54 protein-coding genes and 2 riboswitches (2 of these 56 only partly in view) are annotated in these 57671 nt (G+C 34.4%); of the genes, 47 read left to right on the forward strand and 7 right to left on the reverse strand.

Features of this window, described 5'->3' with window-relative positions:
- The 3 genes in view from STERM_RS10160 to STERM_RS10170 are tightly spaced (at most 37 nt apart) and all read left to right on the forward strand, a layout consistent with a single transcriptional unit that may run on beyond the window.
- Positions 1-824: the 3' portion of an ABC transporter substrate-binding protein gene (locus tag STERM_RS10160; RefSeq protein WP_012861514.1), read on the forward strand. The gene continues 160 nt to the left of window position 1, outside the view; 824 of the gene's 984 nt are visible here — the last part of the coding sequence; its start codon lies off the left edge, out of view; it ends in the stop codon at positions 822-824.
- Positions 825-845: 21 nt separating this feature from the next.
- Positions 846-1580 (forward strand): ABC transporter ATP-binding protein, encoded by a 735-nt coding sequence (locus STERM_RS10165; RefSeq protein WP_012861515.1) that lies wholly within the window; start codon positions 846-848, stop codon positions 1578-1580.
- 37 nt (positions 1581-1617) lie between these two features.
- Complete coding sequence (locus STERM_RS10170; RefSeq protein ID WP_012861516.1) at positions 1618-2376, forward strand: TatD family hydrolase; 759 nt, start codon at positions 1618-1620, stop codon at positions 2374-2376.
- 267 nt (positions 2377-2643) lie between these two features.
- Here STERM_RS10170 and STERM_RS10175 read toward each other — a convergent pair whose 3' ends face one another.
- Positions 2644-4404, reverse strand: coding sequence for an ABC1 kinase family protein (locus STERM_RS10175; protein WP_012861517.1), 1761 nt, complete (start codon positions 4402-4404; stop codon positions 2644-2646).
- A 381-nt stretch (positions 4405-4785) separates the two neighbouring features.
- Here STERM_RS10175 and STERM_RS10180 point away from each other — a divergent pair, with 381 nt between their 5' ends.
- From STERM_RS10180 to STERM_RS22815, 9 genes are all read left to right on the forward strand, one after another.
- On the forward strand, positions 4786-5493 hold the full coding sequence (locus STERM_RS10180) for a DUF4253 domain-containing protein (protein WP_012861518.1): 708 nt from the start codon (positions 4786-4788) through the stop codon (positions 5491-5493).
- 163 nt (positions 5494-5656) lie between these two features.
- Positions 5657-6868: an L-serine ammonia-lyase gene (locus STERM_RS10185; protein WP_012861519.1), complete on the forward strand. Its 1212-nt coding sequence runs from the start codon at positions 5657-5659 to the stop codon at positions 6866-6868.
- Positions 6869-6891: 23 nt separating this feature from the next.
- The gene (locus tag STERM_RS10190) at positions 6892-8136 is read left to right on the forward strand and encodes a TolC family protein (protein WP_012861520.1); all 1245 of its coding nucleotides are present in this window, start codon (positions 6892-6894) and stop codon (positions 8134-8136) included.
- Between the two features lie 13 nt (positions 8137-8149).
- Positions 8150-9289 carry an efflux RND transporter periplasmic adaptor subunit gene (locus STERM_RS10195; RefSeq protein ID WP_012861521.1) on the forward strand — a complete coding sequence of 380 codons (1140 nt, stop codon included), beginning with the start codon at positions 8150-8152 and terminating at the stop codon, positions 9287-9289.
- 24 nt (positions 9290-9313) lie between these two features.
- Positions 9314-10000: an ABC transporter ATP-binding protein gene (locus tag STERM_RS10200; protein WP_012861522.1), complete on the forward strand. Its 687-nt coding sequence runs from the start codon at positions 9314-9316 to the stop codon at positions 9998-10000.
- Positions 9997-11214 carry an ABC transporter permease gene (locus STERM_RS10205; RefSeq protein WP_012861523.1) on the forward strand — a complete coding sequence of 406 codons (1218 nt, stop codon included), beginning with the start codon at positions 9997-9999 and terminating at the stop codon, positions 11212-11214. The genes STERM_RS10200 and STERM_RS10205 overlap by 4 nt, the downstream gene beginning before the upstream one ends.
- A 141-nt stretch (positions 11215-11355) precedes the next feature.
- Positions 11356-12354: a Gfo/Idh/MocA family protein gene (locus STERM_RS10210; protein WP_012861524.1), complete on the forward strand. Its 999-nt coding sequence runs from the start codon at positions 11356-11358 to the stop codon at positions 12352-12354.
- Positions 12355-12415: 61 nt separating this feature from the next.
- Positions 12416-12682, forward strand: coding sequence for a zinc ribbon domain-containing protein (locus tag STERM_RS10215; RefSeq protein WP_012861525.1), 267 nt, complete (start codon positions 12416-12418; stop codon positions 12680-12682).
- Between the two features lie 460 nt (positions 12683-13142).
- Positions 13143-13313 (forward strand): zinc ribbon domain-containing protein, encoded by a 171-nt coding sequence (locus tag STERM_RS22815; RefSeq protein WP_081439619.1) that lies wholly within the window; start codon positions 13143-13145, stop codon positions 13311-13313.
- A 137-nt stretch (positions 13314-13450) separates the two neighbouring features.
- On the opposite strand, the gene STERM_RS10220 is transcribed toward STERM_RS22815, so the two are convergent.
- Positions 13451-14152 (reverse strand): DUF554 domain-containing protein, encoded by a 702-nt coding sequence (locus STERM_RS10220; RefSeq protein ID WP_012861526.1) that lies wholly within the window; start codon positions 14150-14152, stop codon positions 13451-13453.
- Positions 14153-14368: 216 nt separating this feature from the next.
- Here STERM_RS10220 and STERM_RS10225 point away from each other — a divergent pair, with 216 nt between their 5' ends.
- On the forward strand, positions 14369-15247 hold the full coding sequence (locus STERM_RS10225) for a fumarylacetoacetate hydrolase family protein (protein WP_012861527.1): 879 nt from the start codon (positions 14369-14371) through the stop codon (positions 15245-15247).
- An 18-nt stretch (positions 15248-15265) separates the two neighbouring features.
- Positions 15266-16216 (forward strand): tRNA modification radical SAM protein MnmL/YtqA, encoded by a 951-nt coding sequence (gene mnmL, locus STERM_RS10230; RefSeq protein WP_012861528.1) that lies wholly within the window; start codon positions 15266-15268, stop codon positions 16214-16216.
- Between the two features lie 41 nt (positions 16217-16257).
- On the opposite strand, the gene STERM_RS10235 is transcribed toward mnmL, so the two are convergent.
- The 3 genes from STERM_RS10235 to STERM_RS10245 are packed head-to-tail and all read right to left on the reverse strand — an operon-like array spanning position 16258 to position 18388.
- Entirely contained in the window at positions 16258-17325 is a 1068-nt protein-coding gene (locus STERM_RS10235) for a hypothetical protein (protein WP_012861529.1), read from the reverse strand.
- A gap of 14 nt (positions 17326-17339) precedes the next feature.
- Entirely contained in the window at positions 17340-17702 is a 363-nt protein-coding gene (gene mgsA, locus STERM_RS10240) for a methylglyoxal synthase (RefSeq protein ID WP_012861530.1), read from the reverse strand.
- A 20-nt stretch (positions 17703-17722) separates the two neighbouring features.
- Entirely contained in the window at positions 17723-18388 is a 666-nt protein-coding gene (locus tag STERM_RS10245) for an NUDIX hydrolase (RefSeq protein WP_012861531.1), read from the reverse strand.
- A gap of 132 nt (positions 18389-18520) precedes the next feature.
- On the opposite strand from STERM_RS10245, the gene STERM_RS10250 reads away from it, so the two are divergent.
- The 19 genes from STERM_RS10250 (at position 18521) to STERM_RS10340 (ending at position 39215) form a co-directional block, all read left to right on the forward strand.
- Positions 18521-19285 carry a hypothetical protein gene (locus STERM_RS10250; RefSeq protein ID WP_012861532.1) on the forward strand — a complete coding sequence of 255 codons (765 nt, stop codon included), beginning with the start codon at positions 18521-18523 and terminating at the stop codon, positions 19283-19285.
- A 36-nt stretch (positions 19286-19321) separates the two neighbouring features.
- On the forward strand, positions 19322-20164 hold the full coding sequence (locus STERM_RS10255) for a DUF7822 domain-containing protein (protein ID WP_012861533.1): 843 nt from the start codon (positions 19322-19324) through the stop codon (positions 20162-20164).
- Between the two features lie 114 nt (positions 20165-20278).
- Entirely contained in the window at positions 20279-21997 is a 1719-nt protein-coding gene (locus STERM_RS10260; protein WP_012861534.1) for a hypothetical protein, read from the forward strand.
- A gap of 17 nt (positions 21998-22014) precedes the next feature.
- Positions 22015-22740 carry a tRNA(His) guanylyltransferase Thg1 family protein gene (locus tag STERM_RS10265; RefSeq protein WP_012861535.1) on the forward strand — a complete coding sequence of 242 codons (726 nt, stop codon included), beginning with the start codon at positions 22015-22017 and terminating at the stop codon, positions 22738-22740.
- On the forward strand, positions 22740-23192 hold the full coding sequence (locus STERM_RS10270; protein ID WP_012861536.1) for an AAA family ATPase: 453 nt from the start codon (positions 22740-22742) through the stop codon (positions 23190-23192). The genes STERM_RS10265 and STERM_RS10270 overlap by 1 nt, the downstream gene beginning before the upstream one ends.
- A 382-nt stretch (positions 23193-23574) precedes the next feature.
- The gene (locus STERM_RS10275; RefSeq protein ID WP_012861537.1) at positions 23575-23880 is read left to right on the forward strand and encodes a hypothetical protein; all 306 of its coding nucleotides are present in this window, start codon (positions 23575-23577) and stop codon (positions 23878-23880) included.
- Between the two features lie 445 nt (positions 23881-24325).
- Positions 24326-28591 carry a PolC-type DNA polymerase III gene (locus STERM_RS10280; RefSeq protein ID WP_012861538.1) on the forward strand — a complete coding sequence of 1422 codons (4266 nt, stop codon included), beginning with the start codon at positions 24326-24328 and terminating at the stop codon, positions 28589-28591.
- A gap of 105 nt (positions 28592-28696) precedes the next feature.
- On the forward strand, positions 28697-29071 hold the full coding sequence (locus STERM_RS10285) for a hypothetical protein (protein ID WP_012861539.1): 375 nt from the start codon (positions 28697-28699) through the stop codon (positions 29069-29071).
- 187 nt (positions 29072-29258) lie between these two features.
- A complete protein-coding gene (locus STERM_RS10290) occupies positions 29259-29681 on the forward strand; it encodes an RpiB/LacA/LacB family sugar-phosphate isomerase (RefSeq protein ID WP_012861540.1) in 423 nt (140 codons plus the stop codon).
- Between the two features lie 31 nt (positions 29682-29712).
- The gene (lacB, locus tag STERM_RS10295; RefSeq protein WP_012861541.1) at positions 29713-30228 is read left to right on the forward strand and encodes a galactose-6-phosphate isomerase subunit LacB; all 516 of its coding nucleotides are present in this window, start codon (positions 29713-29715) and stop codon (positions 30226-30228) included.
- 279 nt (positions 30229-30507) lie between these two features.
- Complete coding sequence (locus STERM_RS10300; protein WP_012861542.1) at positions 30508-31344, forward strand: MurR/RpiR family transcriptional regulator; 837 nt, start codon at positions 30508-30510, stop codon at positions 31342-31344.
- Positions 31345-33129, forward strand: a complete 1785-nt coding sequence (locus STERM_RS10305; protein WP_012861543.1) for a sulfatase — start codon at positions 31345-31347, stop codon at positions 33127-33129.
- A 40-nt stretch (positions 33130-33169) separates the two neighbouring features.
- Positions 33170-33598, forward strand: coding sequence for a PTS sugar transporter subunit IIA (locus tag STERM_RS10310; RefSeq protein ID WP_012861544.1), 429 nt, complete (start codon positions 33170-33172; stop codon positions 33596-33598).
- 21 nt (positions 33599-33619) lie between these two features.
- On the forward strand, positions 33620-34096 hold the full coding sequence (locus STERM_RS10315) for a PTS sugar transporter subunit IIB (protein WP_012861545.1): 477 nt from the start codon (positions 33620-33622) through the stop codon (positions 34094-34096).
- Positions 34097-34120: 24 nt separating this feature from the next.
- Positions 34121-34915: a PTS mannose/fructose/sorbose/N-acetylgalactosamine transporter subunit IIC gene (locus tag STERM_RS10320; protein WP_012861546.1), complete on the forward strand. Its 795-nt coding sequence runs from the start codon at positions 34121-34123 to the stop codon at positions 34913-34915.
- Entirely contained in the window at positions 34915-35727 is an 813-nt protein-coding gene (locus STERM_RS10325; RefSeq protein ID WP_012861547.1) for a PTS system mannose/fructose/sorbose family transporter subunit IID, read from the forward strand. Before STERM_RS10320 ends, STERM_RS10325 begins: the two co-directional genes overlap by 1 nt.
- Positions 35728-35754: 27 nt before the next feature.
- Entirely contained in the window at positions 35755-37197 is a 1443-nt protein-coding gene (locus tag STERM_RS10330; protein WP_012861548.1) for an arylsulfatase, read from the forward strand.
- 125 nt (positions 37198-37322) lie between these two features.
- The gene (locus STERM_RS10335; protein WP_012861549.1) at positions 37323-38432 is read left to right on the forward strand and encodes an anaerobic sulfatase maturase; all 1110 of its coding nucleotides are present in this window, start codon (positions 37323-37325) and stop codon (positions 38430-38432) included.
- A gap of 42 nt (positions 38433-38474) precedes the next feature.
- Complete coding sequence (locus tag STERM_RS10340; protein WP_012861550.1) at positions 38475-39215, forward strand: sulfite exporter TauE/SafE family protein; 741 nt, start codon at positions 38475-38477, stop codon at positions 39213-39215.
- Between the two features lie 16 nt (positions 39216-39231).
- On the opposite strand, the gene STERM_RS10345 is transcribed toward STERM_RS10340, so the two are convergent.
- Positions 39232-39720 (reverse strand): SMI1/KNR4 family protein, encoded by a 489-nt coding sequence (locus tag STERM_RS10345; protein ID WP_012861551.1) that lies wholly within the window; start codon positions 39718-39720, stop codon positions 39232-39234.
- A 385-nt stretch (positions 39721-40105) separates the two neighbouring features.
- Positions 40106-40203, forward strand: a riboswitch (purine riboswitch).
- Between the two features lie 231 nt (positions 40204-40434).
- Here STERM_RS10345 and STERM_RS10350 point away from each other — a divergent pair.
- The 10 genes from STERM_RS10350 to STERM_RS10395 all read left to right on the forward strand — a co-directional run bounded on the left by STERM_RS10350 (position 40435) and on the right by STERM_RS10395 (position 53959).
- On the forward strand, positions 40435-42096 hold the full coding sequence (locus STERM_RS10350) for a formate--tetrahydrofolate ligase (protein WP_012861553.1): 1662 nt from the start codon (positions 40435-40437) through the stop codon (positions 42094-42096).
- Positions 42078-42175, forward strand: a riboswitch (purine riboswitch). It overlaps the preceding gene by 19 nt.
- 99 nt (positions 42176-42274) lie before the next feature.
- Entirely contained in the window at positions 42275-46009 is a 3735-nt protein-coding gene (locus tag STERM_RS10355) for a phosphoribosylformylglycinamidine synthase (RefSeq protein ID WP_012861554.1), read from the forward strand.
- A gap of 13 nt (positions 46010-46022) precedes the next feature.
- Positions 46023-46502 carry a 5-(carboxyamino)imidazole ribonucleotide mutase gene (gene purE / locus STERM_RS10360; RefSeq protein ID WP_012861555.1) on the forward strand — a complete coding sequence of 160 codons (480 nt, stop codon included), beginning with the start codon at positions 46023-46025 and terminating at the stop codon, positions 46500-46502.
- A 22-nt stretch (positions 46503-46524) separates the two neighbouring features.
- Positions 46525-47232 (forward strand): phosphoribosylaminoimidazolesuccinocarboxamide synthase, encoded by a 708-nt coding sequence (gene purC / locus STERM_RS10365; protein ID WP_012861556.1) that lies wholly within the window; start codon positions 46525-46527, stop codon positions 47230-47232.
- Positions 47233-47234: 2 nt separating this feature from the next.
- A complete protein-coding gene (gene purF / locus STERM_RS10370) occupies positions 47235-48662 on the forward strand; it encodes an amidophosphoribosyltransferase (RefSeq protein WP_012861557.1) in 1428 nt (475 codons plus the stop codon).
- Positions 48649-49644: a phosphoribosylformylglycinamidine cyclo-ligase gene (gene purM, locus STERM_RS10375; RefSeq protein WP_012861558.1), complete on the forward strand. Its 996-nt coding sequence runs from the start codon at positions 48649-48651 to the stop codon at positions 49642-49644. The genes purF and purM overlap by 14 nt, the downstream gene beginning before the upstream one ends.
- The gene (gene purN / locus STERM_RS10380) at positions 49632-50201 is read left to right on the forward strand and encodes a phosphoribosylglycinamide formyltransferase (protein WP_012861559.1); all 570 of its coding nucleotides are present in this window, start codon (positions 49632-49634) and stop codon (positions 50199-50201) included. The genes purM and purN overlap by 13 nt, the downstream gene beginning before the upstream one ends.
- A gap of 73 nt (positions 50202-50274) precedes the next feature.
- Positions 50275-51777, forward strand: a complete 1503-nt coding sequence (purH, locus tag STERM_RS10385; RefSeq protein WP_012861560.1) for a bifunctional phosphoribosylaminoimidazolecarboxamide formyltransferase/IMP cyclohydrolase — start codon at positions 50275-50277, stop codon at positions 51775-51777.
- An 8-nt stretch (positions 51778-51785) separates the two neighbouring features.
- The gene (gene purD / locus STERM_RS10390; RefSeq protein ID WP_012861561.1) at positions 51786-53036 is read left to right on the forward strand and encodes a phosphoribosylamine--glycine ligase; all 1251 of its coding nucleotides are present in this window, start codon (positions 51786-51788) and stop codon (positions 53034-53036) included.
- A 191-nt stretch (positions 53037-53227) separates the two neighbouring features.
- Entirely contained in the window at positions 53228-53959 is a 732-nt protein-coding gene (locus tag STERM_RS10395; RefSeq protein ID WP_012861562.1) for a hypothetical protein, read from the forward strand.
- A gap of 60 nt (positions 53960-54019) precedes the next feature.
- Here STERM_RS10395 and STERM_RS10400 read toward each other — a convergent pair whose 3' ends face one another.
- On the reverse strand, positions 54020-54373 hold the full coding sequence (locus tag STERM_RS10400; RefSeq protein ID WP_012861563.1) for a hypothetical protein: 354 nt from the start codon (positions 54371-54373) through the stop codon (positions 54020-54022).
- Between the two features lie 226 nt (positions 54374-54599).
- Between STERM_RS10400 and STERM_RS10405 the strand changes: the two genes are divergently transcribed.
- The 4 genes from STERM_RS10405 to STERM_RS10420 all read left to right on the forward strand — a co-directional run.
- Positions 54600-54830, forward strand: a complete 231-nt coding sequence (locus tag STERM_RS10405) for a membrane lipoprotein lipid attachment site-containing protein (protein WP_012861564.1) — start codon at positions 54600-54602, stop codon at positions 54828-54830.
- A 270-nt stretch (positions 54831-55100) separates the two neighbouring features.
- A complete protein-coding gene (locus STERM_RS10410) occupies positions 55101-55688 on the forward strand; it encodes a 3'-5' exonuclease (RefSeq protein ID WP_012861565.1) in 588 nt (195 codons plus the stop codon).
- 532 nt (positions 55689-56220) lie between these two features.
- On the forward strand, positions 56221-57018 hold the full coding sequence (locus tag STERM_RS10415; protein ID WP_012861566.1) for an amino acid ABC transporter substrate-binding protein: 798 nt from the start codon (positions 56221-56223) through the stop codon (positions 57016-57018).
- Between the two features lie 8 nt (positions 57019-57026).
- Positions 57027-57671 carry the 5' portion of an amino acid ABC transporter permease gene (locus tag STERM_RS10420; RefSeq protein WP_012861567.1) on the forward strand. Its footprint extends 3 nt past the window's final position, so only the first 645 of its 648 coding nucleotides appear in the window; its start codon is at positions 57027-57029; the stop codon falls past the right edge of the window.

Below are 57671 nucleotides of genomic sequence, written 5' to 3' on the forward strand. Positions count from 1 at the left end.
GTTATTATGAGGAAGAAGGACTTGATGTTACAATAATACAGCCCGGAAACGGAACTTCCGACCAGCTGGTGGCATCTGGCAAGGCACAGTTCGGAATATCGTATCAGGAAAGTGTTACATTGGCAAGGCTTCAGGATATTCCTGTTGTTTCAATTGCCGCAGTTATACAGCATAATACAAGCGGTTTTTATGCAAAGGAAGATAAAGGAATAAAAACACCCAGAGATTTTGAAAATAAGAGATACGGAGGATGGGGTTCTCCTATAGAAAAAGCCACGTTAAAAGCTCTTATGGATAAAGACGGGGGAGATGTGGAAAAAGTAAAAATCATAACATCAGGTGATACGGATTTTTTTGCATCAAGTGAGAACAGTATAGATTTTGCATGGGGATTTGAAGCGTGGACAGGAATGGAAGCCAAGGTAAGAAATATTCCCGTAAATTATATAAAGCTCAGTGATTATAATAAAAATCTTGATTATTATACTCCTGTAATTATAACTAATGAAAAAATGATTTCACAAAATTCTGATATTGTGAAAAAATTTATGCAGGCTACTAAAAAAGGTTATCAGTACTCATGGGAAAATCCGGATCAAGCTGCCAATATCCTTTTGAAAAGTGCTCCTGAACTAAATAAAGATCTGGTAATGGAAAGCCAGAAATTTCTTGCAAAAGAGTATAAATCAGATGCAGCATATTGGGGAGAACAGAAACCGGAAGTATGGGAAAATTATATGAACTGGCTGTATGATAATAAATTAATTGATAAAAAGACTGATATATTAAAGGCATTTACCAATGATTTTGTAAAAGAACAATAAAACAGAGGATAAGGGAGTAAAATGAAAATTTCGCTGAATAATATCGGACAAATATATGACGGAAAAAAGGTTCTTTCTGATATTTCATTTGATGTAAATGAAAGTGAGTTTATCACATTAATAGGACCGAGCGGGTGCGGTAAGAGTACGATTTTCAAGATAATAACGGGATTGGAAAAAAACTATACAGGTAATGTAATAATAGATGGAACTGATATAGAGAAATATCAGGGAAAGCTTGCCTATATGCCGCAGAATGACCTTCTGCTGGATTGGAGAACATTATATAAAAATGCTGTCCTTCCCATGGAAATAGAAAAAACAGATAAAAAAACCATGAATGAAAGAATAAAAAAACTTCTTCCCGAATTTAAGCTTTCCGGAGAAGAGGGGAAATATCCCTATGAGTTAAGCGGCGGTATGAAAAAAAGGACGGCACTTCTCAGAACCTTTTTGGTAGACAGTGATATAATGCTGCTTGATGAGCCATTTGGTGCACTAGATGCAATAACACGAAGCGAGATGCAGCAGTTTCTGCTTGAAGTCTGCGAAAAGCATAGACATACTGTTTTATTTATTACACATGATATAGATGAAGCAGTGTATCTTTCAGACAGAATAATAGTTCTCGGCAAGAATCCGGCAGTGATAAAAGGAGAAATCAAGATACAGATATCAAAGCCGAGAAATACAGATGTCCTTTTGGAAAGAGAATTTTTGGAATATAAGAAAAAAATAATGGATATGCTGGTGTAATATTGTAAGCAAAAAAATCAGAAAGCAGGAATTTATTTTGAATATAGATGTACATTGTCATTTTGAACAGCTGCCTGCCGAGCTGCGTGAAAAAGAGATAAGAAGAAATATTGTGGCAGGCGTGGCTGTAGACTATAAAAGCGGGGAAATTCTTTTAGAATATAAAAAAATATATCCGAATCTCATGGTTTGTCTGGGAATACATCCTGAATATCCGGAGAAGTACGGTGATTATGAGCTGGTAGAAAAACAGATCAGGGAAAATGTCTCAGAAATATCGGCAATAGGCGAGATAGGTCTTCCGTATTTTAATCTTTTGGAAATAGAAGATATGGAAAAGAAAGCTGATATTTTAAAAAAGGCTGAAATCATTTTCGAAAGATTTCTGAAACTGGCAGCAGAGCTTGATCTTCCGGTTAATCTTCACTGTATAGAGGACAGTGGGGAATATGCAATAAGGGAGCTGGAAAAATATAAGATAAAGAAAGCTTTATTTCACTGGTTTGAGGGTGATCTGTCTGCTCTTGAAAAGATAAAAGGAAACGGATGGAATATCTCTGTATCTCCGGATGTAATTTATAATAAAGAGTATGAAAAATTTGTGAGAAATATTCCGTTGGAGATTATCACGCTGGAAAGTGACGGGCCTTGGGAATACGGAGGAGAGATTGGTATTCCTTCAATGACTGAGAAAACAGCAGATTTTTTAACAAAGATTTATTCGAAAAGCAAAGAGGAAATCTTGGAGATTGCCAATAGAAATGCATGTGTTTTATTTAATATAAAAAATGACTGATTGTATTTTAATAATAAAAAATATAAACGAAGTTTTTTATTTTTTGCTTTAATTTCAAAACTATACCTTACTTAACAGGTATAGTTTTTTTGTATATCGTTTCAAAATTCTGTAATAAAGATTTATTGCCGGCTGTAAAAACAGATACTGAATAAAAAAAGAAATCAAGGAAATCAAAACTAAAAAGTCAGAATTTCAATAATTTCTTTCCGGTAATATATCATTGTCATATAATTAAGTACTATCAATATCTATAGTGAAAGTATGTTATTTATATTTATTTCTGAAAAGAGAAATAATAAGAATTACAGTAAAGATAGCTGCTACAATGTAGCCGATAATACCGATAATAGACATTATGCTTTGTGTTTCACTCTGCTTTCCTGAATCAGCAAGTATCGAGGATCCTACAATGAGAGCAAACAAGAGCATTCCTATTACTATTTTATTGGTAATATAATCCAGCTGGTCAAACATCTTTTCGAGCTTGTTATGATTATGCTCTACTTTTACCTCAAGAGTGCCGTCTTTTAGCTTATCCAGAACATCAGCCAGTTTTACGGGGATTTTAGGGGTAACTTTTCCTAAATCATACAGGCTTTTCAGATAATCCTTAAGTTCTTTAACAGGATTGAATTTATTGGCCATATATTTTTCCATGTAAGGACCCAGGGCAGATATCAGAGTGATTTCAGGATCCAGAGTTTCTACCACACCTACTATATTCAGAAGCCCTCTCATAAACATTGTTACTTCCTCAGGCAGACTCAGGTTATTTTCTGCACATATAGCAGTAAGTTTGGCAATAACAATATGAAATTTCATATCTTTCAGGGAAACTCCATCTATATATGTATAATAAAAATCTTTTATTTCAGTGTTAAGCTTGTCCCTGTCTACCTTTCCCCGCTTTATACACAGCTTTAGTACAGCATTTGTCATTTCTTCCGTATCCTCGATATATATGGAATAAAGGAGATCATTAAGTCTTTTCAGCGTACTGTCGCTCATAACACCCATCATACCGAAATCAAGAAATGTAATTTTCCCGTTACGTACAACAATATTTCCCGGATGTGGATCAGCATGAAAAAATCCGTCTTCAAAAGCCTGCTTCATATAGTTGTTAACCAGATTTTGAGCAATTTTTTTAATATCATAATTTTGTGCCTTAAGGTCATCAATGTCAGTTATTTTTATTCCGGTAACAAAGTCCATAACAAGGATATTTTCTTTTGCATATTCCGGGTATTCTCTCAAACAGTCCATATAATCAAGATCACTGTTATTTTTGTAGAATAAATGTATATTTTTGGCTTCCACGGTAAAATCCAGTTCATTTTCGCAGGATTTTTTCAATTCTTTTATAAGAGCAGCAGGATCCATAATTTTACTTGTAGGAGCTATTTTGAAAAAAGGCAGAGCCTTTTCAAAAAGTGAGATATCATTAAGCATCATACTTTTTATTCCTGCATGCTGAATTTTTACAGCTACTTTGGTTCCGTCTTTCAGTGTGGCAGCATGTACCTGTGCCATTGATGCAGAAGCAACAGGGATCTCTTCGATGGTATTGAAAATATTATTTACAGGGACTCCGAAGCTGCTTTCGATAATAGATTTAACCACGAAAAAATCATCTGTTTTTACATTATCCTGAAGCATTTTAAATTCATCGGCGAGAGCATCCGAAACGAGGTCGGGACGTGTAGAAAGCATCTGTCCCATTTTGATAAATGTAGGACCCAGTTCTTCGAAAGCATCTTTTATTCTTTCGGGATGCTTTGAGGTGATAAGGCTTTCTATTGCTTTATGTTTTCCGAGTATGGTTATGATTTGTCTCAAACGTTCCTTGTCGCTTATTTCGGAATTATCCGTAAAATTATTTATATTATTATCGCATAAATTTTCGTCAGAAAAACTGTCTTCTTTATTACCGGCATTTTCAGGCTGCATATCAACATTTTCTGTAATTACCGAATCAGGCAGATCATTTTGATCAATCTCTTTATTATCAGTCTTTTCACTCATAAAATCCTCCTTCTGTTATATTAATATATAATATCTGTTCAATTATAACATATAATACTGTTCTTTAAAACAAAATAATAACCTGCATATAAATGAAAATTATATTTAAAAAAATAAAAAAATTAAATAAAAAAATAAAAAATTCACACATTTGACACATTGGATGGTTATACTAAAAGCGTCAGATGAAAAATCCTGAAAATATTTATATACACTGCCTGTGAACCATTCTGTGAAAAATTTATAAGTTGTTATTTTATTATAAATAAAGTATAATTTGCTTATATAGTTTTTTATTACAGCAGTTTTGTTTATTGATACGCAGTGAAAGCTGATTACATATAAAGGTCAAAAAACAGCTGTTTAAGGAAGGTTGCTTAAATGAAAAAAAGTACAGAAGATATAGTAAATATACTGAATTATAAATATGAAGTCTTTGAAAGCTCAGTAAGAGAGATCATAGAGAACAGATATTCGGAATTATACAAAGAGGGAAAGAAAAAAGGATTTTATCCTTTGATAGTAGTGCCTTCCGATGTTCTGTATGATGCACTGTCAGTGAATCTGGAATTAAGCAGTACAAAAGAATTTATTAAGTTTTCAGAAGATATAGATGTAGAAAAATTTTTTAATTCCAAAAGAAGTTATTATGATTTTATGCAGGAGTATCAGGTTCCGCTGGGTGACTTTTCATTGGAAACGGCAAATGATTATCTTAATGAGTACATAGACTCGGACACTTCACATCCTTTTGAGGAAATACTTATATTAGAAATACCTACAAGAAAGCCTTGGGAAATTCCTGGTTATATACCAATGGGTGGTTATAACGAATGTCCAGCACCTGACACTCAGATAGCCGTATCAGAATATTGGTACAGAAACTACAGGGCTATTCCCACAGTAATAACAGCAAACAGTATAGAATTTATGGCAGAGGCACCTCCGCAAAATTTTCAGGATGCGGAAAAACTGGCTTACGAGCAATATTTGTTCTGCAATGAGGTAGTAAGCGACGGTGCAGGGTCACTGCGCAAACTGGCATCTATATTAAAGGATTCTACCGTATGGAGTTTTTGGTGGGAATAGCAATTATTCCGAAAAATATTACAGGTGGCAGATTTTTCCGTTTTCTTTTTTTATTTATGAGAATTTTATTTTTGTATACAAAAATAATGAAAAAATGGTAAAATAAAACAGATAAGTTAATAAAAAAATATTGATCATAGAAAGGAGACATAAATTCATACATATGGAATCATTAAGAGAATTATATAAAACAGGTTACGGACCTTCAAGCAGTCATACAATGGGTCCGCAAAAGGCTGCGGAAACATTTAGAAAAAGAAATTTTGATGCTGCTTCTTATGAGGTAGAGCTGTATGGAAGTCTTGCTGCAACAGGAAAAGGACATTTGACAGATTATATCATATTAAAAACACTTGGTGAAAACTGTAACATAGTATTTAAACCGGAGATAATAAAGGAAAAACATACTAATGCAATGAAATTCACAGCTTATGACAATAACGGCAAAATAACCGGAGAAACTTTGTTTTATTCTGTAGGCGGCGGAAAGATAACTGAAGAAGGCGAAGCTGACACAGATCAAAAAGAGGTGTATAAAGAGAAGAACTTCAAGGAAATCATGAAGTGGTGCAGAGATAACGGGAAAGATCTTACAGAATATGTCGAATTTAATGAAGGCAGAGAGATATGGGATTATCTCAGAGATATACTTAAAGTAATGGACGAAGCTGTAGAAAGAGGACTTAAGGCTGAAGGACTTCTGCCGGGAAAATTAAAGCTCGCAAGAAAAGCCAAAAGCTATTATGAAAAATTCAGAAAATCCGGATTTCAGGACAGACTGGAAGGAAGGGTCTATTCATATGCACTTGCTGTTTCGGAGGAAAATGCCGCGGCAGGTAAAGTCGTAACCGCTCCCACATGCGGAGCCTGCGGAATTATACCTGCACTTTTGAAGGCCTACAAGGTAACCAAAGATCTCACTGAGGACGAACTCGTAAAGGCATTGGCCGTAGCAGGAATTCTCGGGAATGTGGTGAAAAAAAATGCTTCTATTTCCGGAGCAGAGGTCGGATGTCAGGGTGAAATAGGAGTTGCCTGTTCAATGGGAGCCGGAATGGTAGCATATATATTGAACGGAACTTTGGATCAGATAGAATATGCTGCGGAGATCGGGCTTGAACATTGTCTGGGTATGACCTGCGATCCTATAGAAGGATATGTTCAGGTTCCGTGTATAGAGAGAAATGCAATATATTCCGCTAAAGCAATAGACTGTGCATATTACAGCCTTATGTCCGACGGTGAACACCTTGTTTCATTTGACGAAATAACTGAAACTATGATGGAAACAGGAAAGGACCTGCGTTCGGAATATAAGGAAACTTCACTTGCGGGACTGGCCAAGGTAAAATTAGATAAGCTATTGAAGAAATAAAAAAACTAAGGAGTAGTAGAAAAGTGAAAAATACAAAAATAAAACTTTTATTTTTAATATTAACTAGTATGAATCTGTATTCTATTGACTTAGAGAACGCTATAACACAGCTGGAAAATCAATCCTATACTGCAGAGAAAAATAAACTTAATCTTGATTATTATGAGATCAACAGGGCTTTGATAGATAAAGGCGAATGGAACGGGCTTACTTTAAATGTAGACAATAAATATTATGATACTGTGGGAAAAAGTCATTACGGATTATCCACACAGGCAGAATACGGGATTTTTAATTACAGATTTGACTATGATACTCTTGACAGTAAAGTTATAGAGAACAGAATAGGAATCTCCAAGGACTTGAAAGAGCTTTATTACAGCCAGTATGACTCACAGCGTATTATTAACGATCTGTCTCTGGAATCTCAGAAAGTGACAAACCAGCAGACATTGGAAGCACAGATAATAAATCTTATAGACCTGTATAAAAATTATAAAAACAAAGAAAAAGAGATAGAGGTAGAGGAAAAAACTCTGGTAGTCAAGGAAAGAGACTATAAGATAATAAAAAGAAAATATGAAGTAGGCACAGCGTCTGAGTATGATCATATATCCTCAAGGGTAGAATATGAAAAATCACTGCTCGGCCTGGATAATATGAAAAGAGAGCTTTTGGTTCTTACAGAAAATTTTAAAGTATATAATGTAATTCTTGACGGAAAATTCGATGATATAAGAAAAAGAGATCTGGAAAAAGACGAGTTTTATAATATAGGAGTTACAGATCTGAAAAATATAAAGCTGACTGAAAAGGTAAATGTGGAAAAGCTCAGAAGAGAAAAATACGTAAACAGCATGCCTGAATTAAATGCCGAAATGTCTTATTCATTTGAGAATGATGAAGTAATTGTAGGCCTAGGCGTAAAAAAGACATTATTTAATTATAAAGGTGAATATGAACAGATAAAAAACGAACTAAAGAAAAATCAGGTGGATTATTTAGATACAAAGGCTACCGTGGAGAATAAAATCAAAGAAAATATGATTCAGTATACTACTCTTCAGACCAATGAATTAATAACGCAAAAGGAACTCGAAGTAAGAAAAAAAGATTATGAAGTTTATAATAAAAAATATGAGCTGGGTATGTCTAATTACAGTGATTATCTGGAGCGTCTGAATGCGCTTGATCTTGCTGCAAGAGAATATGAAAAAGCAAAAAACGAGCTTGCAAGTTTTACTTATAAAATAAAATATATGAATTAGGAGTGAGGATAGTTTGAAAAAGAAAATAATAATAGCAGTTTTATTAATAGTAGTGTTACTTTTGGGATTTTTATTCTTCAAATCATCTTCCAAAAAGGATAAAAATGAAGTTACATATGAAGTAGTAAAAGCAGAAAAAGGAGACTTACAGCTTTTTGTGGAAGAAACAGGGCAGGTAAAGTCAAATAATGAAATATCAGTCTATACTTCAAAAAAATTAATGGTTTCCAAAAGATATTTTGAATTAGGGGATACTGTAAAGAAAGGCGATGTAATACTTACATTTGATCCTACTGATAAGAATGCGGCACTTAGAACAATTCAGGAAAAAAAGATAGCCATGGAGCAGAAGCAGAGAGATTACAGCAATACAAACGAACTTCTGAAAGTGGGCGGCGCTCCGAGAGTAGATCTGGAAGATATAAACTACAGTATAAGAACTATGAGACTGGAAATAGCAAGCCTCGAGGAAGATTATCAAAAATATGACGATCAAATAATAAGTCCTGTAGACGGGGTAATAACTGAAATGATAGCCGATGATAACTACAGGGTTAATACAGACAGCCCACTTTTCAAAATTACAAATATAAGGGATCTTTCCATAAAAGTGGATCTTACTGATTATGATGTTAAAAATGTGAAGCTGGGACAGAAGGTACTCATAACATCTGATACACTTCCGGAAGGGGAAATAATTACGGGAAGAGTCGTAGATATAGCAAGTACAGCCACTAAGGATGATTCATATAATGAAAGCCGTGTGGAAATTGAGATAAAAATGGATAATCCGGGGCTTTTGAAGCCGGGAAATATAGTAGATTCGAAGATTCTTTATCTGGATGAACAGAATGTAATAAAGCTGCCTTACACATCAGTGATTAATGAGAATGATAAATATTATGTGTATATAGTGGACAAGGATAATAAAGTAAAAAGAAAAGAAGTTGTTGTAGGTGAAACGGATAATAACTTTTATCATATAAAAAGCGGGATAGAAGTAGGAGAAACTGTAATAAAAGAAGCTGATATGAATCTCAAAGACGGGGATAAAATAAAAATATCCGACAGTAAAGCAAAAAATAATAACAATAAAAAAGGAAGCGGGGGCGGGAATAGAAGATCACCGGGAGCTCCAAGACCACCTATGTAATACAGCATAAGAAAGGATAGTATAATGATAGTTGTTGAAAATCTAAGAAAAGTATATGAGAATGGTCCGCTTTCATTGGAAGTTTTGAAAGGAATAGACCTAAAGGTGGAATCAGAAGAATACGTAGCTCTTATGGGGCCGAGCGGAAGCGGAAAATCAACTTTTATGAATATTCTGGGATGCCTGGATCAGCTCACAAGCGGTAAATATTATCTTGACGGTATAGATATTTCCACAATGACACAGGACGAACTTTCTGCAATAAGAAACCAAAAGCTGGGATTTATATTTCAATCATTTAATCTGCTCCCGAAGCTGTCGTCGCTGGAAAATGTAATACTTCCTGCAATGTATGCCAATATGCCGAAAAAAGAAAGATATGAAAGAGGTGTGGAGGCTCTTACAGCGGTAGGACTTGGTGACAGAGTACATCATAAGCCTAATGAGCTTTCCGGAGGGCAGAGACAAAGAGTGGCAATTGCCCGTTCTATAATAAATACACCTAAGATACTCCTTGCGGATGAGCCTACAGGGAATCTTGATACACGATCAGGTGAAGAAGTACTGGGCATATTTAAACAGCTTAATGATAAAGGTACTACAATAGTAATGGTAACACATGAGGAAGATGTGGCAGAACACTGCAAAAGAATAATAAGACTCAGAGACGGTGTTATAGAAGTGGATGAAGAGGTGAAAAATAGAAGATGAATTTTTTAGAATTGTTAAAAATGGCCTTTTCCAATCTCCTAAGCTATAAAATGAGATCATTTCTGACCATGCTGGGGATAATAATAGGAATAAGTGCGGTAATATTAATGTCGGCAATAGGAGCCGGTGCACAGGATAAGATAGTGGGAGATCTTAATAAATTGGGAATAGGAAACTTTGATGTTTCAATAGATAATTCCATAGATAATATAAAAAACAGAAACAGACTGCAGCAAAAGCATATAGATATGATAACTAACATAAGCGGTGTAGAGTCTGTAGCACCGACAGGAACGGTAAGGCACAGAATAGAAATGTCGTCGGGGTTCGGGAATTTCAGTATAATAACAGGTGTAGTTCCGGCATCCTTTAATATAGAAAATACCCAGCTTTTGAAAGGAAGATATTTTAATTCGGAGGAATACAGAAAAACAGGATATTTTGCCATAGTAGATGATGTCACTACAGCAAGAATATTCGGTGATGAATCACCGCTGGGACAAAAGATAACAATAAGAATCAAAGATTTAGGAAATAAAGATTATGTAATAGTGGGAGTTTCAAAAAATCCTGTGGCAAGTATGACAGGAATTTTTGGAGGAAACAGTCCGAGCTTTATATTGATACCTTATCAGAATTATCAGTATATAAGCAAGCTTGATGAAAAATATTACTCGGGAATAAAAGTAAAAGTTTCAGATCCAAACGAACTGAGCCAGATAATGGATAACACAACAAATATTTTAAATAAGGAATCAGGAATAGCCGGATTATATCGGGCTGTAAACTCAAATACCGGTCTGGAGCAGTTTAACAGTATACTCAGCATGCTGTCGATATTTGTGAGCTTTGTAGCTTCCGTTTCCCTTTTTGTAGGGGGAATAGGGGTAATGAATATCATGCTTGTAAGTGTCACTGAAAGAATCAGGGAAATAGGGCTTAGAAAGGCAATAGGAGCTAAAAATAAGGATATACTTCTTCAGTTTTTGATAGAGTCAATAATTCTTACAGTCTCAGGCGGTGTAATAGGAATTCTTCTTGGAAGTGTTTCAGCGTTTTTAATATCGAATGCACTTGGATTGGTTCTTATTATAAAGGTAAGTATACTTCTGATTTCAATTACAGTTTCTATGTTAATAGGGGTGATTTTCGGGGTATATCCGGCATCAAAAGCATCAAAATTAAATCCTATAGATGCTTTGAGAGTAGATTAATTCCTTGACTCCAAAAGAATTATATGTTTAAATAAAATTGTCAGAAAGCGGAGTCTGGATATTATGAATAGATATTTTTATATATAAAATTCCGGACTGATACTATGCTAAAGTATCAGAAAATATATGAGGTGATGAAAAATGGTAAGATTTGGTATTGTAGGAACAAACTGGATAACTGAAAAACTTATAAATGCCGGAGGAATGCTGGAGAATTTTAAATTAAACGCAGTATATTCAAGAAGCGAGGAAAAAGCTTCAGAATTTGCGGCTAAATATAAGGTAGAGAATATTTTTACAGATTTAAAGGAAATGGCTGAGAGCGGAACAATAGATGCAGTCTATATTGCTTCTCCAAATTCGCTTCATTATGAACAGTCAAAGCTTTTTCTTACGCATAAAATAGCAGTACTATGTGAGAAACCGCTGGCTTCAAATGCTTTTGAAGTAAATGATCTGATAAAAACATCAAAGCAGTATGAAACTCTGGTCATGGAAGCAATGAAGCTTACATTTGTACCAAATTACGAAGCTTTGTTCAAAAATCTTCATAAAATAGGTAAGGTAAGAAGATATATAGGGTCTTACTGTCAATATTCCTCAAGATATGATAAATATAAGAACGGAGAATATACAAATACATTTGATCCTAAATTTTCCAACGGTGCACTTATGGACATAGGTGTCTATCCGCTGTATGCTATAGTGTCAATGTTCGGGAGACCAAATAACGTGATTGCAAGCGGTCTTAAGCTGGAAAGCGGAGTAGACGGTGAGGGTACTCTTATTCTGGAATATGATGATATGCAGGCAAATGTTATTTTTTCAAAAATAACAGACTCTTTTAATCCAAGTGAAATTCAGGGAGAAAATGGTTCCATAATGATAAATCATATTTCTGAAATGAGAGGAGCAAAAATCATATACAGAGATAATACCGAGGAAATACTGACAGAATATCAGGAAGAAAATACAATGGTTTACGAACTGGAGCATTTCATAGAAACATATGAAGCAGGAAAGTCAGAATCACCGGTAAATAATTATGAGCTCACAAAAATAATGGGTGAAATTATGGAAAGTGCAAGAAAACAAATGGGTGTGGTTTATCCGGCAGATACTAAATATGACAATGACTAGTCTTTTTAGTTACCTCTTAAAAAATATAAATTTCTAAAATTAATATTGAAAAGGAGGAAATATGGCAGAAAAAATATGTCAAAGCTGTGCTATGACACTTAATGAGGAGAAATACCACGGAACAAACAATGATGGTTCCAAAAATGAAGATTACTGTATTTTTTGTTTTAAAGACGGTGATTTTACTTATGAAATTACCATGAATGAAATGGTGGACAAAGGGATAGATTTTTTAAAAAGGTTTGGCGGACTAAATGATAAAAACAGAGAAGGTATAAGAGAAATACTGAACATAATGTATTCAGGACTAAAACGCTGGATAGAATAACATAAATAAAAACACTGTGATTGGAAAATTTTAACTCACGGTGTTTTTTTATGGATAGAAAAAAATTTTAAAGTATTGGAGTATTTCAGCTGGGATAGAATAAAACAGGTATTATAAATTATGGAAAAGATAATATTAAAATGATGCTTTTGTTTTATTTTAAATATATCATATTATAAATTAAATGCAGTAATATCAATATAAATATTAGTATATCAGTTTTTTTTCAAATTCTTCAAAAAATAAAACACTAATTTTAAAGGTTTATGTTAGATATTAAATTAATTAATAAAATTAAAATAATAAATTGACTACTTAGAAATAAGAGGGTATAATGATAGAGGATATCTATATTTATGACTTAAAACAGAATAAGAAATTGTGTTATCATCTCTAAGCAAATGTAACGTTTGAAAATGTAACATTCAGCTACAAAAAATATAACAGAAAGGGTGATGATATGATCTGTAAAATTTGTCAGAGCTGCGGTACACCAATTATAGGCACGAGAAAATATGGTACGAATCTGGATAAAACAAAAAACTTTGAATATTGCTCACTTTGTTATACAGATGGCAGACTTTTAAGAAATGTCATTTTAACTAAAAAAGTCAAAATTATAGAAATCTAAAAGAAAAATTTAAGAAATTTGAAGGTAAGCGGGTAGGGGCTGTTCTGGAATTTTCAGAACAGCTCGTTTTTTTGTAATAAAAAATATCATATCAGTTAAATACTGTTTTACATAATATGATATTTCAGTTACATAATTTAGAAATTAAATATCTTTGAAAATAAACTGCAGATTAACGGAAAAATCATCGGAATAAAAATAGCCGGAAGCATATTTGCTATTTTGATTTCTTTTTTAAATAAAATATTTACTCCGATACCAAGAATCATAATACCGCCAAGATAATCAATTTCTTTTACGGCAGTTTCGGTAAGTATTCCTTTCAGCTCTGATGCAAAAATATAAAATATTCCCTGATAAATAAATACGGCAAATGCGGAAAACATTACTCCTATACCGTAAATAGAAGAAAAAATAATAGCACTGACTCCGTCTAAAATAGATTTTATATACAGGATATTATTATCCTTTGACAGACCGCTCTTAATGGAACCTATTATAGCCATGGCACCTACACAGTATAGAATAGTGCTGATAACAAGTCCTTTTCCAAAAGTACTTTCACGGTCTTTTACAAACTTTCTTTCAAGATATTTACTGAATTTTGTAATATTTTTATCTATATTAATTATATTTCCTATGATAGAACCTATTATCAGAAAGACAAGCACTCTTATGTCATTTCCAGCTCCAATGGTTGATTTTATACCGAGAATAATAATAAATAAACCTACACAGTTCATTATCAGCTCATTCAGGTCTTTTTTAAATTTATGTCCTATAAAAGTTCCTACTAGGCTTCCGGCGACTATAGCCAGAAGATTGACGATAACACCTATTTTAAACAGCTCCTTTCTGATTGTATATTTGCTAAAATTTATTATATCATACTTATATGCTGAAAAATAAATATTTGTAATATATAGGAGGCATAAATACAGGATATCTTTATGACTGAAAAAAAGTTTTACGGGATAAGAACAGATATTTTTCTTAACTTCTAACAATAATTATAAAAAAATGATATAATTAAAAAAAATATATGAGGTGGTAAAATGAAATTTATTACATTTTTAGAAAATGCAGAAGAAAAAATAGGAATAATTTCAAAAGACAACAAAAAAGTGATAGATATAAATAAGACTCTGGGGAGTGATTTCTATGATATGACGGAATTTATCTGGAGCAATGAAGAGTACATAGAAAAACTAGTAGATATATATGAAAAGAATGAAAAAAGTCATTATAATCTGGAAGATGTAATGATAATTTCTCCGGTTCCGAGACCGGCAACAGATATTCTATGTGTAGGACTTAATTATTCTGATCATATAAAAGAATCGCAGAGTGTCCAGGATCCTGATAAAAAAATAGAAGTACCGGTATTTTTTACTAAAAGAGTGCTGAAGGCTATCGGTGACGGGGAAATAATATTAAGACATGAAGGAATTACAGAAGAGATAGACTATGAGGCTGAGCTGGGTGTAGTTATGGGAAAAGAAGGAATAAATATACCGGAAGAAGATGCAGATGAATATATTTTCGGCTATACTATAGTGAATGATATTTCAGCAAGAGATTTGCAGAGAAAGCATAATCAGTGGTTTAAGGGGAAGGGTCTTGACAGCCATACATCTATAGGACCCTGCATTGTCTATAAAAAGTATATTGAAAACCCTGAAAACCTAAATATTTCATCAAGAGTAAACGGGGAAACAAGACAAAATTCAAATACCAAAAATCTTATATTTTCTGCGCCGTATCTCATAGAAGAGCTTTCCAAGGGAATGACAATTATACCCGGCGATATAATAGCAACAGGTACTCCTGCCGGCGTAGGCATGGGATTCAAGCCTCCGAAATACCTGAAAAGCGGTGATGTGGTAGAATGTGAGATAGAAAAAATAGGAATTTTAAAAAATATAGTGGAATAAAAGAGAAAAGGAAAACAGATGAATAGGTTTAAATATACTTCGACTAATAAAAGATATCACACGTGGGATTATTATCTGAAAAGTGTATTTGGTGAAAAAGTAGCAAAAGTAAGTCTTGACGGAGGTTTTACATGTCCGAATATAGACGGAACCATAAGCAGGGGAGGCTGTATTTTCTGTTCCAAAAGAGGAAGCGGAGATTTTGCACTGGAAATTACCAGTGAAAACCTAAAGAAACAATTTGAAGCTGCCAAAAACAGTATTAGAAAAAAATGGCCGGGAATAAATAAATATATTGCTTATTTTCAGGCATACTCAAATACATATGCAGATATAAAAATACTCAGAGAGAAGTATGAAACGGTATTATCTCTGAAAAATGTAGTTGGTCTGAGCATAGCAACCAGAGCAGATATATTGGATAAAGAGATTCTGGAATATCTTGGCGAGCTGAATAAAAAGACATTTTTATGGGTGGAGCTCGGGCTTCAGAGCTCTAATGACAAAACAGCACAGCTGATAAACCGCGGACATGATTTCAGGACTTTTATGAAAGCAGCAGAACAGCTGAGGGAAAGAAATATCAGGGTATGTGTTCATATAATAAACGGGCTTCCCGGAGAAACTTATGATGATATGATAAAAACTGTAAAGGATATCTCTGTCCTGGATATTAATGCAGTAAAAATTCATATGCTGTATATACTAAAAGATACACCATTATTTAAACTTTATGAAAAAGAAAAATTCAGTGTTATGAAAAGAGAGGATTACATACAGACAGTGGCAGATCAGATAGAACTCCTTCCGGAAGAAGTAATAGTAGAAAGAGTGACAGGCGACGGAAAAGCGGATGATCTTAAGGCACCTCTGTGGAGTCTGAATAAAATAAGTATTTTGAATGATATAGATAAAGAGCTTGTCAGGAGAAACACATGGCAGGGAATAAAAAGAAATATAGAGGTATAATAAAAAGAGCAGCTCCGAAACTGGAATGCTCTTTTACTATATTATTGAAAAGTTTCATCTCTTTTCAGCTGATAAAAGCTGATAACCTTATTAACTAATTTTACCTGATTCCCGTAAGTATCAGGAGATTTTACATATTTATTTTTATCAAGAGCATCTATGTATTTTTGTAAATCGGATTTAAATACCCCGTTTTTTGAAATATAGTATTTATATGATTTTAGAAAATCATCATTTAATGTATTTGTATCAGAATTAAATACAGGTGTGTCACCTACGCCAAGCATGAGGTTTTCAAAATGAAATACCAGCATTTTGGCAAATTCCTTATTTAATTCTTTATTATCTGAAAGCTTTATATAATGCTCGGCACTAAGTATTCTGTTCACCAGATCATCAAGGGAAATGACTATTTTACTGTTTATCACAGCAGGCTTTCTGATCTCGTTATCAGAATATTTCAGATAATTAACCATATCATCTGATAAGTATTTTTCATATGTAAGAAGCTTGTTATAATTTACTGTGAAGAAAAAGTATCCGTTGCTGTATGTAAGATTCAGATTTCTGTCATAAAGGGATTTTAAGTAACTGCTGAGATCCTGATTATCGGCATCTTTATAATTCTTTATAAGCAGTGTATAATCATTATTATATTTTTTTCCGTCTTCAAGTACTGTTTTACCAAACTTCTTATCCATCAGCTCTTCGTCTTCTATAAAGATATCAGAATCTGAAGGAATGGAATAATAATAATTTTCAAACATTAAAAGCATTTCATCTGCGTTTTTAGGGTCAAGATTTTTTATGTTTTCATCAATATACTGTGAAATTATCAGAAAATCCGAATTTTTCTTAAAAAGATCATTTAATCCTGAAAGGGTTTTATCCTTATAAGTCTTTTCAGACTGTGAAAAAAAATCCTTTTCCTTTATTGTATTCTTTTCTGTAACACCTGTTGTTACAGGAGCAATATCGTTTTTAGTTTCAACAGTACTGCCGAAAGAGCCGCTTTGCTTCAAAAGATTATTCAAATCATTCAGAGAAGAATCGCTGTATACTCCGGTGCAGATACCTGTAAACAGGGCTATAAGTAAAAACTTTTTCATTTTTTCTCCTTGTATTAGTAATTTTTGATAAGCAGCTCAGCTGTGGAAATATTAGTAGCAATAGCAACATTATGTACGTCGCACAGTCTTATCAATGCCTGCACATCAGGCTCATGCGGCTGGCTTGTAAGCGGATCTCTGAAAAACATTACAAATTCCACCTCGTCCTCTGCAATAAGTGCGCCGATCTGCTGATCCCCGCCAAGCGGACCGCTTTTGTAACGCTTTACCGTAAGACCGAGAACCTCACTAATGAGTTTTCCCGTGGTACCTGTACCCACAAGCTCAAATTTACTGAAAATATCAATATTTTTCTTAACAAATTCCAAAAGATTATCTTTCTTTTTATCATGTGCAATAAGTGCAACTTTTTTCATATCTACCTTCCTTATTATATTTAAAATTTTATAATTTTTTCTACAAAGTTTATTATTACCTGTGCTGTGAATCCCCATATAACACCGTCTGATGTTTTATAAAGCGGAATTTTTCTGACATTAGTGGTCCATTCATTATGATACATTTCCGGCAGACCAAGATCTTTCGCAGGAAATATGAGTTTTTGCTCGTTTGTTTTAGGATCAATGACAATAGGCGAAGATTTCAGCACAATATCATACCATTCAGGCTTATTTTCCAGAAAAAATTCAACAGGCACGGAAAATATCTTGGACACTTCTTCTTCATTAGGAAAAAAATTCTCGATTTTTGTTTTGGAGAATCCTACAAACGGTTCTACGATCATATCAAACTGTGTGATAAGGGTATCAAGCTGTCCCCATATTTCGATACTTTCTTTTTTTATTCCCATTTCCTCCACAGTTTCTCTTACGGCAGTATCAAGAAGGGTAAAATCCAGTTCTTTGTCAAAACCGCCGCCGGGAAAAGAAACTTCGCCGCCCTGACGGATATTTTTATTTCTTTCCTGAAATATAAAATGAGGTTTTTGGTCTACTTCTATAAGAAGAGCCATGACAGCAGCTTTCCTGTAAGATTTTTCACCATAGAAGCCATGTCTGAAATTCATATAATTTCTTATTCTGGATAAGTTTACATTTTTCATATTTTAATCACCATTGTTTTATTTAGAAATATACTATATAATATCATTATTACGATTATAAAACAAGGCTGTGTACTAAACCGCAGCAGTCAGGGAGTTTTTAGATAACAAATTACAGTACAGGGAGTTTTTATGAAATGGTTTAGATATTTATTATTCATATTTTGTGCATATCTATATTCGGAAAGTGCTAAACCGCCGGAATATTACCTGAAAAACTACAGACATGATGTGTATGAATATAAAAAAGAAGATTTTAACGGTGATGACGAAAAGGAAAGTATATATTTTCTGGCAACTAAGATAATTAACGAAGAAAGTAAAACTGTAACCTATCAGAACGGGCTGATATATTACGACAGCGGAGTTACAGGGAAAAATCATGTTTTTTATTCCGGGGAAAAAATTAATTTCATAAATGAAGGAAGCGAATATTTTGATTATATGGTAACCGGTTATTATGTTGGTGATTTTAATAATGACGGTATAAGAGATCTCGGAATATTTCTTGACTGGGGAGAGGGGTACAATGTGCTTATTCCCGTTACCTTTAAGAATGATATTCCAAAACCTATCCGTGTCAGTCTCCCGAAAATAACAATAGAAACAGAAAACAACTCGGAATATAATGTAACTGTTACTGACAGCTTTAACAATGAAAAAAAATTTATTTATAAAGGAAGAAAAAATAGTAAAAAGCTTGGTTTTACAGAGGACTATCTTTTTTCAGAAAAGGTGAAATTATTTTATCTTTTCGGGGAAGAATGGGAGGAGAGCTGCGAATGCGGGATATTTGAGGATGCCTATATCAGCTTTGATTTTGTAAATGAATACGGCAGGGTAAAGTTCAGATTTTCAGAAGCGGGGGGAATGGGAGAAAAGATAACGGACAGATAAAATAATTTTGTAAATTTATATTTCAAAGGAGAGAAAATGGCAAACCGAACATATCTCTATATAACTGATGATGTGGAAAAAAGAGAAAAAATAAGGGGAATAGCAGAATATAATTATGACTTTCCTCTTTTGTTTAAAATTATGTGCAGTACAGAACCTGTGCCGGGAAAATCCTCAATATTTAATTTAGAGGAAAAAGCAGCGATAATTTCAGAGATGTCCGGAGGAATAGATAAAATAAAAAACTTTCTTCTGAAAATGAAAGAGGAAAAATCAACTTTGGGCAGTGGAAAAGAACTGGTAGGCAGTGAAACCTGCGAAAAAATTATGGAATTTCTGGATGAAAATAAATTTCTGGACGAAGGCTACAGGTATTTTCTTTTGGAGGCTGCTGAGCTGTATGAGATGGAAGCTGATTCTCATAAGGAATTTGAAAAACTCACATTAAGAGATATTGAAGAAATAAATAATACAGTCAAAGATGTGGAATATTTCATGGAAACTGGGATATTAAATGACAGTATACTGGAAAAAATAGGAACATATGAAAAATTTCAATATGAACTCAGCAGTTTTAGCGAGTATCTTTACTATGATTTCAGCAGTACATATGATAAGGAGATAGAGGATGTACAATATGCAGAAATTGAAAAGCCGGAAAAAATAGTTAGAAAACGTTTAATGAATTTTGATTACAGGGAAATAATGTTTATGATTTTTTTTCTTCTGATTTTTCCGCCTTTGGGGCTTTATTTTTGTTATGACGGTTTCAGGGGACGATATGATGACAGATACACTTCCGGACTTTTTCTTGGTTTTTTGGGTACAGTGCTGATGTTATTCTATTTATGGAAAATAACGGACATCATTTTCGGATAATTGAAGAGGAGAAAAATTCCCGGAAAATATATATAAAATTATTGAAAGATATGAAATGTTACAGTATAATATGTAAAGCAAAGCATTTATTTTAAGAAAACTTTAGGAGGAGAAATGTTAAACGCATTTAAAAAAAAAGAAGGAAATAAAAAAGAAACTATTGCGGAAAAAAGTGAAGTAAAAACAACGGTAAGAAAAAAGGATAAACCTTCAATTTATAAAATTATACTTGAAAATGTAAAGGAAAACGGTACATTAAATGTTCAGAGAATAGAGGAAGAGCTTTGGAAGCTGGACAGTAAATCTGATGAAATGGTATTTATGGCCGGCTATAAAGATAATGTAAAACAGGAACCGAAAGAAATCAATGAAATTACAGGTATGATTATTATTGAAAAGCTGGGAAAAAGAAACTATAAGGAACCGGAAGAATTTGAAGCTGATTTTCAGAAGCTGGATACAGGAGCAAAGGAGTTTTTGAATTTTTTTCATTCAAATGCGGTTAAAGCCAAGCCGGATTTGAAGACAGTACATGACTTCATGGCAGAGGTGCTTATGACAACTGTAAATATGGAAATATTCAAGATAGCATTTGAAATAGTCGGGAATTTTTCAGACTCAAGTACTGAAGATGTGATTTTTACAATAGGTCAGTATCCAGAAGTGGCAAGATATATGGCAATGTTACTTGTAAACAGAGAAAATTTTGATAAAATAAGAGAATTACTTTCAAAAACCGAGGGCTGGGGAAAAGTCTCAGTATTGGAGCTTCTTGCATATAACGGTCTGCTGAAAGGCAAGATTGACTATCAGATAGAGCTGATAGAAGCTGTATATTCGGGAAATTTTGTTCTGAGTATGGAGACAGATCCCATAATAGCACATAATTTTGATATTGTGGAAATTCTGGATAAAAGTACCGAAGACAGTGAGTTATTTCTGAATATTACGAATATTATGAATATAAGTATAGAGGGCGGAGTATACACTTCTATTTTAAATACTCCCGAAGGAAGAGAAAAATTTATAAAATATATTAAAACACTTGAAGCAGTGGAATTTGAACATGAAAGACTTATAGGATATATTATTTTATACAGAACATTTAAATATGTTCCGGCTGAGCTTATGGAACAGATAGTTGAAAAAGATTTTGATTATAAAAAGCTGAAAAAAGAGATGAAAAATTATCTTGATGAAAATTATAAAGAAGAAATAATGAGTGAGATACTTCAAAGCGAGAATGAATTTTTTCTGCTGGATTATGCAATAGATCATAAGAAAAGCTTTGTACTGGATATAGTAAAGAAAAAATATGCGGATAATATCTATAATTATAACTATCTGAATTTAGTTTTTGAGATAGGAACAAAAAAAGCTAAAAAAGAAGTATTAAAGAAATTTAAAGATGATTTCAGCATTGAAGAAAGACAAAAGGAAAAATTTTCAATGGAATCAAAACCTGAATGGGCAGGTCATGAAAAATATAAATTTGATGTTGTGTATAGCATGATAATTGCTAACTTTCATAAATTTGAGGATGAAGAAATCTATAATTATATGGAATACTGTCTGTATGATTTTAATCCGCAGATAAGACATGCAGCCCTGATAGCACTTTTGGCGGCTGAAAATTATGAAATGAATAAAGAGATATCAAAGCAGGTAAAACGTCTTCTGGCAGAGACACCGCATGTAAGGGCAGCAGCATCTGAGGTCATGAAAGCATACGGGATAAAGCTTACAAAAGGTGAATTCGGTGAAATCACAGAAAAACTGGGTGACAGAATAAAAGACGATGAAAAGGAACAGATGAAAGAATTAGTGCGTTAAAATGAAACGGAGATAATATGGTACATGATGATTTTGGAAAAAGAATGAAAACATATGAAAATTCATATAGATTTACTCTGCCGAGAAGAATGCCGGTCATCTTAAGAATAGACGGCTGTCATTTTCATACATTCACAAAAGGGATGGATAAACCTTTCGATGATAAACTGATAGAGGCATTCTGGGAAACATGTAAATTTCTTGGTGAGAATATAATGGGGGCAAAGCTTATCTATCACCAGAGTGATGAGATATCAATATTAATTACTAATTATGATACAATACAGACAGATTCATGGTTCAGCAATAATCTTCAGAAAATGGCATCTGTGTCGGCTTCTATGGCAGCAGCAAAGTTTAACGAGGTTATCAGAAAGTCGTATTCTGACAAAGAACTGGCCTTTTTTGATTCAAGAGCATGGGTAATTCCTCAGGATGAAGTAAATAATTACTTTACATGGAGACAGCAGGACGCGTCAAAGAACAGCATATCAATGGCAGCCTTTGCCAATTTTGCCCATAAAGATCTGCACGGACTGAGCGGTAACCAGCTGCAGGAAAAGCTTTTTTCGGAAAAAGGCATAAACTGGGATAAGTTCCCTACCTGGAAAAAAAGAGGTGCATGTATTATAAAAAAAGAATATCTGAAAGAAAATGCAATACGCAGAAGATGGGAAACTGACCTGGATATACCCTTGTTTTCGAAGGACAGGAATTATGTAGAAAGATTCGTTTATTTGTGATGGAAACAAAATTTGAATGTATTATTTTTGTGGGTATTCAGGGTTCCGGGAAAAGCACTTTTTATAAGGAAAATTTTTTTAAAACTCATGTAAGAATAAATCTGGATATGCTGAAAACGAGAAACAGAGAGAGAATACTTACAGAGGCCTGTTTTGAGGCAAAGCAGAATTTTGTTGTTGATAATACCAATCCCACTGCTGAAAGCAGGAAAAGATATATTGACAGTGCGAAGAAAGCAGGATTTAAGGTGATTGCATATTATTTTGACATAGAATATAATACTGCCCTGAAAAGAAATAACAGCAGAAGCGGAAAGGAAAAAGTTCCTGAAAGGGCTGTACTGTCAACTAAAAAGCAATTGGAAAAACCGGTATATGCTGAAGGAATTGATGAAATTTTTACTGTAATAACTGAAAATAAAAATATATATATAATAAAATCAGATAAATAATAATATATAAATATTTAATATTTTTATATAAAGTATGCGGCTCTGTCGGGCAAAACCGTAAATTTAATGCGGTATTGCCCTGAGCCGATTTTTTTTCTCCTGATGAAACATCAAAGATTTATTATAAACAATAGATATATTTTTTTAACAAAAGCTAATTTGACTGACAAATTATAAAGGTGTATAATCAGGCTGATGAAATAAAAACAGGACATTGAAAAAGGCGGTAAGCAAGATAATGGAAAAAGTTCACGGAAAATGAATTTTTTAAAATTGAGAACATTTTTATATACAAAGATAAAAGAAAGCCGGTAAAAAGACAATACAAAGACTACAAGAGTATTCTTTAAGTATATTAAATCAATAGGAGGATGCAATTAAAATGCAAAGAATGACAACAATACTTTCGTTGATGTTGTTAGAACCATTAGCTGATAAACCGTTTTTTTATGAAAACAGCAGCAGTGTGGAGGAGACTCTGGGATTAAGTCAAAAACAGCAAATGAAAATAGAAAAAATTTATAAAAAATATCTTGATGAGATAAATGAGTTATTGAAATCAGACAAATCTAATGATGAAAGAACTAAAGAGTTTAACAAGCTTACAATGGAAAGTAAAAAAGAAGCTGAAAAGTTATTAACTGCTGAACAGCTGGAATTGCTTTCAGAGAATAATTTTACAGCATAACCGGAATTTAAAAAAATCTCCTGATTTTAGTCAGGAGATTTTTTTATATAAGACTAAAAGCAAATAAATCATTATATAGAAAAAGTTTTATTAATTAAAAAACTATAGATGCACTATGGGAACTAATGAATTTTTTTATATGCCGTAAAATTATTTTCCTTATAAAAATAATGAATATAAGAATACTTGAAAGTTTTGGCAAAAAGGTATAAAATAAATGTAGAATTTTTAAAACATAAATGAAGCTGTATAAGTGCATATTTCTTTGGCTTTTATCATGAAAGACATAGGAGACATGCGTTGTACAGCTGTTTTATCAGCAGATTTTCCGGAAAAAGGATTATAAAAAAATTCTCATTCAGCAGTATGGGAATGACATTCTTTGCATGAAATACCGGATAGCTGGATAGTACTGATATACCATAAATTGAAGGAGCAGCCTGAAATGAGTATTAAATATATGAAATTAAAACCATCGGATGATATATACGAGAGACTTAACATAAAAAGTTTTTCCATAGAACACATTAATTTATTCTCCAAAAAAAAGGAAATGGAAGTTTTGATCAAAATTATCCATATAGATGCTTTCAAAGAAGTGATGGATCTGCGGCGTGAGCTGACCAAAACCTTCAGCGACAGCATAAGGGTAAAAATGAAATTTCTTATGAATACTGTTGTAGAAAGTGATAAACTGACAAGTCTCGTGGAATTTCTTCTGGATAATTACAAAAATGAAAGTATCAGACATCAGTACATTTTCTCAGATTATGAAATTTATTACAGAAATAATAAAAATATACAAATAGAGCTGAAAAGTCACCATCTGATAGAACAGGCAGTCAGTCAGGGAATAGATAAGGATCTTCAGATAAAACTAAAAGAAGTTACTGACCGGGAGTTTAAAATAAGCTTTATAAGCGAGAAAGAAGAAGGGGAATTTATAGCAGAAGCCATAGAGGAATATGCGGTGATAATGGAAGAAACTTTTATGGTGGAGGATACCACATCACAAAGCTCCACTCCGGTATTATACGGTGAGGTAATAAAGAGCAGAATCATGGACTATTCAGTATTTGATCAGCTTCAGGTCGGGGAAAACATGACTATTGAAGGGGAAGTATTCAATATAAATACAAGAGAGCTGAAAAATGACAAGCTGCTTATTTCCTTTAATGTTACAAATTACAAGGATTCTATTTCATGCAGGCTTTTTCTTTTGAAAACGGAAGATTTGAAGCTGAAAAACGGTGAATGGGTAAAGCTTAAGGGAAGAGTTACACAGGACAGATTTAATATCGAAGATTATTATCTCATTATTTCATCAATAGAGAGAATTCCGTCAAGACTGGAAAGAAGAAAAGACGAAGCGGAAGTAAAAAGAGTGGAATTACATGCACATACCAATATGAGCGAAATGAGCGGCGTAGTATCTGCTAAAGATCTCATAAACAGAGCTGTAGAATACGGACATAATGCTATAGCCGTTACAGATTACGGAGTGGCATATTCGTTTCCTTTTGCATACAAAGCGGCGCCAAAAGACTTTAAGGTTATTTTCGGCGTAGAAGCCTATGTGGTGGATGACGAACAGAACATGGTGGAAAGACCGAAAGATGCCATGATAGAACAAGAGGAATATATTATATTCGATATAGAGACTACCGGTTTCGATCCGTATAAAGATAAAATAATAGAAATAGGTGCGGTAAAACTAAAAGGCCGTAATATAATAGACAGATTTTCCGCTTTTGTAAATCCGGAAGTACCTATACCGGAAGAAATAATAAAGCTTACAAATATCACAGATGATATGGTAAAGGATGCAGAGCTTATTGATACAGTCCTTCCGCGTTTTTTGGAATTCTGCGGAGATTGTACAATGGTAGCCCATAATGCGAAATTCGATGTGGGATTCCTTACGCAAAAGGCAAGACAGCTTGAACTGGAATTTCTGCCCAGTGTCATTGATACCTTATACTGGGCAAGAGTCCTTATCACAGACCTGAAAAGATTTAACCTGAAAGCACTCGCCAATTATTTTAACATATCTCTTGATAATCATCACAGGGCAGTAGATGATGCTGAAGCTACGGCTTCTATCTTTATAAAAATGCTGAATATGGTTTTATCAAAAGGTATACTCCAAATTTATGAAATAAATGACACATTTCAGAATAACGTTCAGACAGCCGATACTATGAACACAATGATACTGGTAAAGAACAGGGAAGGGCTCAAGGATTTGTACGAGCTTATTTCAAGATCGCATCTGGATTTTTTTGGTGAGAGAAAGCCCAGAATTCCCAAGAGTATGCTTAAAGAAAAAAGAGAACATCTGTTAATAGCAAGTTCTGCGAATTCAGTATTTAGAAATGACGGAGAATTGGTAAGAGCATATTTGAGAGGTATGTCAAAAGATGAAATAGAAGAAAGAGCAGATTTTTATGATTATATAGAAATACATCCTGCTGCCAACTATATTGAAATGGTAAATAACGGAGAGATGGAAAGCCTGGATATAGCCATGGAAATGAATAAATATTTTTATGAGCTGGGTAAAAAAACAGGGAAAATCGTAGTGGCAACAGGAGATGCACATTATCTGGAAGAGTGGGAATCTGTTAACAGAAGCGTATTGATACTGGGATCGGGTATGGGACACAGGTCATTTAAGCATGACAGAAAGCTTTATTTCAGAACAACTGACGAAATGCTTGATGCTTTTGCATTCTTAGGTGAGAAGGAAGCATATGAGGTGGTAATAGAGAATACCAACAAACTGGCTGATATGATAGAGCGGCTAAAACCGATTCCTGACGGATTTTATCCTCCGAAAATAGAGGGTGCGGAGGAAGAAGTACGGGAAATGACCTATAACAGAGCCAAAAAATTATACGGGGAAAATCTTCCCGAAATTTTGGAAAAAAGAATAGAACATGAATTGGAAGCAATTATAGGCAACGGCTTTGCGGTACTTTATCTGATAGCGCAAAAGCTGGTTAAAAAATCACTTGATAACGGATATCTCGTAGGTTCAAGAGGATCGGTAGGTTCGTCAATAGTTGCTTATATGATGGAGATAACAGAGGTAAATGCTATGTATCCGCATTACAGATGTCCTAATCCTGAATGTAAACACAGTGAATTTACTGATATGGCAGGCAGCGGAGTCGATCTTCCCGATAAAAACTGTCCTAAATGCGGAACAAAGTATATAAAAGACGGGCATTCAATTCCGTTTGAGGTATTTATGGGATTCAAAGGTGACAAGGTACCGGATATTGACCTTAACTTTTCAGGGGAATATCAGTCAGAGATTCACAGATACACAGAAGAGCTTTTTGGAAAAGATCATGTATTTCGTGCAGGGACAATATCGACACTGGCTGAACGAAATGCATTTGGTTATGTAAAAAAGTACTTTGAGGAAAGCGGTATTCATAAAAGAAAAGCTGAAATAGAAAGAATAGCAAAGGGGTGTGAAGGAGCAAGAAAGACAACAGGACAGCATCCGGGAGGAATGATAGTACTTCCGAGTGACAAGTCGATATATGAATTTACCCCTATACAAAAACCGGCTAATGATAAAACAGCAGAATCCATAACTACACACTTTGATTACCACGTAATGGACGAACAGCTGGTAAAGCTGGATATACTCGGACATGATGATCCTACTACTCTTAGAATACTTCAGGATCTTACAGGGATTGATATATACCAGATACCTCTTGACGACCCTAAGGTACTCAGTATATTTAACTCTACAGAAGCATTGGGTGTTACACAGAAGGACATAGGTTCCGTAATAGGATCATTTGGTATACCAGAGTTCGGTACTAAGTTCGTACGGGAAATGCTTATAGAAACAAAGCCGAGCAGTTTTGCAGAATTGGTGAGAATCTCGGGACTTTCACACGGAACAGATGTATGGCTGAATAACGCCCAGGATTATGTAAAAGCAGGAATAACAACTCTTAGTGAAGTTATCACCGTGCGGGATGATATTATGAACTATCTTATAGATCACGGTCTTGATAAATCACTGGCATTTACTATAATGGAATTCGTTAGAAAAGGACAGCCTTCAAAAAACAAAGAAAAGTGGGAAGAATATGCCAAGGCAATGAAGGAAAAAAACATAAAAGAATGGTATATAGAATCTTGCGAAAAGATAAAATATATGTTCCCGAAAGGACATGCTGTGGCTTATGTCATGATGGCAGTAAGAATAGCATATTTCAAGGTATATTATCCTCTTGAGTTTTATACGGCATTTTTGAACAGAAAAGTAGACGGCTTCAGTGTTACCAAAATGTATAAGAAACTTGACGAATTGAAAGAAGCCAGAAAGCTTCTTGATGAAAAGATGAATCTTGACGTTAAGGAAAAAGGTGATCTGACATTATATGAAATATTAATAGAAATGAGCCACAGGGGAATAGAACTGCTTCCTGTAGATATATATAAATCAGAAGCCAGTTTATTTCTGGTGGAGGACGGGAAAATAAGGCTTCCGCTTGTTGCCGTGGACGGGCTTGGGGAATCAGTCGCCAAAAAAGTAGTAGAAGAGAGAAAAATTTCAGAATTTATTTCACTTGAAGATATATTAAAAAGAACAAAATTAAATAAAACTGTGGTGGAACTAATGAAACACTATAAGTTTCTGCCGGATATATCACTTACAAACCAGCAGACATTATTTTAAATAGAATCCCCCGAATTTTCATAAGATAAATATTTTGGAAATTCGGGGATTTTTTATGATTAGTTTAGAATTAGAGTATTAGGGAAAATAATAGGGAGAAATATTATGAAATCAAGACAGATAAAGAAAAGAAGTATTATTATAGATAATATGCAGTATGTATATTCAGTAACAGAATATACCGATGATATACAAATCAGAGTATACAAAAATAAAATACTTATATTAATTATTCATTTTAGTTATCCTGAATCTTGGGGAATAGATGTATTCAGACTAAAAACTACTGAGATGTTAATAAGATATTATAATAAAAAGTATATTTTAGATGAAAAAATGACAGAATTATGGCTGTTTCAGGAAAAGGAACTTTTTGAAATCTATCTGGAATATTTTTTTACAGATGAAGATTCTGAAAAGAAGGATCGGTATTTGAAACATATTCAGCAGTATAAACACCCAAAGCAAAATAATAATTAAATAAAAGCATATAAGAAAGCATCCTTTTGGGTGTTTTTTTTAATATCTGTCATATTTAATGCTGTGACTGCCAAAAGTTGCAGCATCTGCACGTGACAAATAAAAAAATCAGGCTATAATAGTCATATAATCGATATAACATTTTGTAACAAAAAGTAACTAAAAATAAAAAACGGAGGTTGATCAAATGAAAATAGGTATCGGGAGTTCTGCCGGGGGGACTCATCTTAAGGAAAAAGTCATGAAGTATCTGCAGGAAAGCGGGTATGAAGTCGAAGATTATAAAGAGGAGGGAAATGATGTATTTAATATTTCATGCAGTATAGCCGAAGCAGTAATAGAGGGCAGCATAGAAAAGGGAATAATAATAGATGATTACGGAATTGTACCATTTATGGTATGTACAAAGTATAAAAAAATAGTTTGTGCACAGACAGCAGATGAACATTCGGCTAAAATGACAAGAGATCATAATAATACAAGCATAATTTCAATAGGATATGAAATTACCGGAGAAAATCTGGCAAAAAGCATATGCGGGATATTTGCCAATTCTGATTATTCCGGAGGAAGACATCAGGTAAGAGTAGATATGCTGGATAAAATGTAAAACAAAAATTCTTATAAACAGGAGGAAGAAAATGAAAATATCAATAGGCTGTGATCATATTGTAACAGAGATAAAAAATGAAATGGTTAAATATCTGAAAGGAAAAGGGCATGAGGTATTTGACGAGGGAACCTTCGATAATGAAAGAACACATTATCCAATATACGGAAGAAAAGTGGGATTAAGAGTTTCGAGCAAAGAAGCTGATTTCGGGATAGTAATATGCGGTACAGGAGTAGGAATTTCAAATGCTGCAAGTAAGGTTCCGGGAATACGTCTGTCTTTGGTAAGAGATGTTCTTACAGCAAAAACGGCAAGAGAAAAATTAGATGCAAATGTACTGGGATTAGGGGGAAGAATAACAGGTACAGGACTTATGCAAAATATAACAGATGAATTTCTCGCGGCACAGTATGAAAAGACAGAAGAAAATGAAAAATTAATAGAAAGAATTAATAATTTGAAAAAAGAAAATGAGGAAATAAAAAAAGAAGAATTTTTTGATGAGTTTATAAAAAAATGGGATTTGGGTTATTATCATGATTAATCAGGCTTATAATAAAAAATAAAATATATTGCCAAAGCAATACAGAAACTGCATTATGTTAAAAAAAATACTGCAGTTTCTGTAGAGAAAATATCAGAAAGCAAATATATTGAAAAATAAAAAATTATTTTACAAGGATATAAAAATAACAGCAATATTTATTTTTATAGTTATGTTTTGATTAAAAAAACATTTTTGATTTTGGAAAACTTGCAAAAGCTGCAATATTTTATAGTTCTTTTCAGGGTATAATTTATTAATTAAAAAAAGGAGGACTCTATGGACTTAGAAAGCAATGATTCCCGAATGAGCCTTATAAATATACTTGAAGCGAATCTGGAAAAGGGAGACAGCAAAGCAGTAATAGCAAGAGTACTTTTAAGAAATTTTTATAATATTCCAAATATGACACAGGAGCATATAGCAAAATTAAGTTTTGTTGCTCCGTCAACAATAGGAAGGTTTTGCAAGAAAATCGGATATAAGAATTTTATCGAATTCAGAAAATATGTTAATGAATACATAGAAAAATTAAAGATGGACAGTATGCTCAGTGATGCATTTTACGAAGTTGCAGACAAAGATGTTTTTAGTTTTTCAGATGAAATTTTCAGTTCGACAATGAAAAGTCTGTATAATGCGCAAAAATCAATAGATATCGAAACTATAGACAAAGTAACCGATTTGATAATAAGTACAGAGAAAATAGCGGTCTTCGGACTTCCTATATCACAGATAATGGGTAAAGACTTTCAGTATCATATGTTAAGACACGGGAAATATATGGAAGCATTTACTGAATTTAAAAAACAGGTAGAGCTTGCAGAATCACTTGATGAAAATTCACTTGCGATTTTTATATCTAAAACCGGCGGAGAAAGAAAATTCATATGTGATATTTTGAATATAGTAAAAAAGTGTAAAGCCAGAACTGTGCTGATAACATATAAACAGGACAGCTATATGGCTCAAAACAGCGATTTTCTTATAAATATTTTTTATGAGGAAAACGGACTAATACCAAGAGGGCTGATATCAGGAATACTTTATACAGGTGTATTTAATCTGATAATTATGAATTATTTGAAAAAAATCAAGAGCAAAGGCGGGAAGTAAATGAAAGTTGTAATGTTAATGTTTGATACATTAAACAGGAGAAGTCTGTCAGCTTACGGGAATAAATGGATAAAAACACCTAATTTTGACAGGCTGGCAGAAAAAACAGTAATGTTCAATAATTTTTTTTCGGGAAGTCTGCCGTGTATGCCTGCAAGGAGGGAACTGCATACAGGAAGATACAATTTTTTACACAGAAGCTGGGGACCTATGGAGCCGTTTGATTTTTCCATGCCGGAAACATTAAAAAATAACGGGATATATACACATCTGGTGACAGATCATTCACATTATTTTGAAGACGGAGGTGCTACCTATCATAACAGATATAATACCTGGGAAGGCTTTCGGGGGCAGGAGGGCGACCGCTGGAAAGGAAAGATAGGGGATATTGATATTCCGGAACAGATAGAAACCGGAAAAAAAGGAATATCTTTTAAGCAAAACTGGATAAACAGAAATTATCAGAAAAATGAAGAAGAATTTTCGGGAACAAAGGTAATAAATGCAGGAATAGAATTTATTACAGAGAACATAAATGAAGATAAGTGGTTTTTGCAGATAGAATGCTTTGATCCTCATGAGCCGTTTTATTCACCGGAAAAATATAAAGAGCTGTATAAGCATGAATATAACGGAAAATTTTTTGACTGGCCTTCATATAAACCGGTAACTGAAAGTGAAGAAGAAATAGAGCATCTTAATTATGAGTATGCTGCACTGCTCAGCATGTGTGATGCACAGCTTGGCAAGGTTCTGGATACTATGGATAAATACAATATGTGGAAAGATACAATGCTGATAGTAAATACAGATCACGGGTTCTTACTTGGAGAGCATGGCTGGCTGGGAAAAAATATGGAGCCGGTATATAACGAAGTAGCGCATATTCCGTTTTTTATCTGGGATCCGAGATTTGAAATAAAAAATGAAACAAGAAATTCACTGGCTCAGACAATAGATCTTCCGGCAACAATATTAGAATATTTTAATGTAGAACTTCCTGAAACAATGCAGGGAAAACCGCTGAGAAAGGCTATAGAAAAAAAGGAGGATATCAGAAAAGCAGGTTTGTTCGGCATATACGGTGGGCATATAAATGTAGTAAATAATGAGTATATTTATATGAGAGCTCCGATATGTCCTGAAAACACTCCTTTGTATGAATATACCCTAATGCCGGCAAAAATGAGAGGATTTTTCAGCAAGAAACAGCTGGAAAATACAGAATTAGTGAATGGATTTAAGTTTACAAACGGAATAAGCGTTCTAAAAACCTTCGGAGAACTGGAATCCTCGCTTTACAGATTTGGAAATAAATTATTTCACAGAAAAAATGATCCGCTTCAGGAAAAAAATCTGGATAACATAGAGGCAGAGGAAAAGCTGACAGAAATAATGCGGGAGCTGATGCTCGAATCAGAAGCTCCGGATGAGCAGTATGAGAGAATAGGAATCTATAAAGACAGAAAAATTACCGCAGAAGAATTAACGGTTCAGAAAGAAGCACGAATAAAACGTGAAAAATCAGGTATAAATGAAAATATAATTATTTCTGATAAAGTTCTTGCCCAGATAAACATAATCAAAGGAATTATAAGAAATAAAGAAGACAGGAAATATTTCCTGAAGGAAATAAACAGCATGTATGAAGAAAAAAAAGTGATGGAACTGAAAGAGGAGGATATATTAAAGATTGCAGACAGTGTAACCGGGAAGCTGAATCTCGGGGATAAAAAGAAAGTTTTAATGGATAGTATAAAATATGCCGATGTAAAAGAATAATAAGTTATAAAAAAGTTTTAAATATAACAAAGGAGGAAAAATGAAAGAGATACCTGTGATTTTGATCAGTCACGGTCACTATGCCAAATATGCGCTGGAAAGTGCAGAGATGATAATAGGGAAACAGGAAAACTGCGAGGTAATTTCAGTAACTGAAGATAAAGACCTCGATAGTGTGACAAAAGAGCTGGAAGAAGTGTATAAAAAACTCAAAAATGAAAAAGGAGCAGTAATACTGACAGATATAAGAGGAGGTACACCCAGCAATGCCGCTGCAAATCTTCTGGTAAGAGAAGATGATATTCTTGCGTTAAGCGGATATAATATGCCTTTGCTTTTGGAACTGTTTACTAACAGAGATCTGGAAATGGAAGATTTAAAAGAAGGATTATATGAGGCTTTTAGAGAATCATTAGTAGATCTTAGAGCAGAAACAGCCGGATTATGCGAAGAAGAAATAGAACTATAAATTATAAATCAGGAGGAAAAGATGGAAAATATAGAATTAGTAAGAATTGATGACAGAATGCTCCATGGACAGGTAGTATCCACATGGCTGAAAGATTACAGCATAGAACAGGTTCTGATAATTAACGACAAGGCTGCAAATGATCCTATTCAGAAATCTGTAGCCGGACTTGCGGCTCCAAAGGAAGTAAAAGTACATTTATTCGGGGTAGAGCAGTTCATAGATATTTTGAAAAAAACACCTATTAAAAGAAAAACAATGCTTATATTTACTACATCTACAGATGTTTTGAAGCTGGTGGAGAACGGACTGGATATAAAAGAAGTAAATGTAGGAGGAATGAGATATAACGAAAACAGAAAAAGGCTTTCCAAAGCTGTATCTGTAACACCGGAAGAGGAAGAAGCATTCAAAAAGCTTATAGAAAAAGATATAAAAGTATTTATACAGATGATACCAAAATCAGACGAAAGTTTGATGAAAAATTTATTGAAATAAAAATTTGACTGGAGGAGAAATTCTATGTTAATAAAAGCAATATTAGTAGCAATTTGGGCTGGTTTTTGTGTGTGGGATCAGTACGGACCTCACTTGGGATTCAGAAAACCCCTGCTTGCAGGAGTAGTAACCGGATTAATACTGGGAGACTTAAAACAAGGATTGATAATAGGAGGAACACTTGAATTAATGTGGCTTGGTATGAATAATGTCGGTGCTTATATTCCTCCTGATGTAATAAGCGGAAGTGTGGTAGGAGTGGCAATAGGAATTCTTACCGGGCAGGGAGTAGCTGCAGGAGTAGCTGTGGCAATTCCGGTAGCAATGCTTATACAGCAGGTGTCTATGTTTTTACAGACCTTTAATATTACTCTTGTGCACAGAGCGGATAAAATAATATTAAGCGGTGATTACAGAAAGATAGACAAGCTGCAGTATATAGGTATGGGATTATGGTTTCTTTCAAGATTTATACCTGTGTTTCTGGCAGTTTATCTTGGTACTGCAAGTATAGAATTCATAACAAATAAAATACCTGAGAGCATATTCACAGGACTGTCGGTAGCATCAAAAATAATACCTGCAGTAGGGATGGCAATGCTTTTGACAATGATGATGAAAAAATATATGTGGATGTTCCTTTTATTAGGATTTGTAATAGCATCATATTTTCAGATACCTCTGCTTGGTCTTGCTTTGCTGGGACTGGTATTCGCAGGAATATATGATCTGATTATCACAAGCAGGGAAAAAAGCATAAAAACAGAAACAAGCAGCACTATAACAGAATATGATTCAGAAGAGGAGTTGGATTTATAATGGAAAATAAAATAACAAAAAGTGATTTGAATAAAGTTTTCTGGCGTACACAACTTATCCAGATGTCTCATAACTATGAGAGAATGCAGAGTCTGGGTTCTCTATACTGCCTGAGTCCTATATTAAAAAGAATATATAAAGATGCACCCAAGGAGCAGAGAGTAGAATCTATGAGAAGACATCTGGAATATTTCAACACACATCCGATGCTGGCTTTTTCTATATTTGGGATAGTAGCCGCAATGGAGGAAAATACCACAGAAGAAGAAAAAGAAGGGGTAATAGCTGTAAAAACCGGACTTATGGGACCGCTGGCAGGTCTCGGAGACAGTCTTCTGAACTTCACATGGATGCCGATATGCGGAAGTATAGGTGCGGCTCTTGCTGTACAGGGTAATATTCTGGGACCTATACTCATGTTTCTTATGATAAACGGATTGTACACGCCTTTAAAATATTACGGGTTATTTTACGGATATAAAAAAGGGGAAAGTGTTATAAATGAAAAGGATGAAGGAACACGGGTTCTGGACAGACTTTCAGGAATGGCAAATGTACTGGGAGTAATAGTAATAGGAGGACTTATTGCCGGGAATGTAAAGGTAAAGATCGGAACAGAATTTCAAATAGGGGATCAGGTTCTGGTTCTTCAGGAGATGCTGGATAAGGTAATGCCAAATTTACTGCCTGTGCTTGTAACAGTAGCATGTTATTATCTGCTGAAGAAATCAAACGGAAAATATGCAGTGCGGATTATTTTCGGAGTGCTGATAGTCTCGGTAATACTGTCAATGTTCGGAATTTTGGTATAAAGAATTTTGCATACAAAAGGAGAAAAAATGAAACCAAACATAATATTAATAATGGTAGATCAGATGAGGGGAGACTGTTTGGGGATAAACGGACATCCGGTGGTAGAGACGCCAAATCTGGATATGATGGCAGGCGAAGGATATAATTTTAAGAATGCCTATTCGGCAGTACCAAGCTGTATTGCAGCAAGAGCAGCACTTATGACAGGAATGAATCAGAGGAATCATGGAAGAGTGGGCTATAAAAACAATGTAACGTGGAATTATAAAAATATGCTTGCAGAAACTTTTGCTAAAAATGATTACTATACACAATGTGTGGGAAAAATGCATGTACATCCTGAAAGAAGCCTGTGCGGTTTTCACAATATTCTTCTGCATAACGGATACTCAAATAACAGCAGAAACAGCAGAAAAACATATGAATCAGTATTTTATAATGTAGATGATTATTTATACTGGCTTAAAGAGAAGAAGGGAATTTCGGCAGAGCTTACAGACAGCGGACTTGACTGTAATTCATGGGTAGCAAGATCCTGGCCTCATGAAGAACAGTATCATCCTACTAACTGGGTAGTCAATGAAGGAATAAATTTTCTGAGAAGAAGGGATAAAAGAAAAAATTTCTTTTTGAAGCTGTCCTTTATCAGACCGCATTCACCGCTTGATCCGCCTGAATATTACTATAATATGTATATTAACAGAGAGATTGATAATCCGATACCTGCAGAAGAAGAGAATATAAAGGAAGCTTATAATATCAATGCAGCAGAGGGACAAATATCAAAAGAAGCAATGAAAAGAGCAAAGGTAGCGTATTATGGAAGCATAACACATATTGACCATCAGATAGGACGATTTTTGATGGTGTTGAAAGAAAATGACCTGCTAAAAGAAAGTATAGTGCTCTTTGTTTCAGATCACGGAGATTTGATGGGAGATCACGGTTTATTCAGAAAATCCATGCCGTATCAGGGGAGCATACATGTTCCGTTTATAGTTTATGATCCGGGGAATTTTCTTAACGGCGGAGTGATGAGAGAACCGGATGAGCTCGTAGAGCTGAGAGATATCATGCCGTCACTGCTGGATTTCTGTAATATTGAAATTCCTGATACTGTAGACGGAAAAAGCATAAAAGAAATAATAGAAAATAAGCCGGTAAAATGGCGTGAATATCTGCACGGCGAGCATTTTAACCATGAAAAATCAAATCAGTATATAGTTGATAAAAAAATGAAATATATGTGGTTTTCTCAGACAGGAGCGGAAAAGCTTTTTGATCTTGAAAATGATCCGAAGGAGCTGAATGATCTCTCAGAAAAAGCGGAATATACAGATGTAATAGAAAAATACAGAAAAATTCTGGTTAAGGAATTGGAAGGCAGGGAAGAAGGATATTCGGACGGTATAAATCTTATTGCAGGAAAAGAAGCCAGAGAGTGCCTGAGCCATATTCTGAATGAGTGATATTTTATAAGTCAGCTTTACATTTTACTATATAAAATCTAAATCCGGCCGGGGTATAGAGATATATTCCGGCCGGCTGAATAAAACTATATTGTTTAAGCCAAAACAATGACTGGGGAAAAATTATGATAAGAAATTTACAGTTAATGATAAAACCGGCTTCGAGCCGGTGCAATATAAGCTGTGGATATTGTTTTTACAATGAAACGGCTTGTAACAGAGAAGTAAGTGATTACGGCTTAATGAAAGAAGAAACCATCAGGGAAATAATCAGAAAAGCATCGGAATTCTGCGGAAACGGAACATGTGCCATTGGCTTTCAGGGAGGGGAACCAATGCTCGCAGGGATAGATTTTTATAAAAGCATATTGAAATATATAAAAAATGAAAAAATAAATACAAATTTTATTTTTACTATTCAGACAAACGGAACTTTAATAAATGAGGAGTGGGCGGAATTTTTCAGAAGAAACAATTTTCTCACAGGAATATCACTGGACGGAACAGAAAGAATTCATAACAATAACAGGAAAAAACATAACGGAGAGGGAACATTTCAGGAGGTAATGAAATCAGTCGGATTGCTGGAAAAATACGGGGCAGAATTTAATATATTGACTGTGGTAACAAAAGAACTGGCTGATAGTATAGAGGAAGTATATAAATTTTATAAAGAAAATAGTTTTAATTATTTGCAGTTTATTCCGTATATAGAAACAGAACAGGATATGAGAGCCGGAAAATATATGCTGACATCAGAAGTTTATACAGACTTTCTAAACAGACTCTTTGATTTGTGGTATGAAGATCTGATAAATGACAGGGGTGTCAGCATCAGATATTTTGACAATATAATAGGACTGTTCCTTGGGTATCCGTATGAAGCCTGTGACATGAGAGGTGTATGCAGCTGTCAGAATATAATAGAAAGTGACGGAAGCATATATCCCTGTGATTTTTATGTATATGACAGATATAAGCTCGGAAATATAACTGAAAATACTTTTGAGGAAATATTGCAGAGCAAAAAAACAGAGGAATTTATAATGGAATCACTAAAAAGTAATACAGAATGCAGAGATTGTGAATACAGAGTCTTATGCAGCAACGGATGTAAGAAACATCGTGACAGCAACAATAAAAACAGATTTTGCAGTACATATAAGGAATTTTTCAGCAAACATGCAGATAAATTTAGTGAAATCAGAAATTTATTATTAAAAGAAAATTTTTAAAAATTAGCTCAGATCAAAGTGTAAATAAAGGAGAAAAAGCATATGCTGTATTTTATAATCAGTTTATTTTCAACAGTAACAGGGGCAATAGTAGGGATAGGCGGCGGGCTTATAATCAGACCGCTTTTGGCAAATATAGGCGTGGCAAAAAGTCTGGCTTCATTTACGTCAGCAGTTGTAGTGCTGTCAATGGCAATGGTAACACTGGCTACATTTATCATGAACGGCGTAAAAATAAATATCAGAAAAATTCTTCTTCTTGGAATAGGAAGTGTCATAGGAGGTTTTCTGGGCGGGACTTTGCTAAAGCATGTAAATGAAAATTTTATAGATATAGCATATATTTTTATGTTACTGCTGGTGCTCTTTTCTGTAGTTTTCAGAAAAAAAATTCCTGAGATAAATATAAAAAATCCTTTGGCAGAAATAACAATAGGGGTTTTAACTGGAGGTTTATCAGGGCTTTTTGGTATAGGGGGAGGCCCGTTTCAGGTAACTGCATTAATTGTGTTTTTTGGCATGGATCCCAGAGAAGCAGCAGTAGACAGTATATTTATTACATTTTTGACTACACTGAGTTCCCTTACAAAGTATACAATAAATGGCTATATGGATTTTTCACTGGCTTTATATATGATTCCTGCTGCTGTTATTGGAGGATATACTGGCGGAAAGATAAACAGAAAGATCAGCAGCAAAAAAGTGTCGCTGATATTTGTAATATCGATATTATTCATAATAATGATGCAAAGTATAATGATAATTTTTAAGTATACAAATTAAAGAATTTCCGGTAACATCATTTTTTTGCAGTACTATTTATCTGTTTATGAACCCAAAAAACTGATTCTATCTGTATCCGCATTAGTTCAGTGAAATTATCCGCTATTTTTTCGAAGGGGATATCTTCAGGCGGATAGTCATGATAAAATTTTAGAATTTTTCCGTTATTCATATCGATAACAGCATTATCCCCGTCGCCAAAACCTCCGATGGGGAATGGAGACAGACATTCAGACATATTATAGCCTAAATTTATATATTCATTCCATTTCTTCATAAAGTGTGAATAGCAGCGATTAAGGTCAGTGATGCCATAAATATAAGGATCACTGAAATTACAGCTGCCAAAATTATTTAACAGCCATCTGTAATCAAGGGGAATATTTACCTGAAACTTAGTCTCAAAATCTTGTAAATTTGATTCATTTTCTTTATTATCAGAGGATATTCCTTCCATAAAGTATGCTTTTTCAAGTAAGCTGTATATTTTTTCTATATTAGTCATTTATATACTCCTGTCTTAATATTTTCTGTCGCTCAGCTCAAAATCACCGTAATTTTATTTTCCCCGTAGAGCAAAAAAGATTCGGCATTACTATACTGATAGAGTTATTTAAACAGTCTAGCATATAGAAAAAGAAAAAGTAAGTATTTAATAAATAGTATTTGGAGACAAAATCAGTAGGTAAATAATCTAATATAAAAAATATATATGTAAATTTTAATATTATGAATATAAAATAAAGTTATATATTGTTAATAATTTGAATAAAAATAATAATATGAAATCTGTATTTTATGGTAATTATCATTTATGAAAGATATCATATGGTTAAAAATGAATAAAAATAATTAATTCTCTTGAAATAGTAAAAACTTTCTGTTATACTAAATGTGAATTGAATAAGTCTCATATATGTCCAGAATAAGGCAGGACGTTTCTACAGGTTACCGTAAATGACCGGCTATGAGTATGAGGTTAATCTTTATTAACTCTTACTTTGTATTGCCTAAAAATTATATTGGGACAGCTTATCAGGAGGAAGTAATGAAGAGCTTTAGAAAAAATAAAATAAAATTAGGATTTTTAATATTACTTATAAATAATAACTTAAATATAAAAAGTTATTCCACAGGGCCTAAGTATACACATTAATCAGTGTATGCTTAGGCTTTTATACTTACAATAAATTTATATATAGAAAAATAAGGAGGAATTATGACAGATATAGAAATCGCACAAAGGGCAAGGCTGTTAAAAATAAACGAGATAGCTGAAAAAATAGGATTGACAGAGGATGAATATGAACAATACGGGAAGTACAAGGCAAAGGTGGAGCTGAGCGTTCTGGAAAAATATAAGGATAAGAAAGACGGTAAGCTGATTTTGGTCACAGCGATAACACCGACACCTCCGGGAGAGGGAAAATCAACAGTATCTGTAGGATTGACACAGGCATTTAACAAATTCGGATATAATTCTATAGCTGCATTAAGAGAACCGTCATTAGGCCCGGTTTTCGGGATAAAAGGCGGTGCAACAGGCGGCGGGTATTCGCAGGTAGTTCCCATGGAAGATATAAATCTCCATTTTACTGGTGATCTACATGCGATAACAGCAGCACATAATTTAATCTCGGCATGCATAGATAATCATCTGAAGCATGGCAATGAACTAAATATAGACATTACACAGATTACGTGGAAACGTGTTCTGGATATGAATGACAGAGCTTTAAGAGATATAGTCATAGGAATGGGCGGAAAAGCAAACGGCATACCGAGAGAGTCGTCTTTTCAGATAACTGTTGCTTCTGAAATAATGGCAATACTGTGTCTTTCAAATTCTATACCTGATTTAAAAGAAAAAATAGGAAATATAATTTTCGGATATAATGGTAAAGGTGAGCCGTTAAAAGTAAAGGATCTGAAAATAGAGGGAGCTGCGGCAGCATTGCTGAAGGAAGCAATAAAACCTAATCTGGTACAGACTTTGGAAAATACACCGGTATTTATACACGGCGGACCTTTCGCAAACATAGCCCACGGGTGTAATTCCATACTTGCCACAAAAATGGCATTGAAGCTTTCGGATTATGTAGTGACGGAAGCAGGATTTGCAGCTGATCTGGGAGCAGAAAAGTTCCTTGATATAAAAGTGAGAAAAGCAGGATTAAATCCTAATGCAATAGTAATAGTAGCTACAATCAGAGCATTGAAACACCACGGCGGCGGAAGTGACCTTACATTGGAAAACATGGAAACGTTAAAAGCCGGTATGGCAAATCTGGATAAGCATATAGAAAATATGCAGAAATACGGGATACCTGTAGTGGTAGCAATAAATAAATTTATAACTGATACTGAAAAAGAGATCGGTTTTGTTAAGGAACACTGTGAAAAAGCAGGTGTTAAAACAGCACTTTGTGAAATTTGGGAAAAAGGCGGGGAAGGAGGAAAAGAACTGGTAGATATTCTTATAGACGAGACAGCAGAAGAAGGCAGAGAATACAAACCGCTGTATGAGCTGGATCTGGGCATAAAAGAAAAAATCACAAAAATAGCCATGGAAATATATGGTGCAGGAAATGTGGAATTCTCAGATAAGGCCGGAAAAACAACGGTAAAACTGGAAAAACTCGGATATGGAAATTTACCTGTATGTATATCAAAAACACAAAAATCACTTTCGGATAATCCGGCACTTCTTGGGCGTCCTGAAGGGTTTACAGTAAGAATAAATGAAATAAGAATATCGGCAGGTGCAGGATTTATAGTAGCAATGGCCGGGGAAATAATAGATATGCCGGGGCTTCCGAAAAAACCGGCTGCGGAATTAATAGACATAGATAAAGACGGAAAAATAAACGGATTATTTTAACTCATATATGTCCTGAATATGGCAGGACGTTTCTACAAGTTACCTTAAATAACGGGCTATGAGTAAGAGTACAAAGCATGAACATGTTCTGATGCTTTACTTTTACTTATGCGTATGCAGTGAATGTAAAGTATCGGAATTTTTTTATTAATTAATAATCGGCTAAGAGAGGAAAAGTATGAATTTTAGAATATTTGTAGAGAAGAAAAAAGAATTTAACGTAGAGGCGAGAGAGCTTTTTGAAGATCTGAAAGAAAATCTTTTTATAAAAAAGCTCAGCAATATAAGAATAGTGAACATCTATGATATTTTTAATATTGAAAAAAGAGAATTGAAAAATGCAAAAAAGATAGTTTTTTCAGAGATAACAGTGGATAATGTCTATGATGAAATGGATCTTTCGGGAAAAGAATGGTTCGCAGTGGAATATCTGCCAGGACAATATGACCAGAGGGCGGATTCTGCACTTCAGTGTCTTAATCTTATATCAAAAAAGAATAGAAATGCAGGGGTAAAAAGCGGAAAGCTGATTATTTTTGAAGGCAGTATAAGCAGTGAAGATATAGAAAAAATAAAAAAATATTATATAAATTCTATTGAGATGAAAGAAAAAGATCTTTCAGTTCTTGAAGAAAATGTGGAAACTGAGAACAAAAGCGAAATAGAAATATATAAAGGATTTACAGATTATAAAAAAGAAGAGCTGGAAAAATTTCTGAAAAATATGGAACTGGCAATGACTTTTGAGGATCTTGAGTTTATTCAGAATTATTTCAATGAAACAGAAAAAAGAGATCCTACCGAGACAGAAATAAAGGTTTTGGATACATACTGGTCAGATCACTGCAGACATACTACCTTTGAAACTAAAATAAATGATATAGAATTTGAAGCCGGAAAATATAAAAAGCTTTTTCAGGAAACTTTTGATAAATACATAGAAAGCAGAAAATATCTTTTTGAGAAAAAAGAAGCTGACAGACCGATAACATTAATGGATCTGGCAACAATTTTCGGTAAGGAGCAGAGAAAAAGAGGAAAACTTGATGATATGGAAGTATCAGATGAAATCAATGCATGCTCGGTATTTGTAGATGTGGAGATAAACGGCAAAAATGAAAAATGGCTGATGCAGTTCAAGAATGAAACACATAATCATCCTACGGAAATAGAGCCTTTTGGCGGAGCTTCCACTTGTATCGGCGGAGCTATAAGAGACCCGCTTTCAGGCAGAACATATGTATATCAGGCAATGAGAATAAGCGGATCGGCTGATCCGAGAGAAAATATAGAGGATACACTTCCCGGAAAGCTTCCGCAAAAAGTAATAACAAGAGGTGCGGCGCACGGGTTTTCATCTTACGGAAATCAGATAGGTCTGACTACCACTCATGTAACTGAAGTATATGATGAGGGATATAAAGCAAAAAGACTGGAAACAGGACTTGTAATAGGAGCAGCACCAATTGGAAATATCAGAAGAGATAAACCGTTAAAAAGCGATGTAATTATACTTCTCGGGGGAAAAACAGGTAGAGACGGCTGCGGCGGTGCTACAGGCTCATCTAAGGAACATTCGCATGAATCATTTGAAAAATGCAGTGCGGAGGTACAGAAAGGTAATGCAATAACAGAAAGAAAGATACAAAGACTGTTCAGAAATGAAGCCGTAACCAAGCTTATAAAAAAATGTAATGATTTTGGCGCAGGAGGTGTTTCGGTAGCTATAGGAGAACTGGCAGACGGACTTGAAATTGATCTTGATAAAGTGCCGGTAAAATATACCGGTCTGAACGGTACAGAGCTTGCAATATCAGAATCACAGGAAAGAATGGCAGTTGTCGTAACAAGAAAAGACGCAGAAAAATTTATTTCACTTGCAGAAGAAGAAAATCTGGAAGCTACTGTAGTGGCCAGAGTGACTGATAAAAACAGACTGGTTATGACATGGAAAAATAAGAAGATAGTAGATATATCAAGAAAATTTCTGAATACAAACGGCGCATTGGCAGAAACTGAAATTTTTGTAAAAATGCCTGATAAAAAAGTACCTTTAATAAGGGAAGTAAACGGGAAAAATTTCCGGGAAAAATTCATAAATAATATAAAAACACTGAATACATGTTCTCAAAAAGGACTTGCAGAAATGTTCGATTCTACGATAGGAGCTTCGACAGTATTGATGCCTTACGGCGGAAGATACCAGCTTACGCCTGCCGATGTATCAGTACAAAAATTTCCAGTCCAGGATGGCATTACAAATACTGCTTCCATGGCAGCACATGGATATAATCCTGAAATTTCCAAATGGTCTCCTTTTCACGGGGCACTTTATGCAGTAATAGAATCTGTATCTAAAATAACAGCTGCCGGAGGAGATTATAAAAAAATAAGATTTACATTTCAGGAATATTTTGAACGTCTCGGCAAGAATAAAGAAAAGTGGGGGAAACCATTTTCTGCATTATTGGGAGCCTATTATGCCCAAAAGGAATTTATGCTTCCTTCAATCGGAGGCAAGGATTCTATGAGCGGAACATTTAATGATCTGAATGTACCTCCTACACTGATATCCTTTGCAGTAAATACGGTGAATGCAGAGCATGTAATATCTCCTGAATTCAAAGCAGCCGGGAATAATATCTATCTTATCAGACACGGTATAGATGACAGTTTTATGCCTGATATTCAGGAAATAATGGAAAATTATGATTATATACATAAAAATATCCTTGAAGGAAATATAATTTCTGCAATGGCTTTAAAACAAGGCGGTATAGGTGAAGCAGCAGCGAAAATGTGCTTTGGAAATAAAATAGGAGCAGAAATAAATATAGAAGAGGAAGAATTTTTCCGGTTGAATTACGGGGCGATTATAGTAGAATCCGAGACAGAGCTTGAAAATAAAAATGCTGTCTTAATAGGAAAGACAATAAGCAGTGAAGAGATGAGAGTAAACGGTGAAGTGATAGAGCTTTCCGAATTAATAGAAAACTGGGAATCTGTATTGGAAATGATTTTTCCTTCAAAGCTTCATATAAAAACAGAAAGCCTGAAAGAGTTTCCGGTAAAAAATAATATATTAAAAGAGGGGACAGCAGCAAAAATAAAGCATGCAAAACCCCGTGCAGGAATTCTGGTTTTTCCGGGAAATAACTGTGAATATGACACAGTGAAAGTTTTTGAAAATAATGGTGCTGTAGCTGATACAGTAATATTCAATAATATGAGCCAGAGCAATATAGAAGATTCCATAAACAGAATAATACACCAGATATCAAATTCACAGATACTGGTTTTGCCGGGTGGATTTAGTGCCGGCGATGAGCCTGACGGTTCAGCTAAATTTATAGCAGCAGTACTTCGTAATAAAGGAGTATCCAAAGCAATAGAAAAATTCCTCAAAAGAGACGGATTAATATTGGGAATATGCAACGGATTTCAGGCACTGATAAAATCCGGACTGCTTCCTTACGGCAAGATAACAGAACTGGAAGAAAATTCTCCTACGCTTACGTATAACAGTATAGGAAGACATGTTTCCAAAATAGTTCCCACTAAAATAGTTTCAAACAGATCACCGTGGCTTTCGGGAATGAATGTAGGAGATATACACAAAATAGCAATGTCGCATGGAGAAGGAAGGCTTATAGTAGATAGTGAAACAGCAGAGAAGTTATTTGAAAACGGACAGGTAATTACTCAATATGTAGATCTTAACGGAAATCCTACCATGGACTCAGTGTATAATCCTAATAATTCAGATTATGCAATAGAGGGATTAATTTCGGAAAATGGAAGAATACTTGGAAAAATGGGTCATTCGGAAAGAACGGGAACTAATCTTTATAAGAATATAAAAGGCAATAAAGATCAAAATATATTTATAAACGGAATTAAATATTTTAAGTAAACCAGGAGGAAAAATGAAAGCGGCAATAATTTTTGGAAGTAAGTCAGATACTGAAAAAATGCGGGGAGCAGCAAGCTGTCTCAAAGAGTTTGGTGTGGAATTCGAGGCACATATACTGTCCGCACACAGAGTACCGGAAAAGCTTGAAGAAGTATTGAAAAGGCTTGAAGCCGAGGGGACAGAAGTAATAATAGCCGGTGCGGGACTGGCAGCACATCTTCCCGGAGTAATAGCATCAAAAACTATTCTTCCGGTGGTAGGAGTACCTTTGGAAGCGGCCTTGGACGGTCTTGATTCATTATTTTCCATTGTACAGATGCCGAAAGGGATTCCTGTGGCAACAGTGGGGATAAATAATTCATATAATGCAGGGATGACCGCAATTCAGATAATGGCTCTGAAATACCCGGAATTAAAAGAAAAGCTTATATTGTACAGAAAAAGCATGAAGGAAAAGTTTATAGAAGAAAATAATAATGTAGTTGATTTATAAAATAAAAACCAGGAGGCACGCTATGGAAAAAAAAGATTTCCTATATGAAGGAAAGGCAAAGCAGATTTATTCAACAGATGATGAAAATTACGTGATTATTCACTATAAAGATGATGCAACAGCAGGGAACGGAGAAAAAAAAGGAAGCATAAAGGATAAGGGCATAATCAACAACCAGATAACGGCTCTTTTATTTACAAGACTTGAGGAAAAAGGGATAAGAACACATTTTAAGGAAAAGCTCAATGACAGAGACCAGCTGTGTGAAAAAGTGAAGATATTTCCGCTGGAGGTAATAGTAAGAAATATAATAACAGGCTCTATGTCAAAAAGGCTCGGTGTAAAAGAGGGAACAAAGCCTGAAAATACTATACTGGAAATCTGTTATAAAAATGATGAATACGGAGATCCGTTAATTAACGACCATCATGCTGTGGCATTAGGTCTGGCTACATACGATGAATTAAAGAAAATTTATGAAATTACCCTGAAAATAAATGATTTCTTAAAGGAATTATTTGATAAAGAAGGAATAATACTTGTAGATTTTAAGATTGAATTTGGAAAAAACAGCAAGGGAGAAATACTTCTTGCTGATGAAATTACTCCTGATACATGCAGACTATGGGATAAGGAAACAGGAAAAAAACTGGATAAAGACAGATTCAGACAGGATCTGGGTGGTATAGAGGAAGCATATATAGAGATTTTAAAAAGACTAGAGGCATAACTATGATAATGGAAGATAATAATTTAGCTGAGGATAAAATGGAAGAAGAATGCGGAATTTTTGGAGTTTATTCCAAAGAAGTACGCGATGATATTATGGGACTCGGATATTACGGCTTGTTTGCCCTGCAGCACAGAGGGCAGGAAAGTGCCGGACTTACTGTAAGCAATATGGGTGTTCTGGAAACCATAAAAGGAATGGGTCTGGTTTCAGAGGTTTTTACTGATAAGGATCTGACAGAAAATAAAGGAAATGCACTGATAGGGCATGTAAGATATTCTACTACGGGAAGCTCGTCGCTTATGAATGCACAGCCTCTCGGCGGATATTTTATGCTGGGGCAGTTTGCTATAGCACATAACGGGAATTTGGTTAATACTGCAACCCTGAGAAGACAGCTGGAATCAGAAAGTGCTGTTTTTCAGACAACTACAGATACTGAACTGATACTTAACCTGTTATCAAGATATTCCAGAAACGGAATAAAATCCATGATAGTAAATACCATGAAAACAATAAAGGGTTCATTTGCACTTGTGATGCTTATAGGGGACAAGCTTATCGGCGTAAGAGATCCGAATGGTATAAGACCCCTTTGTCTGGGCAAAATAAACGGAGGGACTTATGTGCTGGCTTCGGAAACCTGTGCGCTTGACACTGTAGATGCTAAGTTTATAAGGGATATAGAACCCGGCGAGATAGTAATAATAGATTCTGACGGAGTAGATTCGATAAAGTATGAAAAAAACAGCTCCAAAGCTCCGTGCTCATTTGAGTATATTTACTTTGCAAGACCTGATACCAAAATAGACGGTATAGATGTTTACAGCGTAAGACATCAGACAGGAAAGTATCTGTACAGACAGAATCCCATAGAAGCAGATGTGGTAATAGGCGTACCTGATTCGGGAATACCGGCGGCAATCGGTTATTCCGAGGAAAGTAAAATACCTTATGGTATAGGACTGGTAAAAAATAAATATATAGGAAGAACTTTTATCAGCCCCAGTCAGGAATTAAGGGAAAAATCAGTGAAAGTAAAGCTGAATGCAATAAAAAAAGTAGTAGAAGGAAAAAGAGTAGTAGTAATAGATGATTCGCTGGTAAGAGGAACTACTTCAAAAAAATTGGTGAAAATGCTGAGAGAAGCAGGTGCAAAGGAAGTACATTTCCGATCGGCATCTCCTGTGGTAAAAAATGAATGTTATTTTGGAATAGATATTGCCACAAAAAAAGAACTCATAGGAAGTAAAATGAGCCTTGAGGAAATAAGGGAGAAAATAGATGCAGATTCACTGGATTATCTTACACTGGAGAATCTAAAACTGACATTGGGCGGAACCAATTTCTGTATGGGATGCTTTACAGGAAATTATCCGATAACTGATATGGAAAATAAATCTTTGGAGGATGAAGATGCTGACTTATAAAAATTCTGGGGTGGACAAAGAAGAGGGATACAAAAGCGTAGATATGATAAAGCAAATGGCTGTAAATACTTATTCGAAAAAAGTATTGAACGAGCTTGGAAGTTTTGGTGCTATGTATAAGCTGGGAAGATATAAAAACCCTGTTCTGGTATCCGGGACAGACGGAGTGGGAACAAAGCTGAAACTGGCTTTTCACCTGAAAAAATATGATACTATAGGAATAGACTGTGTTGCTATGTGTGTAAATGATATTTTGTGCCACGGAGCAGAGCCTATGTTTTTTCTTGATTATCTTGCATGCGGCAAGCTTGATGCAGGAGTATCTTCCGAGATTGTAAAGGGAGTAGCCGAAGGGTGTCTTAGCTCGGGAATGTCTCTGGTAGGCGGAGAAACAGCTGAAATGCCGGGGTTTTATAATGAAGGGGAATATGATATAGCAGGTTTTGCAGTAGGGGTAGTAGAAAAAAAGAAAGTGATAAACGGTGAAAAAATAAAAGAGGGAGATATAATTATCGGACTTGAATCAAGCGGTGTACACAGTAATGGATTTTCACTCGTAAGAAAGCTTGTGACTGATCTTGATGAAGAATATAACGGACAGAAAATATCCGAATATCTTTTGACTCCCACAAAAATATATGTAAAGCCTGTATCAAAAATAATAAAGAAATTTAAGGTAAAAGGTATGGCTCATATCACAGGAGGCGGACTTATAGAAAATGTACCGCGTGTAATCCCTGACGGTTTAAGTGCGGTAATTTACAAAGATAAAATAAAGGTTCCGGAAATTTTCACTTATCTTCAGTCAAAAGGTGTTCCGGAAGAAGAAATGTGGGGAACATTTAATATGGGAATCGGTTTTATAATAGTAGTAAAAGAAAAAGATAAGGATAAAGTAATGAAAAAGCTGTCAAAATATGGAGAAAATGCATATGAGATAGGACGTATAGAAAAAGGAGATAATAAAATATGCCTAAAATAGCAGTTTTAATTTCCGGTGGAGGATCAAATTTACAGTCTGTAATTGATAATATAAAAAATAGGGATCTGGACTGCAGTATCGAATATGTGATAGCTGACCGAGAATGTCACGGAATAGAAAGAGCAGAAAATGAAGGTATAAAAACAGTGCTTTTGGATAGAAAAAAATACAAAAATTCCCTGTCGGAAAAAATCGGGGAAATTTTGGAGGAAAACGTTGATTATATAGTGTTAGCAGGCTTTTTATCTATTCTTGAACCGGAATTCGTAAAAAAGTGGGACAGGAAAATAATAAATATACATCCCTCATTGCTGCCAAAATACGGAGGAGCAGGAATGTACGGAATTAAAATACATGAAGCAGTCATTAAAAATAAAGAGAAAGAAAGCGGATGTACTGTTCATTACGTAGATACAGGTATAGATACCGGAGAAATTATAATTCAGGAAAAGGTAGCAGTATCACCTGATGATACACCGGAAACATTACAGGAGAAAGTATTGGAAAAAGAGCATATAATTTTAACAAAGGCAATAAAGAAAGTTTTCACAGACTAGCAGTATAACGAAGCATAAGCTAAAGATTAGCCGGGTATTATGCCGGAATATTTAATTTAATCGGGAGTGAGATATGATAAATAGAGCTTTGATAAGTGTTTATAAAAAAGATAATATACTGGAATTTTCAAAATTCCTTATAGAAAAAAATGTAGAAATAATATCTACAGGCGGTACATACAGATATTTGAAGGAAAACGGAATACCTGTAACAGAAGTTTCGGAGATAACAAAATTCAAAGAGATGCTTGACGGAAGAGTAAAAACACTGCATCCAAATATACACGGCGGGATACTTGCTGTAAGGGATAATGCAGAGCATATGAGGACTATAGAGGAAAACGATATAAAGCCTATTGATATGGTAATTGTAAATTTATATCCGTTTTTTGAAGAGGTGAAAACGGATAAAAGCTTCGAGGAAAAAGTAGAGTTCATCGATATAGGCGGACCAACTATGCTGAGATCCGCTGCTAAATCTTTTAAGGATGTAGTGGTAATATCAGACACGGACGATTATGAAAAAATAAAAGAAGAAATAAATGAATCAGGGGATGTAAGCTTTGAGACAAGAAAAAATCTTGCAGGAAAAGTATTTAATCTTTGCTCGGCCTATGATGCAGCTATATCGGAATTTCTTCTGAATGAAGAATTCCCGCATTATCTGAATATGTCTTATGAAAAAATGTTTGACTTAAGGTACGGGGAAAATCCACATCAAAAAGCTGCTTATTATGTATCGACAGTTCAGGACGGAGCAATGAAGGATTTCAAACAGCTGAACGGGAAGGAACTGTCTTTTAATAATATAAGGGATATGGATATAGCGTGGAAAATAGTAAATGAATTTGACGAACCGGCGTGTTCTGCAATAAAACATTCTACGCCGTGCGGTGCAGCTGTGGGAAAAACTCCTTTTGAAGTATATCAGAAGGCTTATGAATGTGATCCTGTATCAATATTCGGAGGAATAGTGGCTGTTAATAAAGAGGTGGATGAGGAAACTGCTGCAGAAATGGCAAAGATTTTTCTGGAGATTGTCATAGCACCTTCTTATACTGAAAAAGCCCTTGAAATATTAAAGGGCAAGAAAAACCTTAGAGTAATTGAAGCTAAAACAGGGAAGGTGCAGGATAAGCTCGAGTATGTAAAAGTAGACGGAGGTCTGCTTGTGCAGGATGTAAATAAAGAGATGATGAAAGAATTTAATATAGTAACAAAAAAAGCTCCCGATGAAACTGAAATAGGAGATATGATTCTTGGCATGAAAGTAGTCAAGCATGTAAAATCCAATGCTATAGTAGTAGTAAAAGACGGTATGGCAAAAGGAATAGGAACCGGCGAAACAAACAGAATCTGGGCCACAATGCAGGCTTTGGAAAGAGCAAAGGACGGCTCTGTTCTTGCATCTGATGCATTTTTTCCATTCAGGGACTGTGTAGATGAAGCTGCCAAAGCCGGAATCACTGCTATAATACAGCCCGGAGGCTCGATGAGAGATCAGGAATCTGTAGATGCATGTAATGAACATGGTATATCAATGGTATTTACCGGAATAAGACATTTTAAACATTAGGAGAAAAAATGAAAATATTGATAATAGGAAGCGGAGGAAGAGAACACGCAATTGCATGGAAGCTGTCACAGAATCCAAAGGTAGAAAAAATATATACAGCAGCAGGAAATGCAGGCATAGACCTTTTGGAAAAAGGAGAATGCATAAATCTGAAAACTGTTGATGAAATATTGGAATTTGCGGCAGAAAAATCAATTGATCTGACAATAGTAGGAAGTGAAGAGCTTCTTGTGGAGGGAATAGTTGATAAATTTACCGAGAAAAATCTGAAAATTTTCGGGCCTGATAAATATGCGGCACAATTAGAGGGAAGTAAGGTTTTTTCAAAAGATTTTATGAAAAAATACGGAGTAAAAACAGCAGAATATATGACCTTTTCAGACAGCAGCAAAGCTCTGGAATACCTGGGAAAGGTAGAATTTCCCGTAGTGGTAAAGGCAAGCGGGCTTGCAGCAGGGAAAGGTGTAATAATAGCACAAAATAAAGAAGAAGCAGAAAAAGCCGTGAATGAAATAATGGTGGAAATGAGATTTGACAGTGCCGGAAATGAAGTGGTGATTGAAGAGTTTCTTGAAGGATATGAAGCTTCTGTTTTGTCATTCACAGATTCTGAAACAATTCTGACCATGGTAAGTGCCAAGGATCATAAAAAGATCGGAGAAAATGAAACAGGATTGAATACCGGAGGAATGGGAGCTATATGTCCGAATCCTTATATGACTGAGGATGTAGAGGAAGCATTCAGAAAAGAGATACTGGAACCGACACTGAAGGGAATCAAAGCAGAAAAAATGGATTTTGCCGGTATAATATTTTTTGGCGTAATGATAACCAAAAAAGGTGTATACCTTCTGGAATATAATATGAGACTGGGAGATCCGGAAACGCAGGCGGTTCTTCCGCTGCTGAAAACAGATCTTCTGGATATAATTGACAGCTGTATGAATAAAGAGCTTAATAAAATAACACTTGAATGGAAAAAAGGATTTTCATGCTGTGTAGTGGCTTCTTCCGGCGGATATCCCGGAGATTATAAAAAAGGATATGAAATTAGCTTTAATGAAAAGGACGGGCTTGTATTTCTGGCCGGGGTAACGGAAAAAAACGGGAAATTTCTTACTTCCGGAGGAAGAGTATTAAGCACTGTAGGCTTGGGAGATACTTTGGAAGAAGCAAGGAAAAATGCATATAACATTTTGGAAAATATAAATTTTGCCGGTAAATACTGCAGAAAAGATATTGGGAAAATTCCGGTATAATAGTATTATAATCTGCGGGAAATAATTTTCTGATTTTTTAATAAATATTATCTGTAAAAACAGGGATTTTTAATATTTAAATCAGATTGACAAAAATATAAAATAAATGGTATATTAGCTGTGAGGATGTTCATATTTCGGGTTATTTAATATTTGGAATATTCTTAATACTTTTGATTTAGGAGGAAGAAATGAAAAAATTATTGATTAGCTTATTTACAATTGCTTCACTGGCTTCATTCTCAGATGAACTGATTATCCGCGGAGGATTTGACGTATTTAATGATTATAACGGAATGTCGGATTTCATAACAGGAGATCCCGGTGATGACAGTCTTGGATTTGAATTGGGGATAGAATATCTGAAAACTGTCGCACCAAATTTTTTAATAGGAGCAGGTATAGGATATCAGGGACATGCCAAGGCTGAAGGGAAAAAAGTACTGCTAAACAACTGGTATGATGCATCGGGAAATTATTACGAACATACATATGGTTATGATGATCAGGTTTATTATGACAGTATACCTTTATACATAACTGCAAAATATGAGTTTGATACACCGAATAAATATATAAAGCCATATGTAAAAGCCAACTTGGGTTACTCTTTCAATATTCATAAGAACGATCTTACGCTTAATGACAAAGTAACACAGTATGTATATGATTGGTATTATGATGATTATGACGAGTATACTTACTCGTATGATTCAAAATCATATGATACAGACATAGAGAACGGATTGTATTACGGAATAGGCGGGGGAGTACAGATAAACGGACTTACGATAGACCTTATGTATCAGGCAAACTATGCCAAAGCTAAAATTGACAATGGAAACGGTACAAGACAGGAACATGATCTGAATCTTTACAGACTAACATTAGGATTTGGTTATGCATTTGATTTTAGTTATTAAAAATATAAAAGATAAAAATATGAAAAAGCTGTTCCAAATTTATTTTGAAACAGCTTTTTTTTATAATCCAAACATTTCCTCGTACATTTTGAATACTTCGGTAACATCAAAATAAAATTTTGCAGTTTTTCCGTCAGGCATCTGTACTGTCAGAATGTCATAAGGGGTACCCTTATCATCATAAACAAGTGCCTGTCCGAGAACTGTTGAACCCGGATAATTAACAGAAAGGTATTTGTATTCTTCATCTACAGTTTTGACTTTTATGGCTGTCTCAAAACTTGATCCGTTTCCTGATTGTGTTTTGGTAATATTTTTTGTGTTTTCTTTAATAGAATTACCGGTTTTTGAATTTGATTTTGCACTTATATTTATGGAAAGTATAAGCATAGCTAGAATAATAAATTTTTTCATATTAAATCTCCTTTTGTTTTATTATTACGTCAATTATAGTTTATTTGACAAATAAAGTAAAATATAAATATCATATTAATTAATTTATTTGATTTAGTTTTTTTCATGCTCTAAGAATGAAAAAAATTTTCTGCAAAAATAAATGGAAATTCACATTAAGTTCATATTGGAGTGTTATAATAAGTGTGTAATAATAAGATACAGTTCTGCTGTATAAGGAGGCATCATGAAAAAAATAATATTAATTTTAGCATCGGTATTTATGCTGACTTCATGTATTTATGAAGACTATAATCACTATCCCCCGTCAAGAGGAAGACCGCCGTATAATAACGGCAACAAAAGACCAATTGGAAACGGAGGACCGCCCAGACCGGGGAATCCTAACAACGGAAGACCGAATCATGGAAGACCGAATCCCAATAACGGAAGACCAAATCATAATAACAGACACTAAAAATAAAAAACTGTTTCTTGTTTATTCTTGAAACAGTTTTTTATATGATCAGATATAATAAAAAATGTAGGAAAAAATAAACAGAAAATTTATACAAAAAAGCTGATTAATATCAGTATAAAACAGAAAAAATACCAGGAAAATAAGAATTTAAATTAAAGAAAAGCAAGGGGAAATACAGATATATCTTCATTTCAGCGGAAAAGTAAATTTGAAAATTTTTTGCAAATAACATATAATGTAAGAAATAAATTATTCGGGGTGGAAATAATGTCTAAAAATATAGTTTTTTTCGATGTGGAAACAAACGGTAAGGTAGGAAGCTCAGTTTTATCAATATCTGCAATCAAAGTAAATTTTAACGGCGAGATACAGAAATGGGAAAAAGTAGGGGAATACGACAGATTCTACTTTCGTAATCCCGGTGAAGCAATAAACATGGGAGCAATAAATGTAAACGGTCTTACAGATGATGTGCTGGAAAAGAAAAGGGAAGGAACTATATATCCGGTTCATTTTAAAGATGATATAGAGTCTTTTTATTCATTTTGTCAGGATACTGCTCATTATGTAGCACATAATATAAAATTTGACAGAAGCTTTATACCGTTTATGCTGAAAAACCAGTTTGACACTATGTTAGAAAATGTGGAAATAGTGAAAGCTGGAATAAACGAATACTATGGAACATATAAGTGGCCGAAGCTCAATGAATGCGCCAGATTTTATAATATTCCTTTTGACGACAGCAGTCTTCATGAAAGTTTATATGATGTTCTGATTACATTCAGAGTATTTTATAAAATGTCGAAACATCCAATTGCGAAAAATAAAATTTTTAATTTTCTGGAAAAATAGTAAATTTATATAAGCACTGTCCTTCTACTGGCTGTCTGCCGTATTTATGTCTGAAATAAAAGCGGGCAGAAGTGGCCGGGACCGTCAGTGCCGATTCTTTGAATATATGCCGGATTAGAGTATGGTATTTTGACATATTTGTATTTATGAAAATAAATATATCTGCGGTATAAATATTTTATATTGTCGGTTACTGTTATGGTCTGTAAAAGCACTAGTATACACATATTATATAGGTGATATAAAAAATATATATGTGATTTCTATTGACATTTATACGTGTTTTTATTATAATTCTAAATAATAGAATGTAATTTTAGGAGGAACTAAAATGATAAGTAAAAATCTGGAAAGCATGTGTCATCATAGGTAGTGAGTTTGTGCAGTTATGGTACAGACTCATGTTGAAATGATTAAATTGAGTCTTGCCTGTGATGCTTTCGGAATTTTTTTAACTTTAGTCCTTTTAAATAAGCTCTCAGGGAACTGAGAGAATTTTTTTTATTATAATCTTAAGGAAAGGAAGGTAGCTATGAAGAAAATAATCTTATTATTAATATTTCTGCTGAGTATACTGATGTGTTCCAAGAAAGAGGACGGTCAGACTGAAGCAACTGCCGGTGAGCAAAAGCTTCCTGATAAAATAATAGTCGGGCTTGATGACACATTTGCACCTATGGGATTTAGAGATGAGAAAGGCGAGCTTGTAGGATTCGATATTGATCTTGCGAAGGCAGTAGCTGAAAAACTTGGTATTGAAGTACAGTTTCAGCCGATAAACTGGGATTCAAAAGAAATGGAGCTGAAAAACGGAAATATTAATCTTATATGGAATGGTTTGTCAATAACTGAAGAAAGAAAAAAACAGCTTTTATTCTCAGTGCCTTATCTGGAAAATTCACAGATAATACTTGTGAAAAAAGATTCTCTTATTAAGACTAAAGAAGATCTGAAAGGCAAAATAATAGGAACACAGAGTAAAAGCAGCGGTGAAGATGCAGTTCTTGCTGATCCTGTTAATTCAGAGCTGAAAGAGCTGAGAACATATGATACTTATGATCAGGCATTCTTAGACCTGGATGCCGGAAGAATAGAGGCAATAGCAGGTGATGAGGTACTGGCAAGATTCATAAAAGCTAATAAAGAAAAGAAAGAAGGCAAAGAATTATACACTATTCTTGAAGGCAGCGACTTTGGAAAAGAGGAATACGGAATCGGAGCAAAAAAAGAAGATACATACTTAATTGAAAAAATAAATGAAACAATAGAAGAACTAAAAAAAGACGGTACATATAAAAAGATATACGATAAATGGTTTGGTGCAGAATAGGAGAAAAAATGAGCGAATTATCTATTTTTATTCAAATTCTAAGTTCATTGCCTAATGTGATAATAGTTTACACTGTTACGGCTTTGATATCGCTTCCGCTTGGTATAATCGGAGCATTGGCCTATACAGGTAATTCTGTGATCATAAAAAAAAGTATATCATTTTACACATGGATATTCAGGGGAACACCTCTGATACTTCAGTTATTCTTTATATATTACGGACTGCCGACGCTGACTAATAACGCAGTAGTCCTTGACAGAATGCCGGCTGCACTTATTACATTCATAATAAATTATACTGCATATCTTATAGAGATAATAAGAAGCGGACTGGAAAGCATTGATAAAGGTCAGGATGAGGCTGCCAAAGTACTTGGTTATTCATATTTCAAAAAAATATGGTATATTCTTCTGCCGCAGGCAATCAGAAGAGTACTGCCGTCACTTGGAAATGAGGCAATTACACTGGTAAAGGATACTGCACTTATATACATAATCTCATTAACGGAAATATTAAAAACAACCAAAGAGATAGCCAGCAGATATTCCATAATAACTCCGTATTTTTACGCCGGACTGATTTATCTGGGACTTAGTTTCCTTATAGACAGAATATTTAAAAATATGGAGAAAAGAAATAAGGTGAGAGTA

Origin of the sequence: Sebaldella termitidis ATCC 33386 (assembly GCF_000024405.1) — a bacterium.
Classification (GTDB): Bacteria; Fusobacteriota; Fusobacteriia; order Fusobacteriales; family Leptotrichiaceae; genus Sebaldella; species Sebaldella termitidis.

Bases quoted from the DNA above. Each gene is read 5' to 3' on its own strand.
- STERM_RS10165 (WP_012861515.1), top strand. From the start codon at position 846: ATGAAAATTTCGCTGAATAATATCGGACAAATATATGACGGAAAAAAG.
- STERM_RS10175 (WP_012861517.1), bottom strand. From the start codon at position 4,404: ATGAGTGAAAAGACTGATAATAAAGAGATTGATCAAAATGATCTGCCT.
- STERM_RS10180 (WP_012861518.1), top strand. From the start codon at position 4,786: ATGAAAAAAAGTACAGAAGATATAGTAAATATACTGAATTATAAATAT.
- STERM_RS10185 (WP_012861519.1), top strand. From the start codon at position 5,657: ATGGAATCATTAAGAGAATTATATAAAACAGGTTACGGACCTTCAAGC.
- STERM_RS10200 (WP_012861522.1), top strand. From the start codon at position 9,314: ATGATAGTTGTTGAAAATCTAAGAAAAGTATATGAGAATGGTCCGCTT.
- STERM_RS10205 (WP_012861523.1), top strand. From the start codon at position 9,997: ATGAATTTTTTAGAATTGTTAAAAATGGCCTTTTCCAATCTCCTAAGC.
- STERM_RS10210 (WP_012861524.1), top strand. From the start codon at position 11,356: ATGGTAAGATTTGGTATTGTAGGAACAAACTGGATAACTGAAAAACTT.
- STERM_RS10215 (WP_012861525.1), top strand. From the start codon at position 12,416: ATGGCAGAAAAAATATGTCAAAGCTGTGCTATGACACTTAATGAGGAG.
- STERM_RS22815 (WP_081439619.1), top strand. From the start codon at position 13,143: ATGATCTGTAAAATTTGTCAGAGCTGCGGTACACCAATTATAGGCACG.
- STERM_RS10225 (WP_012861527.1), top strand. From the start codon at position 14,369: ATGAAATTTATTACATTTTTAGAAAATGCAGAAGAAAAAATAGGAATA.
- mnmL (WP_012861528.1), top strand. From the start codon at position 15,266: ATGAATAGGTTTAAATATACTTCGACTAATAAAAGATATCACACGTGG.
- STERM_RS10235 (WP_012861529.1), bottom strand. From the start codon at position 17,325: ATGAAAAAGTTTTTACTTATAGCCCTGTTTACAGGTATCTGCACCGGA.
- mgsA (WP_012861530.1), bottom strand. From the start codon at position 17,702: ATGAAAAAAGTTGCACTTATTGCACATGATAAAAAGAAAGATAATCTT.
- STERM_RS10245 (WP_012861531.1), bottom strand. From the start codon at position 18,388: ATGAAAAATGTAAACTTATCCAGAATAAGAAATTATATGAATTTCAGA.
- STERM_RS10250 (WP_012861532.1), top strand. From the start codon at position 18,521: ATGAAATGGTTTAGATATTTATTATTCATATTTTGTGCATATCTATAT.
- STERM_RS10255 (WP_012861533.1), top strand. From the start codon at position 19,322: ATGGCAAACCGAACATATCTCTATATAACTGATGATGTGGAAAAAAGA.
- STERM_RS10260 (WP_012861534.1), top strand. From the start codon at position 20,279: ATGTTAAACGCATTTAAAAAAAAAGAAGGAAATAAAAAAGAAACTATT.
- STERM_RS10265 (WP_012861535.1), top strand. From the start codon at position 22,015: ATGGTACATGATGATTTTGGAAAAAGAATGAAAACATATGAAAATTCA.
- STERM_RS10270 (WP_012861536.1), top strand. From the start codon at position 22,740: ATGGAAACAAAATTTGAATGTATTATTTTTGTGGGTATTCAGGGTTCC.
- STERM_RS10275 (WP_012861537.1), top strand. From the start codon at position 23,575: ATGCAAAGAATGACAACAATACTTTCGTTGATGTTGTTAGAACCATTA.
- STERM_RS10280 (WP_012861538.1), top strand. From the start codon at position 24,326: ATGAGTATTAAATATATGAAATTAAAACCATCGGATGATATATACGAG.
- STERM_RS10285 (WP_012861539.1), top strand. From the start codon at position 28,697: ATGAAATCAAGACAGATAAAGAAAAGAAGTATTATTATAGATAATATG.
- STERM_RS10290 (WP_012861540.1), top strand. From the start codon at position 29,259: ATGAAAATAGGTATCGGGAGTTCTGCCGGGGGGACTCATCTTAAGGAA.
- lacB (WP_012861541.1), top strand. From the start codon at position 29,713: ATGAAAATATCAATAGGCTGTGATCATATTGTAACAGAGATAAAAAAT.
- STERM_RS10300 (WP_012861542.1), top strand. From the start codon at position 30,508: ATGGACTTAGAAAGCAATGATTCCCGAATGAGCCTTATAAATATACTT.
- STERM_RS10305 (WP_012861543.1), top strand. From the start codon at position 31,345: ATGAAAGTTGTAATGTTAATGTTTGATACATTAAACAGGAGAAGTCTG.
- STERM_RS10310 (WP_012861544.1), top strand. From the start codon at position 33,170: ATGAAAGAGATACCTGTGATTTTGATCAGTCACGGTCACTATGCCAAA.
- STERM_RS10315 (WP_012861545.1), top strand. From the start codon at position 33,620: ATGGAAAATATAGAATTAGTAAGAATTGATGACAGAATGCTCCATGGA.
- STERM_RS10320 (WP_012861546.1), top strand. From the start codon at position 34,121: ATGTTAATAAAAGCAATATTAGTAGCAATTTGGGCTGGTTTTTGTGTG.
- STERM_RS10325 (WP_012861547.1), top strand. From the start codon at position 34,915: ATGGAAAATAAAATAACAAAAAGTGATTTGAATAAAGTTTTCTGGCGT.
- STERM_RS10330 (WP_012861548.1), top strand. From the start codon at position 35,755: ATGAAACCAAACATAATATTAATAATGGTAGATCAGATGAGGGGAGAC.
- STERM_RS10335 (WP_012861549.1), top strand. From the start codon at position 37,323: ATGATAAGAAATTTACAGTTAATGATAAAACCGGCTTCGAGCCGGTGC.
- STERM_RS10340 (WP_012861550.1), top strand. From the start codon at position 38,475: ATGCTGTATTTTATAATCAGTTTATTTTCAACAGTAACAGGGGCAATA.
- STERM_RS10345 (WP_012861551.1), bottom strand. From the start codon at position 39,720: ATGACTAATATAGAAAAAATATACAGCTTACTTGAAAAAGCATACTTT.
- STERM_RS10350 (WP_012861553.1), top strand. From the start codon at position 40,435: ATGACAGATATAGAAATCGCACAAAGGGCAAGGCTGTTAAAAATAAAC.
- STERM_RS10355 (WP_012861554.1), top strand. From the start codon at position 42,275: ATGAATTTTAGAATATTTGTAGAGAAGAAAAAAGAATTTAACGTAGAG.
- purE (WP_012861555.1), top strand. From the start codon at position 46,023: ATGAAAGCGGCAATAATTTTTGGAAGTAAGTCAGATACTGAAAAAATG.
- purC (WP_012861556.1), top strand. From the start codon at position 46,525: ATGGAAAAAAAAGATTTCCTATATGAAGGAAAGGCAAAGCAGATTTAT.
- purF (WP_012861557.1), top strand. From the start codon at position 47,235: ATGATAATGGAAGATAATAATTTAGCTGAGGATAAAATGGAAGAAGAA.
- purM (WP_012861558.1), top strand. From the start codon at position 48,649: ATGCTGACTTATAAAAATTCTGGGGTGGACAAAGAAGAGGGATACAAA.
- purN (WP_012861559.1), top strand. From the start codon at position 49,632: ATGCCTAAAATAGCAGTTTTAATTTCCGGTGGAGGATCAAATTTACAG.
- purH (WP_012861560.1), top strand. From the start codon at position 50,275: ATGATAAATAGAGCTTTGATAAGTGTTTATAAAAAAGATAATATACTG.
- purD (WP_012861561.1), top strand. From the start codon at position 51,786: ATGAAAATATTGATAATAGGAAGCGGAGGAAGAGAACACGCAATTGCA.
- STERM_RS10395 (WP_012861562.1), top strand. From the start codon at position 53,228: ATGAAAAAATTATTGATTAGCTTATTTACAATTGCTTCACTGGCTTCA.
- STERM_RS10400 (WP_012861563.1), bottom strand. From the start codon at position 54,373: ATGAAAAAATTTATTATTCTAGCTATGCTTATACTTTCCATAAATATA.
- STERM_RS10405 (WP_012861564.1), top strand. From the start codon at position 54,600: ATGAAAAAAATAATATTAATTTTAGCATCGGTATTTATGCTGACTTCA.
- STERM_RS10410 (WP_012861565.1), top strand. From the start codon at position 55,101: ATGTCTAAAAATATAGTTTTTTTCGATGTGGAAACAAACGGTAAGGTA.
- STERM_RS10415 (WP_012861566.1), top strand. From the start codon at position 56,221: ATGAAGAAAATAATCTTATTATTAATATTTCTGCTGAGTATACTGATG.